Genomic DNA, 55,272 nt, shown 5'->3' on the forward strand with positions numbered 1-55,272 from the left:
CCCCGACCACGGCGGCATCAACTGGCCCGTGTGGCCGGGACACCCGACTCCCCAGGATGCCGTGCGAACGGCCACGCCGATCAAGCATCTGGTCGTCATTTTCAGTGAAAACCGGTCCTTCGATCATTACTTCGGCACCTATCCGGTGGCGCAGAATCCGGCGGGTGAGCCGGAGTTCAAAGCAGCACCCCATACCCCGTCGGTGCAGGGACTGACGCCGGCCCTGCTGACGCAAAACCCGAACGCGCTCAACCCGGTGAACGGTGTCAATGCGGTCAATCCGTTCCGACTCGATCGCACGCAGGCCAATACCGAAGGCCAGAACCACTCCTATACACCGGAGCAACTGGCCTACGATAACGGCCTGGCCGATCGTTTCCCCGCGTATACCGGTAACAATACGGTCAGCAGCACCGGGGCCTTCGGCACCAACGGCCTGGTCATGGCTTATTACGACGGCAATACCGTCACTGCGATGTGGAACTACGCCCAGCATTTCGCGCTGAACGACAACGCCTACAGCGACACTTTCGGGCCCTCGACGCCAGGCGCGCTGGCTGTCGTCTCCGGCACCAACAACGGCGCACAGGCCATCGTCGGCTCCGCTTCGACCGTGCCCGATGGCCAGGGCGGCCTGACCCTGATCGGCGACACCGACCCCGCGTACGACAGCTGCTCGTCGACCACCAGCACGGTGCGCATGACCTCGAAAAATATCGGCGATCTGTTGAATGCCCGCAATCTGACCTGGGGCGGGTTCATGGGCGGCTTCGATCTGACGGCGACCAACAGCAACGGATCCACGGGCTGCACCCGCAGCACCTATTCGAGCGTACTGGCGTCGACCAAGACCGACTACGTCCCCCATCACAACTGGTTTCAGTATTACGCCTCAACGGCCAACGCGTCGCACGCTCGCCCTAGCTCGATCGCCACCATCGGCTATACCGATCCGAAGGACCGCAGCGCCACGCCGGTGCACCACGAATACGACGTCAACGATTTTTTCAGCGCCGTGTCGGCAGGCAATTTCCCCTCGGTGAGCTATCTGAAAGCCCCCGCCGTGGGCGATGCGCACCCGGGCAATTCGGATCCGCTGGACGAGCAGCAGTTCGTCGTCAAGGTGATCAACTTCCTCGAACAGCAGCCGGACTGGAAGAACACCGCCGTCATCATCACCTATGACGATTCCGACGGCTGGTACGACCATCGCTACGCTTCGCCCACCACCTCGTCGTTCGATTCGACGACAAAAGAAGGTTCCGTCACCGGCGCCGATCAGCTCAACGGCTCGGGCAAGTGCACCGGCCCGCATGCCAAGCCCGGCATCGGCGTGAACGGCGGCGTGGTCAATGGCCGCTGCGGTCCGGGCACGCGCGTGCCGTTCCTTGTGATCTCGCCGTATGCCCGCGTGAATTACGTGGACGATACCCGCATCACCCAGGCGTCCGTCGTGCGCTTTATCGAGGACAACTGGCTCGATGGCCAGCGTATCGGCCAGGGCTCGAACGATGCGACCACCGGCAGCATCATGAGCATGTTCGATTTCCATCGCGGCCCGTTCGAACTGGCTCGACCGATCTTCCTCGATCCCGTCCAGGGCACCAGGGTTCCTGCACCGATCGATCAGCGCCTGCAGCAAACCGCTCAAGTGGTCGGACGTTCGAACAAGGCGCTATAAGTCTCGCCAAGACGATATCCCTGCCCGGATCTGAACTTCACCGGACAGGGATATTTTCGCTATTAGCTTGCCTTCAGCCAGATATCATGTGCTGCGCAGATGCCTGGCTGGATGCCGGCTCGGCCTACCAGACGCCATGGACGCTATCGGATACACGCTCTTGCCGTTCGACACCCGATCACCTCAAGCATGCGCGCCCCGTCGCCGCGCACCATCATTGAAAGCCGCCTTGTGCCTGACGGTAGCTTGCAGCGGCCTGCTCATCGGCAGGCTTGTCAGTGGGGCCAACGCGCAGTCGGATACTGGCATAGCCTATCCCAACGGCGTGAATCCGCATCCAGTCACATTGAATCTGCCGCCCGTGCAGCCGCTGAGCGCCGTCGCGCAGCTGGGCAAGCAGCTGTTTTTCGATCCCTCGCTATCGGGCTCGGGACGCGAGGCTTGCGCCTCCTGCCATAGCCCCCAACACGGCTACAACCCGCCGAACGATCTCACCGTGCAACCCGGCGGCGTCGAGATGAATCGCCTTGGCCAGCGGCCAGCGCCCTCGCTGGCCTATCTTTACCGGCAGCAACCTTTCAGCATCGGCCCCGATAGCTCACCGGACGATGTCACCGTCAATCTCAACGTCGTTGCGGCCTCGGCGAGCACTCATGCCAGGGCGCAAAAATCCGCCGACGCCGCGCCGCCGCCCGCCATGGTGCCGCAGGGCGGCTTGTTTTGGGACGGCCGCGCCGATTCACTGCAGCGCCAGGCCTTTTTCCCTGCACTGGATCCGGCCGAAATGGCGAACAGCAGCACGGCGACCTTGGCCAGCGCGCTGATCCGGCCCGCCTACCGCCGGCAGTTCACCCAGCTTTTCGGCCCGACCATCGTCAACGATCCGGATCGACTGGTCTCCGAGGCGATGTTCGCCCTCGCGCGCTACCAGATAGAAGATCCGTCCTTCCACGCCTTCACCAGCAAATACGACGCCTGGCTGCAGGGCAAGGCCACGCTCAGCCCTGCCGAAATGCGCGGCCTCAAGGCCTTCAACGACCCGCAAAAAGGCAATTGCGCCGCCTGCCATCTGAGCCAGGTCACCGCCGATGGCCTGCCGCCGCTTTTCACCGACACCCAGTACGAAGCGCTGGGCGTACCGCGCAACCCGCACCTGCCCGCCAATAAAGATGCCGAGCACTTCGACCTCGGCCTATGCGGCCCCATCCGCAAAGATCTGACCAGCCAGAAACAGTACTGCGGCATGTTCCTCACACCGACCCTGCGCAACGTCGACCGGCGCGCCGTGTTCTTCCACAACGGCGCATACACCACGCTGAAACAAGTGATGGACTTCTACAACCTGCGCAGCGTCCAGCCCGAAAAAATCTACCCCCGCAACGCCAACGGCAAGCTCGCACTCTATAACGACATCCCCGAGACACTGCGCGGCAATGTCGACACCAAAGACGCCCCCTTCGACCGCAAAGTCGGCGACAAACCGGCCATGTCGAACCTCGACATTCAGGACATCATCGCTTTCGTGCACACGCTCGACGATGGCTTTACGCCGCCACCCCAGCCGAGCAAAACCGAAGCTATCGGCGCCAACTAGGCAAGCCTTTCATTCGTCGCTGCTCCGGTCGCAACGCGACCAAACCACGGTCACCGAACTCAGTGCGTGGACAACAATGCAGCCACCGGCCATTTGATACCCGCACTCGATGGCTTCAGCATGGATAAAAGAAATCGCCTGCAGCGATAACCTTGGTCGCAAAAAAAAACGGCGCCCTCGCAGATGCCGGCAATGTCCCTAAGCGCGCACGCTTTAAAAGGTGTACTTCAGCCTCAACAGCAGCGACCAGCGCTGTGCCAGATCGTCACTCGCGTTTGTGTAGGTGGGAATGCCGCGGGGATTGCGCATCGATAGCAAGTAGGGTGTGCAAGGACAGGAGTAATGGCGCCACCGGCAATCTTTCCAAATCAAACGCCTAAGCAACCGCTTTTCGCGACTGATTTTTACGGGATAGATTCCCCTCCGGAGGCACTCACAGCGGAGTTCCGGCATATGCCATAAAAAAAGCCCGACGAAACTTCGACGGGCTTTTTTCACAGGTTTGGTGCGGCTTATGTCCCCAGCAAAACCCGATTCATCCGCTGCACAAACGCCGACGGATCGGGCAACTGCGCACCGGCCGCGATCTCCGCCTGATCCAGCAGCAGCAGCGCCAGATCCTTCGCCTTGCCGTCGTCGGTTTCCGACTCCACGCGCTTGACCAGCGCGTGCTGGGGATTGATTTCCAGCGTGGGCTTGGACTCGGGCATGTCCTGGCCGGCTTCGCGCAGCAGGCGCGCGAGATGCGGGGCCATTTCGTAATCGCTCAAGGCCAGGCACGACGGTGAGTCGGTAAGGCGCGCCGAGACCTTGACGTCGCCAACGCGATCGCCGAGCAGGTCCTTGAGCTTCTTGAGCAGCGGCTCGGCTTCCTTGGTGGCTTCTTCCTGCTTGGCCTTGTCGGCGTCGTCCAGCGGCACGTCGCCCTTGGCGGCGCTCTTGAGCTTTTTGCCTTCGTACTCGCTCAAGCTGCCGATCATCCATTCGTCGATACGGTCGAACATCAGCAGCACTTCGATGCCCTTGGCCTTGAACGCTTCGAGCTGCGGGCTGCCGAACGCCGCGGCGTAGCTGTCGGCGGTGATGTACCAGATCGCTTCCTGGCCGATCGCCATGCGGCCGATGTAATCGTCCAGCGACACGGTCTGCTGCGTGCCTTCGCCCTTGGTCGAGGCGAAGCGCAGCAGCTTGGCGATGCGCTCGCGGTTGTTGGCATCTTCACTGATGCCCTCCTTCAGCGTGTTACCGAAGGCCTTGTAGAAGGTGGCGAATTTCTCGGGCTCGTCGCGCGCCAGCTTTTCGATCAGGTCGAGCACGCGTTTGACGCAGGCGGCCTTGATCCGCTCGAGCTGACGGTTGTGCTGCAGAATTTCGCGACTGACGTTGAGCGGCAGATCGTCGGCATCGACCACGCCACGCACGAAGCGCAGGTAGTTCGGCAGCAGCTCTTCGGCCGCGTCCATGATGAAGACGCGCTTGATGTACAGCTTCAGGCCTTTGCGCTCGTCGCGGCCGCCCATCATCAGGTCGAACGGCGGCTGCGCAGGCAGATACAGCAGCGTGGTGAAGCTCTGGCTGCCTTCGACGCGGTTGTGCGTCCAGGCCAGCGGCTCGTTGAAGTCGTGGCCAAGCGACTTGTAGAAGCTCTTGTAGTCGTCGTCGCTGATCTCCGATTTGGGTCTGGTCCAGAGTGCGGAGGCGGCGTTGATGGTTTCCCATTCGTCGGTCGGCTTGTCATCTTTCTCGATCGGCATGCGGATCGGAAACGCGACATGGTCGGAATACTTGGTGATCAACGAACGCAGCTGCCAGCGCTTGAGAAACTCGTCCTCGTCGGCTTTCAGATGCAACACAACGGAGGTGCCGCTCTCCGGCAGCGAAACCTGCTCCAGCGAATACTCGCCCTTGCCGTCGCTCTCCCACTGCACGCCTTCGCTCGCGGCGGCGCCCGCGTGGCGGCTGCGCACCGTGACCTTGTCGGCGACCACGAAGGCGGAATAAAAGCCCACGCCGAACTGGCCGATCAGGCGCGCGTCGGCTTTCTGCTCGCCGGACATCGCTTCGAGAAAGCGCTTGGTACCGGAGCTGGCGATGGTGCCGATATTGGCAATGACCTCGTCGCGCGTCATGCCGATGCCGTTGTCGCTGATGGTGACGGTACGCGCCTGGGAGTCCCAGCTCACGTCGATATGCAGCTCGCTGCCAAGCGTCGCCAGCTCAGGGTGCGCGATCGACTCGAAGCGCAGCTTGTCACAGGCGTCGGAGGCGTTGGAGATCAGCTCGCGCAAGAAGATTTCCTTGTGCGAGTAAAGCGAGTGCGTGACCAGATGCAGCACTTGGGCGACTTCGGCTTCGAATTTGCGGGTTTCGGTGGTGGCTGTTGCGTTCATGGGTTGCCTATAAGTGACGTTTTACGAGTAGTTAAAAAGGGGCGAGGGACGAGTAGCGAAGGCGCAAGCTCGATGCAACGAGGGTACGCGCTCGCCCCTCGTCCCTGGATCAGCTCTTCTGCAAAGCGGCGATGCGCTCGTCCAGCGGCGGGTGGCTCATGAAAAGGCGCCTGAAGCCTTCGGCCAGGGGGCCGGAGATACCGAACGCGGCGATGGTATTGGGCAGCGTGCTTTCGCCATGATTGACCTTCAGCCGCTGCAAGGCGGAGATCATCGCATTTCGGCCGGCGAACTGCGCGCCGGCCTGATCGGCACGGAACTCGCGCCAGCGCGAGAAAGCCGCCACGATCATCGAGGCAAACAGGCCGAACACGATCTGCAGCACCATCACCACCACGAAATAGCCGATGCCGCCACCACGGTTGTCGCGACCGCCGGACAGCCAGCTGTCGACCGCACGACCGACGATGCGCGCCGCCAGAATCACCAGCGTGTTGAGCACGCCCTGGATCAGGGTCAGCGTGACCATGTCGCCGTTGGCGATGTGGCCGATCTCGTGACCGAGCACGGCCTTGATCTGCTCGCGATCCATCTGCTGCAGAAGGCCGGAGCTCACGGCGACCAGCGCGTTGTTCTTGCTCATGCCGGTGGCGAACGCGTTCATTTCCGGTGCGTCGTAGATCGCCACCTCGGGCATGCCGATGCCGGCGTTCTGCGCGTGCCGGCGCACGGTGTCGAGCAGCCAGCGCTCGGTCTCGTTCTGAGGCTGAGCGACTACGCGCGCGCCGGTCGACCACTTGGCCATCCATTTGGAAATCGCCAGCGAGATAAAGGCGCCGCCCATGCCGAACACCGCGGCAAACGCGAGCAATCCACCCATGCCGCCATAGCCGCGACTGGCAGCCATTTGGTCGATGCCGAACAGGTGACAGACGATGCTCAGCAATATCAGTACGGCAATATTGGTGAGCAGGAAGAGGGCGATGCGGCGCATGGTTTTCTCTCGGACTCGATCAGCTAAGGTCAAAAGGAAAAAGCCTGTTAAAACGACTTCAAGGTTTGCTTATGATTCGGGGCACATTGCCACTGTTTCAAGGATGAGACCGCGCGGAAGCCATGCCGGTTCAGGCCCGCCGCAGCGCCGCCATCCGCATTTCGCTCGCGTACGGCGAATGCGCATACCCCACTTTTCGCCAGCTCTTCACCGTGGCGCAAGCAGTCTTTGACACGGACTCATCAGGCGTCATCCAGTTCGGGGTTTTCCCATGCGCTATTTTAAAACAGCCAAGCTCACGGTCCAGTCAGCCGCCATGGGCTTCAGCGATGACGAACTGCTGACCCGCGCTGCCGCGCTGGCGTTCTATTCGGCACTATCGTTCGCACCGCTGCTGGTGCTGCTGATCTGGCTGGTGTCCATGCTGCACAGCGGCTGGGACGTGCGCCTTATCGATGCGCTGAATGGCATGGTGGGGCCACGCGCGGCCGATGCCGTGAAGGGCATCATGGACAGCGCCAAAGCGCGACCTCAGACCGGCAATATCGCCGGCATCATTGGTCTGCTGGTGACACTGTTCGGCGCGTCGGCGGTGTTCGCGCAACTGCAGGGCACGCTCAATCGCGTGTGGCGGGTCAAGCCCAAGCCCGGCGCCGCCGTAGGGCAATGGGTGCGCACGCGGGCACACGCGCTGGCCTTGCTGGTCGGCATCGGTTTTCTGCTGGTCATATCCTTTGTGATCAGCGGCATCATCGAGGCCGTGGTGCCGGGCGACACGCTGGCGTGGCTGATCATCGAGGATACGATTTCTACCGTGATTTTCGTGCTGGTGTTCGGCGCGATGTACAAGGTGCTGCCCGACGCATTGATCGAATGGAGCGACGCGCTGGGTGGCGGCCTGCTCACGGCCATCCTGTTTTTCGTCGGCAAATTCGGCATCGGCCTGTACATCAGCCACAGCAACGTCGGCGGTGCCTACGGGCCGGCCGGCGCCTTTGTGGTGCTTCTCACCTGGGTGTACTACTCGTCGATCATCGTGCTGATGGGCGCCGAACTCACCCGCGGCCTGGCCGATGCGCGCGGCAAGCCGATTCGGCCCAGCGCCCACGCGGTGGAAATCGAGGCGACACCGGCCGAGAAGATCAATGCGTCGGTGACCACCGGCCGCTCAACATGAGCATCGAAGGGCTCGCCTCAGACGCGTGGCAAATCCGCTGGCCTCAACCTGCCGCCGCGACCAGGGCGTTGATATCGGCGGTCTCGAGTACCGGCTTGGATGCGCCGCGGCGCGCGACGGCGAGCATCGCCTGCCCGACCACTTCGGTGGTGAGGATCGTGGACGGCATCATTGTCCGCAGCAGCGGCAGCAGCGGCCGCGTCAACGAATAGAAGATCTGATACGTCGAGGTTTTGGAACGCACGCCGCGCATGGGCTGGATGATGCCGGGGCGAAACATATAGGCCGCCTTGAACGGCAACCTGAGCAACGCGTTCTCCGTGCGCCCCTTGACCCGCGCCCACATGCTGCGGCCTTTTTCCGAGCTGTCGGTGCCCGCACCCGACACGTAAACGAAGGTCATCTGCGGATTGAGTCGCGCCAGCGTGGTCGCCACGGCCAGCGTGATGTCATAGGTGAGCTTTGAATAATCTGCTTCGGTCTTGCCGGCTGAGGTCACGCCAAGGCAGAAGAAACAGGCGTCGAAACCGATGAGCTCCGATTCGATAGCGCTGTAGTCCAGCAGATCCGTGTGCACCAGATCACGCAGCTTGGGGTGCTGCCGATCGAGCGCGGTGCGGCCCACGCTCTGAACCAGTGACACATCCGCCGCCTGCAGGCATTCGATCAGCACACCCTGCCCGACCATACCGGTGGCGCCAAACAAGAGAACTTTCATGCGGCCACTCCTCGATTTTATCCGTCTGCGCGTGTTGCAGTATGCGATGAATCGAGACTTTCCACGTGTCCACGTTGCGGTCGGCGCGGGCGCTGCACCTAAACTACGCCGATGAATTACCGCGGCCGCTTCGCTCCCTCACCCACTGGATCGCTACATTTCGGCTCGCTGGTGGCGGCCGTGGGAAGCTGGCTGTGCGCGCGGCATGCCGGTGGCCAGTGGCTGGTGCGGATGGAGGATATCGATCCGCTGCGCGAGGTCATCGGCTCGGCGCAGTCCATACTCGCCACACTGCCCGCGTTCGGACTGATCGCCGATGAGCCCGTGCTGTTCCAGTCGCAGCGTACGGCGGCTTATGACGAAGCGTTTGAAAAACTTCGCGCCGCCGACCGCGTCTTTCCCTGCTGGTGCAGCCGCAGCGATCTGGCAGCCGCCGGCGGCGTGCACCGCGATGGCCTCTGCATCGCCGAACCCGATGACCCGCGGCCGCCCGCGTGGCGGCTGCGCGCGCCCGACAGCGACATGCTGTTCGACGACGCACTGCGAGGACCGCAGCGTTACAACCTGCGCGACGAAGCCGGCGACTTCGTGATTCGTCGGGTCGAGGGCATCTACGCCTACCAGCTGGCTTGCGCGGTCGACGACGCCTTTCAGGGCATTACCGACGTGGTGCGCGGCAGCGATCTGCTCGATTCCACGCCGCGGCAGATCTGGCTGCAGCACTGCTTGGATTTACCCACTCCCGCGTATTGGCATTTGCCGCTGGCGCTGGATGCCGATGGCCGCAAGCTCTCTAAGTCGAAGCATGCGCATCCGGTCGATCCGTCGAATCCCATGCCGGCGCTGTGGCACGCGCTGGCATTTCTGGATATTCCCGTCACGCACGCGGCGAACCGCCCGGCCGAACTGCTGGCCGAAGCACTCTCCGCATTCGATCCCGCGGCGTTGCCGCACTGCAGCTCCCGCTGCGCCGGCTGAATCGGTATAAACCTCCAAGGGCAGTGTCGCGTTCGTATCGGCGGCGGTTGGTGTATAAATCCGGGTGGGCAAATCGCGTGGAAACATCGACGCATTTAGCCATCCAATTATTTCAGGCAACTCCAGTATCTACTTTCGGCCGGCATCGGCTCTCAGGATTATTCATGACGCAACGTACGGCCTTCATTACCGGCGGTACCGGTGGTATTGGCAGCGCGATTGTCCGGTATCTGGCCGGCCAGGGGCACCGCGTATCGACCAATTACCGCAATGCCGAAAAGGCCGAAGCCTGGCACGCATCGATGAAGAACGAAGGCATCGACGTCTGCATGGTGCCGGGTGACGTCTGCGACGCCGTGGCGTGCGAAGCGATGATCCGCGCCGTCGAGGAAAAGTGCGGCCCGGTCGAGATTCTGATCAACAACGCCGGCATCACCCGCGACACGACCTTCCACAAGATGGACTACGAGCAGTGGACGGCGGTGATCAACACCAACCTCAACGCCTGCTTCAACGTCACCCGCCCCGTCATCGAGGGCATGCGCCAGCGCAAGTGGGGGCGCATCGTGCAGATCAGCTCGATCAACGGCAAAAAAGGCCAATACGGCCAGGCCAACTACGCGGCAGCCAAGGCCGGCATGCACGGTTTCACCATCTCGCTGGCGCAGGAAAACGCTCGTTTCGGCATCACGGTAAATACGGTGTCGCCCGGCTATGTGGGCACCGATATGGTGATGGCCGTGCCGGAAGACGTGCGCGAAAAAATCATCGCGCAGATCCCGATGGGGCGGCTGGGCCGGCCGGATGAAATCGCCCATGCCGTGGCGTTTTTCACCGGCGAACAGTCCAGCTGGATTACCGGTGCCAATCTGGCCATCAACGGCGGCCACCACATGGGCTGAGGCTCGGTCGGGATGAAGTCGCGTGATGGGACTTCATCGAAACACTCACTTCTTTTCGAGCAGCTTTTCCAGCACCTTGCCGACCGCGGCAAAAGCGAACGCGCCGGTGACATGCGTAGCCGCGCCCAGGCCGCCGCCGCAGGCCAGATTCAGCGGATCGCCGCCCGGCGGCCGATTGCCGGAGACCGTGCCGTCGGGCTGCGGATACTGCACGTTCTGCAGCGAATAGACAGCCGAAACACCGAAGTAACGATCGGGGTTGCGCGGAAAGTTGAAGTCTGCACGGAGCTTTTTGCGGATCAGGCTGAACATCGCGTCGTGCTCGGTACGCGAGAGGTCGCGCACGCGAATCTGGGTCGAATCGGTGCGCCCGCCGGCTGAACCAACACTCACAATTGGCAGCTTGCGACGACGGCACCAGGCGATGGTTTCAAGCTTGACCCGGAACGCATCGCAGGCGTCCAGCACCACGTCGTAGCCGCGATCGAGCAGCTCGTCCAGCGTGGACGGCGTGAGGAAGCGCTCGATGCCGTCCAATTTGATGGCCGGATTGATCGCCTGCGCACGCGTGGCGATCACGCCCACCTTGCTCTTGCCGTACTCGCCATCCAGCGCATGCAGCTGGCGGTTGGTGTTGGAGACGCAGACCTCGTCGGCATCGATCAGGGTCAGCTTGCCCACGCCGCTGCGTGCCAGCGCCTCGGCTGCCCACGAACCCACGCCGCCGATGCCGATGACGCAGACGTGCGCCTTGGAAAGCTCGGCAACCGTGCCGACGCCATACAGACGTTCGACGCCGGCGAAGCGCTCGATGGGAAACGTTTCGGCGCTCATGCGGGCCGCCGGCGGCATGGAAACGACATGGGCGGCAAAAATCTCACTGGCGTGTCCTGATGTGCTGGATCGTGCGGCATGGAGTGGCCATTTTAGCGTGCTGCGTGGATGCCACGCGCCGCGGCGCGTTATTCTCACGGCCTTGCCGACCGACGTGGAAGCGAACCGATGCGCGTAGCCTTGATGATTCTGCTGGGACTGGTGATCGGCATCATCGGAACCGCCAACGTGATGAGCACGCTGGCGGCACGCAACCCGATGCCCAAGGCCGTGATGGCGACCATGAACTATCACATGGACGCCCTGAGCCAGGCGCTGAAAAGCAAACAATGCGCCGCGATTGGCATCCAGCACCATCTGGAACGCGTGCAGTCGACGGCGACTGACATCGCGCCGACGTTCGGCATCCCCGATCAGCCGTTTACCGACGCGGCGACTCTGCTGCAGACGCGCGTCACGCAGGCGCTGCAGTCATCGCCGGCCGATTGCCCGGCCTTGGCCGCGGCGGTGAAATCCGTCGGCGAGGCGTGCAAGAGCTGTCACGACAAATACCGCTGAGCTTAGTCCCTGGCCTCGCGTACCGGGCCGCTGGCGCTTAAAACTGCAGCTTGCCGCGCAGCATGTGGCCATACATCACCCAGTCGCCCTGCAGGCTGTACAGCGGGTGCTTGAACGTGGCGGGCTGGTTCTTCTGATAGACGTAGTGGCCGATCCAGGCAAAACCGTAACCAGCCACTGGTATCAGCCAGAGCCAGCGCAGCTGTCCGGTCACCACCGCGAACACGGCAATGGTCACGACCAGACTGCTGCCGATGAAATGCATGCGCCGGCACATCCGGTTGCTGTGCTCACTGAGATAGAACGGATAGAACTCGCTGAAGCTGGCAAAGCGGGTCATGTCGAAACTCCACGATCGATCGGCCGGGCAAGCATGAATGCGTAACGAAAACCGGGCAATGAGCGCCGCAGCATTCGTACCAAGGTTGACGACGAACCGCCATCATCCGCCCGGTAACGGAATGAACTCTTCCTCATCACCCGGAACGCGCGCGTATCGTCCGGCTGCCCATTCCGCCTTGGCCTGCTCGATGCGCTCGCGGCTACTGGCGACGAAGTTCCACCAGAGGTGGCGCTCGCCATCCAGCGGCGCGCCGCCGAACAGCATCAGGCGGCTGTCTTCATGCGCCAGCAGCGATGGCGCGGACGCACCGGCCTGCACCGCCATCTGCGTGGCTGCCAGATCGAGGTCACCCCAGCGCATACCGCCTTCGACCACGTAGATGCCGCGCTCGGCATGCTCCGGCGGCAGCGCCAGTTCGGTACCCGCGGCCAGCTTCACCTCGAGCAGAAACATCGGTGCGAATACCTTGACCGGCGAGCGTTCGCCATAGGCGCCGCCAGCGATCAGGATGGCCTCGACGCCCGGGCGAGTGATGCGCGGCAGCAGGTCGCGCTCGTGGTGGTGAAATTCGGGATCGACCTCGGCATCGTCCTGCGGCAGTGCCACCCAGATCTGGATGCCGTGCAGGGTATGGCCATCGCGCCGCTCGTCCGGCGGAGTGCGCTCGGAGTGAACGATGCCCTTGCCGGCCGTCATCCAGTTCACTTCGCCCGGGCGGATGTCGGTCAGGCTGCCCAGGCTGTCACGATGGCGGATGGCACCCTCGAACAGCCAGGTCACCGTGGCCAGCCCGATATGCGGGTGCGGGCGCACGTCCATGCCCTTGCCCGCCGCGAAGCTGGCCGGCCCGATATGGTCGAAAAACACCAGCGGTCCGACGTGGCGCGCCTGCTGCGCGGGCAGCAGGCGGCGCACGGCGAATCCGTCGCCGAGATCGTGTACGCGGCCTTCGATCAGCGTCGGCTCGATATGCATGTCCATCCTCTCCGGTTCGATGACAGTTACCAGGCCCGGCCGTATTGCACCGGCGGCGTCAGCTTCACGCCCAGCTCCTTGGCTGCGCGGCGGGGGAAGTAGGGATCGCGCAAGCTTTCGCGCGCCGTGAGCACCACATCGGCCTCGCCATTGGCGATGATCGCCTGGGCCTGCTGCGCTTCGGTGATCAGGCCGACCGCGCCGGTGGCGATCTCCGCCTCGCGCCGGATACGCGCCGCAAAGGGCACCTGATAGCCCGGGCCGAGCGGGATCTTGGGATGCGCGAGCGTGCCGCCGCTGGAGACGTCAATCAGGTCCACGCCCAACGGCTTGACCTGCTTGACCAGCTGCACGCTCTCGTCGATATCCCAGCCGGTGCCGTGCTCGGCCCAGTCGGTCGCCGAGATGCGCAGCCACAGCGGCAGTTCGGCCGGCCACACGTCGCGCACCGCAGTGATCACTTCGCGCACGATGCGGCTGCGGTTTTCGAAGCTGCCGCCGTATCGATCGGTGCGCTGGTTGCTCAACGGCGACAAGAACTGATGCAGCAGATAGCCATGCGCCGCGTGCAGCTCGATCAGCTGAAAACCGGCCGCCAGCGCGCGCTGCGCCGTGGCGCGAAAATCGGCGACCACCTGCTCTATACCGGCCTCGTCCAGCGCCTGCGGCGTGTGCCAGCCGGCGTCGAAGGGAATCGCCGACGGCGCGACCGTAATCCACGGCTGCTGATCGGCAGCCAGCGAACCGCCGCCCTCCCACGGCCGCTGCGCGCTGGCCTTGCGCCCGGCGTGCGCCAGCTGCATGCCGGCGATCGCACCGCTGGCGCGGACGAACTGCACGATCGGCTTCCACGCCTTGACCTGGGCGTCGTTCCACAGGCCGGCGTCACCGTGGGTGATGCGGCCCTGTGCCGACACGGCGGACGCCTCGGTGATCACCAGCGCCGCGCCGCCCACCGCCCGGCTGCCCAGGTGCACCAGATGCCAATGGTCAGGCAGGCCGTCCGTCGCCGAGTACTGACACATCGGCGAGACCACCAGACGGTTGGGCAAGGTAAGGCTGCGCTGAGCGAAGGGGTCGAACAGATTCATGCGTTGCTCCAAGGGAGTGATCTGAGAGTGATCGGAGGAAGAATGCGCGAGTTCAGTCGATCAACATGCTGGCAGTTCTGCACGGTATCAACCGGCAGGTTCGCGCAGCGGACAAACCCGGGCCTTTCCCACCCGGCGCCTTGCCTATGCGCCGAGAGAATCCATCCAGTCCGCCAGGCGTTCGACGATCGGCGCAGGGGCCTTCATCCAGCTGAAATGGTCGGCCGGTTGGCCGCGCAGATCGTCGGGCGTCAGCACGCCAGCGCGATGGGACGACTGCGGCATCTTGCCGAGCAGCCACTCGAGCGAGGCTTTCGGCACCAGCCAGTCGTCGCGCAGGCGCAGCGCGAAGATCGGCAATCGAACGGCCGCCAGGAGCTCGTCCAGATTCTGCGACATGCCGGTCGCCGAATAGCGGCCGCTGCGGGCGCTGCGCGCCCAGTCGGCGGTGAGCCCGCGCGCCTCGTTGCCGGCAAAGCCGATGCGCCGCCCCGGGAGGTAACCGCGAAGATTCGCCGCCAGCGGTGCAAGCATGCAACCTATCTTGATCAGCAGGCTGCGTGGATAGGCCCGCCAATACGGCGCGCCGCTGGCCACCAGCACGATGCCGGCGTAGTCGGCCGAATGGAGCGCGGCATACAGCGAAGCGACCTGACCGCCCAGGCTGTGCCCACCGATCAGGCGGATCTTGTCGGGCCAGCGTGACTGCACGGCCGCGATGGCTGGCGGAAGGTCATCCAGCAACAGCTCGCGGTAGCCCCAGTTGCTGCGGCGGCTGGCCCGGCGATCGCTGGAACCGATGCCGCGCCATTCGTGAACAACCATCGCGATACCGCGCGCCGCCAGCGCCTCGGCCATCGGCAGGTAATGCTTCGCCGGCACACCCATCGCAGGCAGCCAGTACAGCAGCTGCCGCCATTCGCCGGCCGGCTGCACGCAAAGCAGCTCAAAGCGCGCACCGTCAAGCGCGGTAATCGGGATGACGATGGGCTCATGAGAGAGTTGCGCAATGGATAGGGGCGAGGCGCTGTCGGAAAAATGATCGGGCATGCGGACAGGCTAACGTGTGATGCGCCGACCACAAAACCCCTGGCCGGTCGTCGGGCACAAAAAAGCCGGCTTGCGCCGGCTCTTTCGATGGTGTCACGTCGGTTCAAACCGGCGTTACGTCCTCGGCCTGCAGGCCCTTTTGGCCTGTTACAACCTGGAACGTGACTTTCTGGCCTTCCTGCAGGCTCTTGAAGCCCGAGCCGCTGATGGCGCGAAAATGCACGAACACGTCAGGACCACTTTCCCGACTGATGAAGCCAAACCCCTTGGCATCATTGAACCACTTGACTGTACCTGTTTCACGATCCGACATGACTCACTCCGATCTATTGCTTGGCACTTAGACAAACCGGCCCCTGGGCCGACGGTTTACTGGCGTGCCTGGATCGGGTGTAGCGATGCGGATTTAATTGAGATCCCCACCGGGCACGCACGTTGCCGAGCAAACACAGTGGATAGAGCATACCTAACCCGTTTCAAGCTTGCGAGCAATTTGTCAAGGTATTTATTGCACCCCGATCCGGGGGCGGGTTACCAGGCTCCTTCAGGGTCCGCGGTCTCGAAACCGTTTCCGCCAACGAGCCAGCCGGGCGCAGATGCCTCCGTTCCACACCGTTTGTAAGCCCGCGTCGATCTCGATACGAATTTCAGATTCTTTTTACGTGCAACCTGTCTATTGTGTAGATACTGAAGAATCCGTGGCCGGCCAGATATCGGCAAGTCCCCATCCGAAGCGCTTTTGAGGAGAGCACCCAATGTCCGTCACGCCCCGTTTGACCATACTCGCCATAGCTGCTGCCCTGGTCGTGGCCGGCTGCGCGCATCAGCCTCCCAGCAAAACCACCACGGTCACTACGACCCGAACCACGGCGGCACCGGTTTCCACGAGCACCACAACAGTGCAGCGCGCGCCGCATCGAGCACCTGCCGTCAACGCGTCCACGACATCCTCCCCCGCCAATCTCCCCGACAGTACCGGCATTCCAGCCTGCGATGATTACCTGTCGAGCTACATGGCCTGCCATCGCGCCGCGAATATTTTTGCGCCGGGGCAGCTGCAGTCTCGCTACAACGCGATGCGCACCAGCCTGCTGCGCGACTCGCAGGATCCCGACATTCGCCCGCAGCTCGCCGCCCGATGCAACTCGCTCGCCAGCCAGTTGCGCGATGCACTGCGTGGCAAGTCCTGCGACACCAACGCGGCGCCCGCGAGCACTTCACCCTGACTTACAAGCGGGCCGGAGTTAATTTGCTGCGAGCGGCAGGACCGCTCGCAGTGCTCCGACCTCTGCGTCGGCCTGCTCGCTGCTGACGAAAACCTCCGGCGCACCGTGCCAGTTTGCCGTTTCCGCGATGGCGGACGCGACATCGGCCCAACGCACCGAACGTGTCGCTACGCCCGATTCCAGATAAAACGCCTTGATCTCGAACCGGCCCTCGGCGCGATGCGCCTTGGCATCCAGCCGGCCGATCAACCTGCCCCGATGCAGGATCGGCAAGACGAAATAGCCGTAGCGTCGCTTGGCCGCCGGCGTGTAGCACTCCAGCGCGTAGTCGAAATCGAACATGACCCGCGCGCGTGCTCGATCCCAGATCACGGGATCGAAAGGTGACAGCAGCGTGGTATGCGTTCCGCGCAGGCGGCCGAGCATGGCTCTATGCAGGGTGTCGGCATGATCCCGATGCACGTACGCCGGCCTGTCCCAGCCTCGCACGGCAACGCCAAGCAGATCGCCGCTGGCGAGCAGCGGAGCCAGCTCCTTGTCGGTCACCGCCGGTTTCAATCGGTAGTAGTCCGCAATCCACGCAGCCTGCGTTACGCCCAGGGCCCGCACGCTATCGAGCACGAAACGCCGCCGAAGCTCGGCTTCCGGCAGTGCCTTCGCAGCGACGTCCAATGGCGGATCGAGTCGCGACAGCACGTTGTCCGCGATGTCGTAGATGCGCTGAAATCCCTCCCGGCGCGCAATCATCAGCTCACCCAGCGCGAACCACGCCTCAAGCCAGCGCTTTTCGGGCTTCCACGACCACCAGCCGGATTTGGCAGCCCCTTCGGTACGTTCTGGCCCTGCATAATCGGACGCCTTGACGGGGCCAGAGCGGCGAATACCTTCCAGCAGTGAATCCATGCCAGCGCGCTGATCCCTATGCAGCGCCTGCGCGTTGCGATGAGCCCAGTGATGCGCGCGTTGCGTGCGCCAGCCGCGATGAAGAGCAATATCGCCAGCCGGAACAAAACACGCTTCGTGTGCCCAGCACTCCGCCAGCTGGCCGCGGGCAAGCGCCTCGTCCAACCAGACCGTCGGGTAGTGGCCCAGCCGCGCATGCAACACCAGATAAGGGCTGCGCGCGACTACGCTGATCGTATCAATCTGCAGCAACCGCATCTGTTCGATGGCGGCGACAACATCGGCGCGCGTCGCGCGCCGCCGTAGCGGCTGCAGCAGGCCTTGGGCGTGCAGATGCAGCAGGCGCGCCTGGATGGCCGTTATGGCGCCGGCAGACCCATTTACGGCGTTCAACGACACGAAAGCTTCACGGATTCGCGAACACGATGAAGAAGCCTCACAGGAATAGCTTCATTACGTCAGGTTTCATGGGTAGAAACCTCAATGGCAACGGCATTTCAGACTCATCGCGTAGGTTCACCGCACTCGCGTCGGTCGCTTTGTTTCGACGCTTCACGCAACGGGGCACAGTTCGGAGCATCCGTCATCTCTCTTTTTGATTCTGGCACGGAGTATCCATCATGAAATTCTACAAACCATTGATCGGCGCCTTCACCATCGCCGCGCTGCTGTCTGGCGGCGAGCTGTTCGCGCAAGACATGTCGACACCGCCGCCCGCCCCGGCAACGACAGCAGCCATGCCGTCGCCGAACACGGCCGACATGCAGACGCCTAAGGGCGAGGTGACCATCAACAGTGCGCCGTCCCCCGCGCCCACCATCAGATCAGCGCCTTCGTTCGAGCAGTTGTCCGGCGGCGGCAAGAGCATCAGCGAAAGCCAGGCCGTGGCTTATCCGCCCCTGGCCAACGATTTCATCCATGCCGACACCAATCGCGACGGCAAGATCAGCAAAGCCGAGTATCAACACTGGCTGAAGCAGCTCTGACGCTATTGCGGCAAAAAGGCCGGCCGCAGCATTTATCTGCGGCCGTTTTTTTTTGCGTTCTTTGTGAGAAACTTTCCGACGCGCAACCGGGGACGCGTGGCTCGGAAATCTGGCTCGATCCTCGCCCATCCGATGTTCTGGAGATTTCATGAAGCCTCTACTCCTTGCCGCGCCGCTCGCGTTGCTGGCCGGCGCGGTCACCACGGCGGCACACGCGCAGAATCCCAGCCCGACGGATATCCGCGCCTGTACCGGTATCGAAAGCGATGCACAGCGACTGACCTGCTACGACCACGCCACCGGCCGCACCAATCTGCCCGCCGCACAGAAGCGTGTGGATCAGACCAGCGGCAGCGCGTCGACCAGCATTTTCGGCCACGAAAAATCGACCGCAGCGGTGCCCAGCGATGCGGAGGCGGGCAAGCCGTTGTCGTTACTGGACAGCCGCTGGGAACTGTCGCCGGAAAGCAAGCTCGGCACGTTCAACCTGCGCGGCTACAAGCCGGTTTATCTGATGCCCATCTTTGTCACCAGCAACCAGAACACTGAGCCGAAGAGCCCCAATCCGGTGAATACGGTCACCACACCGCAGCCGCTGCAGAACAGCGAGGCGAAGTTTCAGCTCAGCCTGAAAACCAAGGTATGGCAGGGCGTATTTGGCGATTACGGCGACGTGTGGGTCGGCTATACGCAGGACTCGCACTGGCAGGTCTACAACTCGCAGGCCTCGCGCCCGTTTCGCGAAACCAACTACGAGCCCGAAGCCATGCTGGTGTTCAACACCCATTACTCCGTGCTCGGTTGGGACGGCCGACTGCTCGGCATCGGCATCGACCACCAGTCGAACGGTCGCTCCGACCCCCTGTCGCGCAGTTGGAACCGCGTGATGGCCGATATCGGTTTCGAACGCGACGGCTGGACGGTGATGTTTCGCCCTTGGTGGCGCATCCCCGAATCGCGCACCAGCGACAACAACCCGGACATCAGCAACTACGTCGGCCGCGGCGACATGCAGATCATCCACGAATGGAACGGCCAGGAATTCGGCCTGATGCTGCGAAGCTCGCTGCGCGGCGGCAGCGATGCCCACGGTGCGGCCCAGTTCACCTGGAGCTTTCCGCTGGTGGGCAATCTGCGCGGCTATGTGGAAGCCTTCAAGGGCTACGGCGAAAGCCTGATCGACTACAACCACAATGCCAGCTACATCGGCGCCGGTATTTCCCTGCTCGACTGGTACTGATAGGGGCAGATGACCGGCCCCAGTCGATCAGCGCCACCAGGCCTGTTTGGTGCCGGTGAGGATTTTCAACATCTGTCCACGCGTCAGCGGGAGACGGCCCAGTGGGCCGAAACACGTATCCCGCAGAAGCGCGAGGCTCCCGTGGTCGGATTGAAACAGCGGCGTCAGCCAGCGACTCAACTGTTGGTAGACCGCCAGGTGCGAGCGGCGCGTTTGCTGATAGCGCAGCAATGCTTCGTCAACGTGCGCGGACACCGCCAGCGCATCGGCTAGAGCCTCCGCATCCAGCAGTGCCATGTTGACGCCCTGCCCCAGCTGGGGGCTCATCGCATGAGCGGCGTCGCCGATAAAGATCACGTTGCCGCCGATGGGCTTGCCGAGAACAACATCCCGATATCGGGCCCGATGAAAACGCGCCGGCTCATCCATGCCATGGAGTAGTGGCATCACTTCTGGCCACAGCACCCGGATCCTTTCGCGCATTCGAGTCAGCGCATCCGCATCAAAACCATCAACATGCTCGCCGGGCAGACTAAAGAAAAAGGTCAGCCAGCGGCCGCCGCAGTCCGCACGCTGTCCCACCGGCAAAAGGCCGATCATCTCCCTGGCGCCGTGATAGCGCTGCTGCAGCATGGAGGGATGTTGCCAGCCGTCTGCCGGCAGCAGGCACCACATAGCTCCCCAGGGATAGATACGTTGACGCTTTACCCGTGCGGGCGTGGCCTCGCGCAATCGCGAATGCGCTCCGTCGCCAACCACGATCAAATCGAACGGGCCGTGGCGATGGCCCTCGCCATCGATCAGATGGCGGCCGTCTGTGCCGATGCTTTCCACCCGCACCCCGGCATGCAGGCGCCCGGCGTCCGGCCATGCATCACGCAATACCGTGAAGAGGCTTCCGCGGCTCATGCCGAGGCCGAAGCATCCAGGCGAATGATCGGCATAGCGCATATCCATGACGCAACGACCGCTGGCGTTGCAGCCGTACAGGCGATCAATCCGCTGGCCCACAGCCAGTGCCCGTGAACTCAGCCCGAGCCGTGACAGCACCCGCAATCCGGTCGGCTGAAGCAGGAAGCCGGCGCCCACCGGTCCGGGCGACGACGCCTGCTCGAAGACGCTCAGCGCATGACCTTGATCCGACAAAAACAACGACGCGGCCTGTCCAGCCGCGCCGTAACCAACAATGGCAATGTTCAGGTGTCGCTGCATGACGGCCGCAGTGCGCGCCTGTTCACAATGCTCTTAGTGGTGATGGCCACCCTCACCGTGAACGTGACCATGTTCGAGCTCTTCGGCTGTAGCCGCACGCACGCCGGTCACTTCGATGGCGAAATGCAGCGTCTGGCCCGCTAGTGGGTGGTTGCCGTCGATGAATACCGTATTGCCTTCGACCTTGGTCACCGTGACGTTGATTTCGCCCTGCGGGCCGCGGCCCTGAAACTGCATCCCGGGCTGGATGTCTTCGACGCCCTGGAAGGCCTCTTTGGGCACTTCCTGGACCAGCTCGTCGTGATGCACCCCGTAGCCCTCTTCAGGCGACACGTCGGCATTGAACTTGTCGCCCACTTTGCGACCTTCCATCTGCTTCTCCAGGCCGGGCACGATCTGCCCCGTGCCGTGCAGATAGGTCAGCGGCTCGCGACCCTCGGAGCTGTCGACGACCTTGCCCTGATCGTCGGTAAGCGTGTAGTGGAAGGCGGCGACGGCGTTGGGAGCAATTTGCATGAAAGTCTCGCGAATAGGTGTGAGTCCGCCGGCCAGGTGCCGACACGAAGACCGAAGGCTACCAGAACATGGCGAAATAGCCGTGAGCAAGATGCCGCAGGATTGGCGATACTGAATCATGAGTCCTGCACCAGAACCGCGCCGACGCCTTTTTGCCACTGGCCTGCTGGCCTGCGCTTGCTGGCTCGCGGCGGCCGCAGCCGCTGCGACGCCCCAGGTACGCACGACCAGCGAAGCTGCATTGGCGACACAGATCGACAGCCAGATCAGCCTGCCCCGATTTGCCTCGGCTAGCTGGGGAATCTCGGTCGTTTCGCTGGACAGCGGCCGGACGCTTTACGCTCACCGCGCCGATCAGCTGATGCAGCCAGCTTCGACCGCCAAGCTTTTTACCGCCGCGCTGGCGCTGTCGACCCTGGGGACTGCATATCAGATACCGACCCGCCTGCTCTCCACCGAGACGATCCATGATGGACGCCTAAACGGTCCGTTGGTGCTGTACGGCATGGGCGACCCGACGCTGGGTACGGCCAGCAGCGCCGACTGGGCGACACAGCTGGCCGAGCAGCTGTATCGGCGCGGCGTGCGGCAGGTTCACGGTGATCTGATCGCCGACGACAGCTACTTCACCGGGCCGACCTTCGGCTCGGGCTGGGAAGCGGGCGATCTGCAAAGCTGGTTCGCGGTGCCGTCATCGGCCCTCAGCGTGGGCGAAAATATCGTCGATATCACGCTCACGCCGGCATCCGCCGCGGGTCTTCCGGCGAGCCTCAGCTTTGATCCTGTCGACGCGAAAATGTCGCTGCTCGGCCAAGTGACGACCACGCTGTCGCGCACGCCTGGCGATATCAACCTGTATCGCGCGCCGGGCGACGACGCGCTTTACGCCTTTGGCACCGTCCCGGCGAAAACGCCGCCGCAGCACTTCAAGCTGTCCCTGCCCGACCCGGCGCTAGTGGCCGGCGCACAGCTGCGAAAGGCGCTGGCCGACCGCGGCATTCCCGTCGCCGGCCAGGTGCGCGCGCTGCACTGGCCACAGGACGATGCCGCTCTGGTCTCACGGGCGGAAGTTCTGGCCGAAATTCGCTCGCCGCCGCTGATGGACATACTACAGCGAGGGCTGAAGCGCTCGCAGAACCTCTACCTGCAAAATCTATTTCTCAGCGTCGGTGCCCATCAGCAGGCTACGGAAGCGACCACCGGCATCGTGCCCTTCGCCAGCACCGAGCAATGGTCGGTGAAGGCGATGCAGCAGCTGTTGGCCACTATCGGCATGCCGCCGGCAACCAGCCTGATCGACGAAGGCACCGGACTCTCGCGGCGTGACTTGGTCACGCCCATGGCGATGGTGCGGCTGCTGACCTACCTGGCGGCGCAACCGTATGCGGCGCAACTGCGCGATGCGCTACCGATTGCCGGCATCGACGGCACACTCGCCGGCCAGCTGCGCCACACCGCGGCGGAAAACAACGTCCATGCCAAGACCGGCAGCATGACCTACGTGCATTGCCTGGTCGGGTACGTGACCAGCGCCGCCGGCGAGCGGCTGGCTTTCGCGATCATGCTCAACAATTACGAGCCGCCGGCCGACGGGCCCAGTGCCGGCGCCGATGTCGACGCTATCGCCCTGCTGCTGGCCAATTTCCACGGGCGCAGCTGACCTCGGCGTGCGCCGCGTCGATATGGGAACCGCCTTTAACCGCCCAGGCGTGCCAGCGTGTCCTTACCGATCTTTTCCGGCGTATCGGTCGGCGCATAGCGCTTCACGACCTGGCCGTTTTCATCGACGAGGAACTTGGTGAAGTTCCACTTGACCGATTCGCTGCCGAGAATGCCCTTCCCTTCGCTTTTCAGCCACTGATAAAGCGGATCGGCATGGTCGCCATTGACTTCGATCTTGGCGAACATCGGGAAAGTGACGTCGTAGCGGGTGCTGCAAAACGTCTTGATTTCTTCCGCGTCGCCCGGCTCCTGATGACCGAACTGGTCGCAGGGAAAGCCCAGTACCACAAGCCCTTTGTCGCGCTGATCCTGCCAGAGGTTTTCCAAGCCCTTGTACTGCGGAGTGAACCCGCACTTGGAAGCCACGTTGACGATCAGCAGGGTTTTCCCGCGAAACTCGCCGAGCGAGCGCTCATGGCCATCGATATCGCGGACGGTGAAATCGTAGACGCTGGACATACGGCTCGCTCCTGCTGTTGGGTCAACTGCCTGAAGTCTACGCCATCGCCGATGACGTCCGTGGCATAGAATGCGGGTTTAGCGCAAAAGCCAGGTTACGCCGTGATCCGCTTCGTTGATGTGCACAAGTCCTACCGCGTCGACGGTCGCGACATCCCGGCGCTGCAGCCTTTCAGCCTCGAAGTGGCCGATGGCGAGGTATTCGGCATCATCGGCCTCTCCGGCGCGGGCAAATCGACGCTTATACGGCTGATCAATCTGCTGGAACGCCCCAGTGGCGGCACCATCTTCGTCGGCGATACCGAAATGACCGCATTGGCCGAGCCGGCGCTGCGCGCACAGCGCCGCCGTATCGGCATGATTTTCCAGCACTTCAATCTGCTCGCCTCACAGACCGTGGCCGACAATGTGGCCTTTCCGATGCGCCTGGCCGGCGAACGCGACGCCGCCGTTCTGCGCCAGCGCGTGGACGAGCTGCTGGCGCGGGTCGGCCTGACCGATCACGCCGACAAATATCCCTCGCAGCTCTCCGGCGGCCAGAAGCAGCGTGTCGGCATTGCTCGTGCGCTGGCCAATAGACCGTCGATTTTGTTGTGCGACGAAGCCACCAGCGCGCTCGATCCGCAGACCACGGCGTCGGTGCTGGATCTGCTGGCCGAGATCAATCGCGAACTCAAGCTCACCATCGTGCTGATCACGCACGAGATGGACGTGGTGCGTCGGGTCTGCGATCGCGTTGCCGTGCTGGACGCGGGCGAGATTGTGGAGCGCGGCAGCGTGATCGACGTCTTTCTGCATCCGCAGCACGCCACCACCAAGCGCTTCGTCAACGAGGCGCTGCCGGAGGAAACCATCGGCGACGAAGCCGCCTTTGCGCGCGTGCCGGGGCGCATCCTGCGGCTGAGCTTTCGAGGCGACGCCACTTGGACGCCGGTATTGGGCCAGGTGGCGCGCGATACCGGTATCGATTTCAACCTGCTCGCCGGGCGCATCGACCGCATCAAAGACATGCCTTACGGCCAGCTCACGCTGGCGATGCAGGGCGAGCGCATCGACGCAGCGATGTCCGCGCTGCGCAAAGCAGGTATCGAGATAGAGGAGTTGCGCCCATGACAACGCATGCGATCCACGCCACGCCGATTCTGCAGGCGCTGTTCCCGAATATCGACGACTGGGGCGAAATCGGCCATGCCTGCATCGATACGCTGCTGATGCTCGGCGGTTCTCTGCTGCTCACCATCATCCTCGGCCTGCCGCTGGGCGTGCTGCTGTATCTCACCGGCCGCGGCCAGCTACGCCCGATGCCAAAGCTCTATGCCATCGCGTCGCTGCTGGTGAATATCCTGCGCTCGGTACCCTTCATCATCCTGATGATCGTGCTGATGCCGGTGACCTATTTTCTGGTAGGCACCAAGCTGGGCATTCGTGGGGCCATTCCGCCGCTGGTGATCGGTGCCGCCCCGTTCTTCGCACGCCTGGTCGAGACGGCCCTGCGCGAGGTCGAGCATGGCGTGATCGAAGCCAGTCAGGCGATGGGGGCCAGCCTGTGGCAGATCGTCCGACATGTGCTGCTGCCGGAAGCGCGCGGCGGCCTGCTGGCCGGCGTGACCGTCACGGCCATCGCGCTGGTCGGTTACACCGCGATGGGCGGTGCGATCGGCTCGGGCGGACTCGGCGATCTGGCCTACCGCTACGGCTATCTCAGCTACAAGTCCGACTACATGCTGGTCACCGTGGCCCTGCTGATCGTGCTGGTACAGCTGCTGCAAATGCTGGGCGACCGCGTCGTGGCGTACTACGGGCGGCGCTGAACGCTACTCCTCCGTTTTGCATTTGGCGGTATGGACGGCTATTCTTGTGCGCCGCACAAAGCCAACCGTCATGAAAAAACTCATCGCCGCTGTCGTCGTACTGCTTGCGTTGGCAGGCTGCTCCGCCCATAGCGGCAGTGGCGTCGAGGGTGATTCGAACACCCTGACAGTTGCCGCCACGGCGATTCCGCACGCGGAGATCCTCAAGCAGGTCAAGCCGATACTCGCGAAAGAAGGTGTCGATCTGCAGATCAAGGTGTTTGCCGACTACGTGCAGCCCAACTCCCAGGTGGCCGAGAAAAACATCGACCTGAACTATTTTCAGACCAAGCCCTATCTGGATGCGTTCAACCACGAGCGTGGCACGCACTTGGTGATCGTCACCGGCGTGCACATCGAACCGTTCGGCGCCTACTCGCGCAAGTACAAGAGCATCGATCAACTGCCCGACGGCGCCAGCGTGACCCTACCCAACGACCCGAGCAACAACAGCCGCGCACTGCTGCTGCTTGCCAAGCACGGGTTGATCACGCTGAAAGACCCGAACGACGAGATGGCTACCGAGAAAGACATCACCGCCAATCCGAAGCATCTGAAGTTTCGCGAGCTCGAAGCCGCGATGCTGCCGCGCACGCTGGACGAGGTGGATCTGGCCCTGATCAATACCAACTACGCGCTCGCTGCCGGCCTGAATCCGACCAAGGACGCGCTGCTGATCGAAGACAAAAACTCACCATACGTGAACTATCTCGTCGGCCGCGAAGACAACAAGGACGATCCGCGGGTGCAGAAGCTGGCCAAGGCATTGACCAGCCCCGAGATCAAAACCTTCATTGAGCAGCACTACCACGGCGCGGTGCTGCCAGCGTTCTGAACGCGCTCGCGCCGGAGGACCGACCTATACCGCCGGCTTGGCCGGAATCTCGAACACCTGGCGCAGGTAGGTCACGTAAGCCTCGTCGTCGCACATGTCCTTGCCCGGCGAATCGCTGAGCTTGGCCACCGGCTGACCGTTGCAGCGGGTCATCTTGATGACGATATTGAGCGCCGTCGGCCCCACGTCGTTGGTGAGGTTGGTGCCGACACCGAATGCCAGCAGGCAGCGCCCACGGAAGTGGGCATAAAGCTGCATCACCTTGGGAATATCCAGTCCGTCGCTGAATACCAGCACCTTGCTGCGCGGATCGACCCGGTTCGCCTGATAGTGCGCCAGCATCCGCTCACCCCAGTCGAAGGGTTCGCCGGAATCGTGTCGGGTACCGTCGAAAAGCTTGCAGAAATACATATCGAAATCGCGCAGAAAGGCGCTGAAGCCGTAGACGTCCGAGAGCGCGATGCCCAGATCGCCGCGGTACTCCTTCGCCCACGCTTCCAGCGCGGCGACCTGCGAGTCGCGCAGACGCGGTCCCAGCGCCTGATGCGCCTGCAGGTACTCATGGGCCAGCGTGCCCAGCGGAGTCAGCCCGAGGTCGCGCGCCAGCAACACATTGCTCGTGCCGGTGAGCTGCGTGCCCAGCCCGTCGCGCAGCGTGGTCACCACCTCGCGCTGCCATGCGCGCGAGTAACGCCGCCGCGTGCCGTAATCGGCGATGCGGCAGCCGCCGTAGTCCGGCGTATCGCGCAGCAGCGCGATCTTTTTCTGCAGCCGCCGACGACCTTCGGACAGCTCCAGCCCAGCGCTGACGTGGCGAAAGTACACTTCGTTGACGATGGCCAGCAGCGGCACTTCGAACAAAATCGTGTGCAGCCACGGTCCACGAATGCGGATCTCGATTTCACCGTTGCCGGATGCCGAAGGCGTGATCTCGACGTACTTTTCGTTCAGATGGAACAGATCGAGAAAATCGACGAAGTCGCTTTTCAGAAAGCGCCAGCTGCGCAAATACAAAAGCTCGTCCGGCGTGAAGCGCAGCTGGCACAGCGCTGTCAGCTCGGTGCGGATGTCGTCGATATACGGCACCAGATCGATGCCCGGATTGCGGCACTTGAAGCGATACTCGACCTGTGCGGCCGGGTATTGATGCAACACCACCTGCATCATCGAAAACTTGTAGAGGTCGGTATCGAGCAGCGATTCGATGATCATCGGTGACTTGGCCGGAGGCGCGCATGGGAGCAGTGGCTCATTATCCATCTCGCAGCGCTTCGGTCGTCCATCGAATGCGCCCGGCCTTTCGACCATGTCTCCTTAGAGCCTGTTCAAAGTCGCCACGTAGCTCGCGTTGCCTCGCCGCTGCCGCCCGGCGACCAACAGCGAGGCAACCCGCAGGGCCGGGTCTGTTTGCCCCATTCCTGCGTGCAAACAGCTCCCGGCGCGAGCTACGTGGAGACTTTGAACAGGCTCTTACACATTCAGGGCAAAAAAAACCCCACTGGCCAGGGGAGGACCGGTGGGGCTTGTCGGGCTGCGTCCAGGGGAGGAAAAGCAGCCCCTCAGTGAGCGATGTTTTGTCTCACTTCTGGTCGCCGTCACGGCGATTCACAGGCTTAGTGTGTCCACGCTCGCGTGAGTTCAACGTATACATCCGTCCGTCGTTCAGCCAAGCGACAGGCTTTCAAACGGTTTCGACCATGGCTATCTGATTTTCGATCGCCGAAAGAAAGAGTTGCGCGCCGGGCCACTCGGTAATCCGGCCGATCTTGCGGGCTCCACGGAAGACAATAAAAGCCGGGATGCCGTGCAATCCAAAGCGCGTAGCCATGGTCGGGTCTTCGTAAACGTTGTCGTGCATCCATCGGACCTGCGGCCACTGGAACCGATCCAGCGCCAGCAGCATGGCGCGCTTGGCGATATCGCAGTTGGGGCAGTCGCGCCCCCATAGAAACAGAATGCCGACCGGTGCCCCCTCTTCGCGCAATACGTCATCCAGCGAAGCGTCGCTCACCTTTTTCATGGGAAAGCGATGAAAAAACTCGGGCACGGCGGTATCGGACATGGGCATTCGGCAACCTTTCTCTATCAAGGAGCGAGATGGGTCTGCGTACCGAAAAGCCAAGCGGTCGACCGGACAGGAACGACTCAGGCGCGCCCGTTCAACGCAGCCAACAGGTCGTCGCGCTGCCGCTTTGGCTGCCGCGACAGCTCACGCACGCGCCGATAAAACGCCGGCCACTGCCCCTGCGACTGTTTGAACAGCGCCGCGAATGCCGGTGTCCACTGATCGTACAAACCGAAAGGCACCAGCCGTGCGTTGTTGATCGGCGCCGCCACCCAGGCATCGTAGCCATGCTTACCTGGCCAGTCGCGATCTCGCCATTGCGCGTAACGTGCGCGGAACGCAGCGATCTCGCGCTGCTTGCACGCCTCCATCGTCGGTTGATCCAAGTCGCTGGCGTAAAGCCTTTTCAAGCGTTCGCGCAAGTCCAGTACCAGCGTGGTGAAACCGTTTTCCATGGCCTCGTCGCGGCCATTTTTCGCAGGCAGCCCGCGCGACTGGCGCCACTCGCGCAGGCCCTGATCCTGTACGAATGTAGCGAAGGATTCGTTGAACGCGGTGTCGTCCTTCACGTAGATCAGCTGATGCGCCAACTCGTGAAAGATCGTGCTATCGAGCTCATCGTCGTCCCAGCGCAGCATGCTGCTGAGAATGGGATCGGCAAACCACCCCAACGTGGAGTAGGCCGAGACGCCACCGACCTCCACGTCGTTGCCCTGCCGGCGCAACCGATCGGCGTCAGCCTTGGCGTCGGCTTCAGAAAAATAGCCGCGATAGCCGACGCAGCCGGCTATGGGGAAACAGTGCAACACGGGGTCGACCGAATAGCGCGGCGCGGCGAAAACGTTCCACACTGCGAATGTGCGATGCAGATCCACATAGCGCGTGTAGCTGCGATTGTCGGGCAGCGCGAGGTGCTGCGAAGCGAAGCGACGCGCCCGCTCGGCCAGAGCCAGCCGCGCAGCGAGGCGGGGGTCGGTCGCCGGATCGGCGACGATCGCACCGATATTGCGACGATGAAACACCAGCTCGCTCTGGCCGCGCACGGCCTGCGCGTAGTATCGAACGCTTGCACAGGCCGCAAGCAAAAGGCCCATCGTCGCGAGAACGATGAGCCTTGGAATACCGGTCGACCGTGGAAATACTTTTTGCCAAGCCATGCAGCGATTGTGCCGCAGGCCAGGCGTTCTGTCTCAGTGACCGCCGTGGTTGCCACTGCCTCCGCCGTGCGAAGAATAATGCCCCCCACCGTGACTGCCGCCGTAGCCGGGATGACCGCCGTAGCCCGGCCGGCCCCGGCCCGACCAGCGGCCGCCGCCGTAACCGTAGCGGCCCGGATAATAACCGCGACCGCCGCCGTAATAACGCGGACCGCCATAACCGCCGTACCAGCCACCGATGATGCCGACACCGCAACAGCCGTAATAGCCGTTGTTGTAATACCCGTAATCGTATGGGTAGTAGCCGCCCTGATAAACCGGTGCGGCCTGACCGTAATACACGTCGCCGTTGTAACCAGAGCTGCGAACGTAGCCGTAGCCGGGATCGTAGTAGCAGCCTGAAAGAGCCACGATTCCAGCGAGCAGAACAAGGCGGGCAAGGATACGTTTCATCGTCTGTCTCCGACTCCAGATGGAGCTATGGACAGATGTTAGTCCTGTGGGCTTGAACGCCTCGTGAGGTAAAAACACACGGCTGATGGGCATTTACCCACCAGCCATGCGGCCGCGATGCTAGAAGCTCACGTTTGAAGCGCTCGATCGGCGCCTCAGCCTTTGCGCTTGGACTGGTCGCCGCGCTCATGCGCCAAGGCGTGGCCGAACGCCGCTTCGCTCGACAAGCCGCCACCCGCCGCCGGCGTGGGCGCATGCGGATCGGGCGTGTCGGGCGACGGCTGCGTGGTTACCGCGCCAGGCCAAGTTGGCCCCTGGCGTACGCGCTCCTGTTTGGCTTCCAGCAGCGCCTGAATATGCTCCACCGCTTCGGCCGGGCTGATGTGGTGAATCTCCGGCTCGGGCAAGGTCGGCAGCTTGTGCGGCACCGCTTTGATTTTCTTCGGCGAGGATGCCGCCTTCTTGACGGCCGGCTTGGTCGCTAGCGGCTTTTTCGGCACGACCGCCGCCGTCTTGCCAGCAGACTTTTTTACGGCCGGCTTGGCGACGGTCTTCTTGGATGACGCTTTTTTTGCAACGACTTTGCTGACTTTCGGAGCCGCCGACTTCTGGGCGACGACTTTTTTGGCAACCGATTTCTTCGCCGCAACCTTCTTTGCGGCGGTTTTTTTGACGGCGACCTTTTTGGCCGGCGCTTTCTTGGCGACGATCTTTTTTGCAGCGACTTTTTTCTTCGCGGCGACTTTCTTGGAAGCGGCCTTCTTTGCTGCCGGCTTTTTCGTCGCGGTCTTTTTGACGGCGACTTTCTTTGCCACTGCCTTTTTAGCCGGCGCCTTCTTGGCGACCGTTTTCTTGGCGGGCGACGCAGCCTTGGCTACCGTTTTTTTCGCCGAGGTTTTCTTGGCGGCCGTCCTTTTTGCCGGTGCCTTTTTTGTCGCGGATTTTTTCGTTGCCGACTTGCCTTTCATAGCCATGCGGTGATTCTCCTGCAGTGATCAATGAAACGGTGCTCTATGCAGAGCGAGTATGCGCGCCTTGAATCGCTCGGATATTAACCGCTGACCCTACGACATCGTCCAGCACCTTCGCGACAAATCGGGCGCATCAGTCATCAAAACGACGGGTGTGACAACTGATTGAGAAAGTAAGGAAGCACACGTGAGTCCATAAGCAGTGTGAAGATCACACCGTAGGCCGCACCCCACAGGTGCGCACTATGGTTGACGTTGCCCTGCCCGCGTCGATCCATGAAGATCGAGTAGCCCGTATAAAGCACGGCGTATATGATCGCCGGCAACGGTATGACGAAGACGATGATTTTCTGCCATGGCGCCAGAAGAATGAAAGAGAACAGCACGGCCGAGACGGCGCCCGACGCACCGAGGCTGCGGTAGCTGGCGTTGTTGCGATTCTTCACGTAGGTCGGAAGAATCGAGAACACCAGACCGCCGATATAGAACAGCGCAAAACCGAAGCCGCCCAGGTGTCCCGCAAAGAACCCTTCCATCACCTGACCGAAGAAGTACAGCGTCAGCATATTGAAGAACAGATGGCCGAAGTCCGCATGCACCAGGCCGTAGGTCACCAGCCGGTGGTACTCGCGCTGCCTGGTGATCGCCGGCGGCCACAGGATCAGATCGTTCATCAGCCGGCTGTTCTTGAAAGCCATGAACGACACGATGCCGGTGATGGCGATAATAATAAAAGTGACCGGCATGGACGATTCCGCAAGAGATGGCAAAGCGTGACATCTTCGCGCTACCGCCGCATCTTGTCGACATGGCGGGCAGCTTTCGCGCGCAAGCCCGCTGACTCGACACGGTCTCCTATAGAAAACAACCACAGTCGAAAATATCGCCGCGCGATTGATCAGCAAGGATCACCATGACTTCGTTCCGCTACATGCATCTCGACGTATTTACCGCCAGCCTCGGCGGCGGCAATCACCTTGGCGTCGTGCTCGACGCCAAGGACTGGAGTGCGCAGGACATGCAGCGCTTTGCGCGCTGGACCAATCTTGTCGAAACAACGTTCCTGCTGCCGCCGGAGGATCCAAAGGCCAGCTACCGTGTGCGCATATTTACACCGCACAAGGAAATCCCGTTTGCCGGCCACCCCAGCATCGGTAGCGCACACGCAGCGCTGGAGTGCGGCCTGGTCGAACCGCGCGATGGCCAGCTGTGGCAGGAGTGCGGCGCCGGCACGCTGCCGATTCGCGTGCACGGCAACGGCGCCGAGCGCGAGCTGTCGCTGCTGTCGCCACCCCAGCTGGTGGTGCCAAGCAGTCATGACGCGCATCCGTTGTTGGCTCGCGCGCTCGCTGGTATCCGGCCGGGCAGGCTGCCGCCCGCCTTGGTGGAAGGGGGCCGTCGTTGGTGGCTGGTCGAAATTTCGGACGAAGCCGGCATTCGCGCATGGAAGCCCGATCATGCGGCCATTGGCGAATTGGCCAGAGCCACCAACAGCATGGGCGTGTGCGCGTTTGCGCGCAGCACGAGCAGCGAGTATCAACTCGTTGTCCGCGCACTCGCCGCCGGTGCCGGTATCGTCGAAGATCCCGCCTCAGGCGCGGCCAATGGCTGCATCGCGGCCTATCTCGCGGAAGTCGAACCGAACGGCAAGCTGGCGCGCGGCTACGTGATCAGCCAGGGTCGCGAGATGGGCCACGATGCCCGGCTGGTCGCCTCGATCGAAGGCGATTCGGTATGGATCGGTGGCCGCACGGCCACCATCATCGAGGGAACCGTGAATTGGACACTGGGCGATTGAAGCAGAACTCGACTGGCGCCTGACTCCATCGCAGGCTTCGGTTATCGCGCTCTACTTGCGATCTTCCAGATGGGCGCGGCGCGCCGACACCAGCGCCAGCGCCGACCAGTCGACGTCTTCGTCGCCGGCAGCCAGTGCTTCGAGCAGGCTGTCGCGAACCACGCCGGCCAGCGGCAACGGCACGTGCGCACTGCCGCCAGCGGTCAAGGCCAGCTCGACATCCTTCAATCCCAGCGGTAGCTTCATGCCCGCCGGTTTGAAACGCTCCTCGGCAATCAGCTTGCCGTAGCCCTGATAGGCCGGCGAGGCAAACAGCGTGTTGGTCATCACGTCGAGGAAGTCGGCGGCGCTGATGTCATAGGCGCGAGTGAGCGCGGACGCCTCGGCCATGCTTTCGATCGCTGTCGCCAGCATGAAGTTGCCGGCAATCTTCACCACGTTGGCGCGCTCGGGCGCATCGCCCATCGGCCACAGTTTGGCCGACATGGCTTCGAGTAGCGGCCGTGCCTTCTCCACCGCCGATGCTTTGCCGGCGACCAGGATATTGAGTTTGCCGGCGGCAGCGACGTCGGGGCGACCGAATACCGGAGCCGCGATATATTCAAGCCCGCGCTTGGCATGTTCCTCGGCCAACTCCTTGGCGAGCGCCACGGAAATAGTCGAGTGGTTCACGTGCACGGTGCCGGGGTCCATCGCGTCGAGCAGGCCGCTGTCCAGAATCGTTTCGCGCACCGCCTTGTCGTTGGCCAGCATGCTGCAGAGCACTTCGCCCTGCGCGGCGCGGTCGGCCGTGCGCGCCAGCTTGGCACCCAGCGACACCAGCGGCGCGGCGGCCGATTCGGAGCGGTTCCACACGGTTACCGTATGACCGGCGGCCAACAGATTGCTGGCCATCGCCGCGCCCATGGCGCCGAGACCTATGAATCCAACCTTCATGCATGCTTCCTCATTGTCATTGCAGCGGCAAAGTGGAGCAGGTGCGATGTTCAGATCATGCGAAAGCGGCGATACTCAGGCTCTCAGGCCACCTCGCCCGCCGCCTGCCCCGAGGCCCACGCCCACTGGAAGTTGTAGCCGCCCAGCCAGCCGGTAACGTCGACCACCTCGCCGATGAAATACAGGCCAGGCACATGCTTGGACTGCATCGTGCAGGACGAAAGGCCGCGGGTGTCGACGCCGCCCAGGGTGACCTCGGCAGTGCGATAGCCTTCGGTGCCGCTGGCCGTGATCGGCCAGGCCTTGAGCTGATCGCCGATCTGGCTCAGCTCGGCCTCGCGGTACTGGCGCATCGGCCGACTCTCGAACCACCGCTCGCATAGTCGCTGCGCCAGCCGCTTGGGCATCACGTCGCCGAGCACGGTTTTCAGTTCAGCCAACGGCCGCACCGCGCGTTGCTCAACCAGCCAAGCACCGGCCTCGATATCCGGCAGCAGATCGAGGCGTAGATCGTCGCCCGGCTGCCAGTACGAGGAAATTTGCAGAATCGACGGACCGCTGATACCGCGATGGGTAAACAGCAGCCCGGCACGAAACGACTGCCTGCCGACCTTTGTTTCCACGGCCGGCAACGCAACGCCGGCCAAATCCTGGTAATGCTCCTGGTGCTTTCCGCTCAGCGTCAGCGGCACCAGGCCTGCGCGCGTGGCCAACACCTCGTGACCGAACTGGCGCGCCAGTTCGTAACCGAAACCGCTGGCACCCATGCTGGGAATCGACAGGCCGCCGCAGGCCACCACCAGCGATTCGGCCTGCACCTCGCCACGCGCGGTGGTCACGCTGAAACCGCCGTCGTTCTTGCGCACGCGTTTTACATCGCAGCTGGTTTCGATCGTCACGCCGGCCGCTTCGCATTCGTCCAGCAGCATGCGCACGATCTGCTTGGAGGAGTCGTCGCAGAACAGCTGGCCCAGCTCCTTCTCGTGATAGGCGATGCCGTGCTTCTGCACGAGTGCGATGAAGTCCCACGGCGTATAGCGCGCCAGCGCCGACTTGGCGAAATGCGGATTGGCCGACAGGTACTGCGTCGGCGTTACGCCGAGGTTGGTGAAGTTGCAGCGCCCGCCGCCCGACATCAGGATCTTCTTGCCGACGCGGTTGGCGTGATCGACAACCAGCACCCTACGCCCGCGCTGGCCCGCCGCGATGGCGCACATCAGCCCGGCGGCGCCCGCGCCGACAATCAGCACGTCAGTTTCGATGGCGGCCACGTCAAAGGCCCTGGGCTGTGATGGCATAGACCCGTTTCGACGATGCCTGGGCCGGTTTCAATCGCTTAGTCATGCGGCATTATCCATCAGCCGGCCAGTCCGGCATCGCTTACACTGGTTCACCGATCCACGAGAGTTATTGCCATGCCCTCCTTTGACGTCATTTCCGAAGTCGACAAGCACGAACTCACCAATGCCGTCGACCAGGCCAACCGCGAACTCACCACGCGCTTCGACTTCAAGGGTACCGATGCCCGATTCGAGCTGGACGATTTCGTGATCACGCAAATCGGCGCGAGCAAGTTCCAGCTCAATCAGATGATGGACATCCTGCGCGGCCGGCTGGCAGCGCGAAAGATCGACGTGCGTGCATTGGATGTGGCCGATGCCGAAACCAACCTGGCCGGCGCCCGACAGAAAATCACCGTCAAACAGGGCATCGAACAGCCGATCGCGAAAAAGCTGATCGCCTCGATGAAGGAAGCCAAGCTCAAGGTCGAGGCGCAGATCAACGGCGACAAGCTGCGCGTCAGCGGCAAGAAGCGCGACGATCTGCAGACCGCGATGGCCCTCTTGCGCAAGGCGGATGTCGATCTGCCGCTGCAGTTCGACAACTTCCGCGACTGAGTCTGCGCTCTCCGAGCCCGCGCCTTGCGTGCCCTGCGAGAGACGCGAAAATCAGGCTTTCGACAGCAGCCGCCCACCCATCGCCATATTGACTGCAACGACCAACGCGACCGCTGCGGCATGCGTCAGCAGATCGGTCGCTGCCGCGTCGTAGGCATGGCAGATTTCCAGCAGGCTCGCCGACGCGGCGGCACTGGCCAGCCCCACCAGCACGGCGGTGAGCACCGGGCGCAGCGGATAGGCACGGCGCAGCAACACGACCATCAGCGCGGACAGCGGTATCGAGAATCCGACGATGAAAACCAGGCAGTCCGCCGATTGATGCATCGTCGATATCTGCGTACCCGGGGCTATGACCTGACGCAGACAACCCAGCCCGCTGGCACCGATCCACAGCAGCGCGCCGGGCAGCGGCAACCATGCCCAGGCCGCGCGTCGGCCGGGCACGCTCAACGCAAAGGCAGCCCAGGCTGCGCTGATCGCGGTGAGCACGGCGCCGACGCCGGCCCAGGCAAGATCCGGTGTACCGGCAAAGCGCTGCGCCATGCCGGCAACGCCGTAATGCATCAGCAACACCGCGGCGATGGCCGCGACCACAAGCAGCCAACCCAGGGTGCGCAGCGACGGCGGCGGCAGCCGGCGCACCGGCACCAGTTCCGTGCTGAGCCTTCCGATCAGCGATTCGTAGGATCGCTCACTGGACGCCGATGCGGGTTGAGGTCGCGGGTCGGACATGGCGATCACGGCTCTCCGTTGAAACGTTCGCGCAACGCCTTCAGCGCGCGATGCAGATTGACCTTCAATGCGCCGGTATTGCGGCCAGTCAATTCGGCCGCTTCGCTCAGTGACCGTTCGTGCAGACCCATCTGCTCAACGGCTTCGCGCTGACCCGGCGGCAGCTCGGCGATAGCCTCGCGCAGGCGCTGCGCGCGCTGCATCTGCTCAGTCGCCGCACTGGCATCGTCGATATCGGCATGGTTGTCGAAAGCCATGTCGTCATGAAGCTCGCGACTGTCGCGCCGGCCGCGGCTGCGCAGCGCATCGATAGCGCGGCGATTGGCGATCGCGGTCAGCCAGGCGTCATACGACCGCGAGGGGTCGTAGGTGTGGCGCACACGATTGACCGTGATCAACGTCTCCTGCACCACGTCATCCAGACGATCCGTAGCGACGCCCTGTCGCCGCGCCGCCAGGCGAATCAGCAGGATCGAGTCGGCCAGTACCCGCTCGTACGCACGCCGGTCGCCCGACTGGGCAGCCGACATGAGCCGCGCCCGACGCTGGTCGGGCGTTTCATTGGCGCTAGCGGATACGGCTTCAGCCTGCACGGTTCGGGTAACGCTCGCCCACGGGGAAAGAGCGCTATCTAGACCCATGAAGGCGTTGGCGGTCAAGCTGTGCGGCACGATCACTCCGAATAGATGCATCTTCTGGAGTGCTTTCGCCGCATCTGTGGCTGGGGTTACCCCGTAAGTAGAACTCGTCAGCAGATAACTCACGAATTCCGTGAAACGCTTTGCCGCTTCCTGGTAACCGCAACGCCGCTGTCGACGAATAGTCTGTGGAACCTCCTGAATCCAATGATGCGTACATGATTATTCTGATCCTCGCGTTTCTTGGCGGCGTGCTGACCATCCTCAGCCCCTGCATCCTGCCGGTGCTGCCATTTGTGTTTGCCCGCTCGGATCGACCATTCGCGCGCAACGGCCTGCCCATGCTGCTGGGCATGGCCATTACCTTTGCGGCGGTCGCCACGCTGGCGGCTCTGGGCGGCGGCTGGGCAGTACACGCGAACCAGTACGGCCGTATCGTTGCGCTGGTGGTACTGGCGTTTCTCGGCCTGACCCTGCTGTCGACGCACCTGGCGGAGTGGATCACTCGCCCGTTTGTGGCGCTGGGCAATAAGCTGTCCCAAGGCTCGTCGGGTAACGAGGATTCGATCTGGTCGGCGGCTGGCCTAGGCGTAGCGACAGGCCTGCTGTGGGCGCCGTGTGCCGGGCCGATTCTGGGCCTGCTGCTGACCGCGGCGGCACTGAACGGCGCCAGCGTGCAGACCACCCTGTTGTTGCTGATCTACGCCCTAGGTGCCGCCACATCGCTTGGTGTGGCGCTGCTGATCGGCGGCAAGGTGTTTGCGCTGATGAAGCGCTCGCTCGGCGCCGGCGAATGGGTACGCCGCGGGCTCGGCGTGCTGGTGCTGGCCGGTGTCGCCGCCATTGCGCTGGGCGTCGATACGGGGTGGCTGACCCGCGTTTCGCTGACCAGTACCGGCGGCATCGAGCAGAAGCTGATCAATGCGGTGAGTCCGCCGCAGGCGCCCGAGTCCGTGCCGCAGGCCGGCGCCGCGCTGCCGGTGGAAGGCCAGATGCCGTCGCTCGCCGGTGCTACGCAGTGGATCAACAGCCCACCGCTGACTACCGAATCGCTGCGCGGCAAAGTAGTGCTGGTCGACTTCTGGACTTACTCCTGCATCAACTGCATCCGCTCGCTGCCGTATGTGCGCGGCTGGGCCGACAAGTACAAGGATCACGGCTTGGTGGTGATCGGCGTGCACGCACCCGAGTTTGCCTTCGAGAAAGATCCAGCCAATGTCGCCAAGGCAGTAAAGGATCTGGGCGTGGACTACCCGGTCGCGCTGGATGACAACTATGCAATATGGCAAGGCTTCCACAACCAGTACTGGCCAGCGCATTACTTCGTCGATGCCGAAGGACAGATTCGCCATCATCACTTCGGCGAAGGCGGCTATGCGGAAAGCGAGGATCTGCTGCGCCGTCTGCTGACCGAAGCCGGTCAGAAGAACCTGCCTGGCGGCTACGTCAGCGGAACGCAGCAAGGTGTCGAAGCGGCCGCATCGCGCAGCGCCACGGTATCGCCGGAAACCTACGTCGGCTACGCCCGGGCACTGAACTTCGCCGGCGGCAAGGTCGCGCACGACGACGCTTGGGATTACCGCGCGCCCGACACGCTGACCAGCAACCAGTGGTCACTCGACGGGCGCTGGACCGTGCACGCGGAAAACGCGCAGTTGGACAAGGCTGGCGGGCACGTCGTCTATCGCTTCCGCGGACGCGACCTGCACCTGGTGCTCGGCCCCGCGGCCGACGGCAAACCGATCCGCTTTCGTGTACACATCGACGGCAAGGCGCCGGGTGCGGATCACGGCATGGATACCGACGCCGACGGCAACGGCGTGATCGACGCGCAGCGGCTTTACCAGCTGGTGCGCCAAGCCGGCGGCAGCGGCGAGCGCCTGTTCGACATCGAATTTCTTGACCCTGGCGTGCAAGCCTATGCCTTCACGTTCGGCTGACCCTGAGTGATCGCCAGTGGACCTGCTCGTCTTGCGGCGTTCGCCGTGAAATGACAACACGCCACCGGCATCGTTTCTGCTGCATCTGATTCAACGGAGGTTTCCATGTCACGTATCAATGAAACACTTGCGGCGGATCGTCGTCACTTCATTCGTGCTGCCGTCACCGGCGGTGCCGTGCTGGCCATCGGCGGCGGTCTTTTCCTTCCACGATTGTTCGCGGCGGACTCCGTGGCTGAAAATATGCCGATCGGCAAACCGGGCAAGGTATTGCTCGAGGTTTTTTCCGACGACGGTAAAGATCTGGGGGCACACCCGATGCCCCGACTGATCCTCAGCGATGCGCAATGGAAGCAGCGATTGTCGCCAGCGAGCTTCGATGTGCTGCGTCGCGACGGCACCGAGCGTGCCTTCAGTGGCGATCACGAAAAGCCCGCCAGCCCCGGTCTTTTTCGCTGTGCCGGCTGCGCAACGGCGCTGTACGACGCCGCCACCGAATTCGACTCGGGCACCGGCTGGCCGAGCTTCTGGCAACCGATCGCCAAGATCAACGTGATCGAAAAACACGACAGCACGTTCGGCATGGACCGGGTAGAAATTCGCTGCGCCAACTGCGACAGCCATCTGGGCCATGTTTTCGACGACGGCCCGAAGCCGACCGGCCTGCGCTACTGCATGAATGCCGTGGCGCTGCGGTTTGTTCCGAAAAAAGCTGCCTGAACGGCGAGCCAAAGCCACAGCGTGAAATCCACGCGATGCTGCGAAAAAGCGCTTATAAAGTGAGCGCGCTCGATAGATAAAGAGCGCGCTCTTTTTTCGCCGGAGATCGACGTGATGAAACGCAAGCTTTGGTCTTCTCTCGCTGCGCTGTGCCTGGCGGCCCCCGTCTGCGCCTTTGCCGCCGAAGGCTATGTGGTCGACAACGTGAACCTGCGCGCAGGGCCCGACCCGAGCTATCCGCTGGTCGATCAGCTACCGAGCGGCACCGAAGTCGATGTGCAGGGTTGCACCGACGGCTGGGAGTGGTGCGATGTGATCAACGAAAATGATGGCAGCCGCGGCTGGATCGCCGGCAACTATATCCAGTACGAGTACCGCGATCAGCCGGTTCTGCTATCGGATTACGGCGCGCAAATCGGCATTCCCATCGTGGCCTTCAGCATCGGCACATACTGGGATCGCTATTACCGCAGCCGTCCGTTCTACGGCGACCGTGGCAACTGGTACAACCGGCCTTACGTGCGGCGCCCGCCACCGCCACCGCCGCGCGGCCCCTATCCCGGCCGGCCGGGCGGCCCCGGCGGTGTCGGCCCATGGCATGGGTCGAACCATGGCAACTACGATGGTCAGCCGAGGCCCGGCTATTCAGGCGATCAGCGACCGGACCATCTGAGGCCGCTAAGCCCCGGATATCCGGGGCAGCGCCCACCGCAGCAGGGTCAGGATCAACGTCCAGGCCAGCCGCAGCAGGGCCAGCAACAACGTCCAGACCAGTATCGGCATCAGTATCAAGGACAAGGTCAGGGTCAGGCACCGGTCGGGCAACCGGCGCCAGGCCAACCCATGCAAGGCGGTCAGGGCCGACCGCAGCCGCCACCATCACAGGCGCACGCAGTCGCTCACGGCGATGGGCACCGTGACAACGATCATCATGACGACAACGGTCATTGATCGAGCGTCACCCCCCGATTCACATCAGCAATGACCAGGAACGGGACGATGCGAATCGTCCCGTTCTGCCGTGTGCGGTCAGCGGTCGAGCGCAGCTCGATGGCACGTCGGGCAAACTTCCCGACCATGCCTTTATGCACACTCCCGCCGAGCATCGGGCAGCTAGTCTTGTGCCTTTGATCGATGGGAAACGAACTCGTGCGCAAGCTTTTGCAATCTGCCGTGCTCGCGGCACTCGTGCTGGCCGGCTTCAACGGGTCGGCTATCGCTGCCGATGGTCACACGTCGGACAAATCGCCAACCGATGAAGGCAGTGCCGGCAATGGTTTCCACCTGCCGCCGCTGCCCGCCGACGCACACGTCTCGCAGAGCACAAGCGTGAATGGCCGCTCGCTCAAGTACACGGTGACCGTGGGCTCGCTGCCCGTGCGCGACGAAAAGGGAACCATCACCGGCGAGGTGGTGTTCACCGCCTACACCATGGGCGGCAAGGATCGGCCCGTGACGTTCGCGGTCAACGGTGGCCCAGGCGCATCGTCGGTCTACCTCAATTTCGGCGCGATCGGACCGAAGAAGGTCAACTTCGGCGTGGAGGGCGACACCCCTTCGGCACCCACCACCTTGCACGACAATCCCGGCACCTGGCTGGGCTTTACCGATCTGGTCTTCATCGATCCGATCGGCACCGGCTACAGCCGCGCGCTGGTGGATGACAAGGAAGCCACCAAGCAGTTCTACAGCACCGACAACGACATCAAATACCTGTCGCGCATCGTCTACGACTGGCTGGTCAAGAACGGCCGCATGACCTCGCGCAAATATTTGGTGGGCGAAAGTTACGGCGGCTTCCGCGGCCCGCGCATCACCGACTATCTGCAGACCCAGCTCGGCGTGGCGATGAACGGTCTGGTACTGCTGTCGCCGTATCTCGACGCCGCAGCGTCCAACGACGAGAACGTGTCGCCGCTGCCCTGGATGCAGACGCTGCCATCGATCGCCGCCGCTTATCTCGAACGCGAACACCGGCTGACGCCCGAAACCATGGCGCCGATCATCGAATACACCCGCGGCGATTACGCCACTACCTTGATGAAAGGCCGCTCCGATCCGCAGGCCACCGAGCGGATGATCCAGAAAGTCACCGAACTGACCGGACTCGATCCGCTGTTCGTGAAGCGTTCCGGCGGGCGGCTGGAAACGCAGGCCTATCTGCGCGAGGTCTACCGCGCCCAGGGCAAACTCGGCAGCCGCTACGACTCCAACGTCACCGCGTGGGACCCGTTCCCGTATGCGCCGCATCAGGAAACCGGCGATCCGATCCTCAACGGCATCATAGCGCCCACCACCACGGCGATGGTCAACTTCGTCACGCAGACGGTCGGCTGGAAGTACGACGGTCGCTACAACGCGCTGAGCTATGACGTGAACAAGCTGTGGCACGAGGACGACGATGCAAATCAGGGCTCGGTGTCGCAGCTGCGCGAGGCGGTGGCGAACGATCCCGGCCTGCGCGTGCTGATCGCCCACGGCTGGGACGATCTCTCCTGCCCGTTCATGGTGTCGATACTCGCGGTCGATCAGATGCCGGCCATGGGTGATCCGACCCGCGTGCAGGTGAAGGAATACGCCGGCGGCCACATGTTCTACGCGCGCGAAGACAGCCAGTCGTCGCTGAGCCAAGACGTGAAAGCGCTGTACGGCAGCAAATAAGCGCACCAAGCGCGGGGGCAGCTGTGTACTCCGCGCTCGCTCAGGGGAGTATCACACCAAGAGGTTTGCTCGACTCTTGCGCTACAGCTGGAACAGGAACACTGTCTTGCGACCGGCGATAAACCCACTGGCTGGATCGCCTGCTGGCATATTCGCTCGACCTCACCGACGGAGATTGATGTCATGAAGCATCCGGTTCTCGCTTGGCTGATCGCGTTACTTCTCGCCGCGCCAGTGTTCGCCCACGCTGCCGACGGGTTCGCCACCGCCAACGTCAATCTTCGTGCAGGGCCGGATACCAGTTATCCGCTGATCGCCACGATTCCCGTGGGCACTCAACTGGCCATCCAAGGATGCACGGATGGCTGGGAATGGTGCGATGTCGTCGCCTTCGGCAACCGCGGCTGGATCGCCGGCAACTATCTGCAATACAACTATCAGAATCAGCGCGTGCTGGTGCCGGCCTACGGCGCACAGATCGGCATACCGATCGTCAGCTTCGTGATCGGCAGCTACTGGGACAGCTACTATCGGAACCGGCCGTTCTACCGCGACCGCAGCCGCTGGTACGCCCGACCGGTTCCGCACCGTCCACCACCTCGGCCGATTCAACGCCCGCCGCCGCGGCCGCCGGTGCAGCACCGCCCGCCCTCGCGCCCAACGCGTCCACCCGCAGGCAATCGCCCTCCCGTACGTCCACAACCGGGCGGCGGTGCGGGCCGTCCCGGTCAAGGCAACCCGAACAACGGCAACCGGCCCTCGCGACCCGGTCAGGGCAATCCCGGTGGCAATCGACGTCCGGGTTCCGGCCCGGGCAATAACCGCCCCGCCCCCGGACAACAGCGGCCAGCCGACAACGGCAACTGACATAAAAAAATCCGCCCTTGGGGCGGATTTTTTTGGATGACTTCAAGCGGATCGATAATGCCGGCAGCCTGTGCCGCTTTCAGCAAGCAAACGCAGTTCAGCGCGCGACCGTACTGGCACGCACGAGATACTGCACGCTGAACATTTTCTGCGCGTCGGTCCAAACACGCAGCACCGCCAGCCCGGCCTTCGCCGCCAGCGCCTCGAAATCCGCCAGCGAATACTTGCAGCTGTACTCGACCTGGATCGCCTCATCCTCGCGGAAGGCCACACTGCTCTTGCCCAGCTTCACCTGCTGCGCCTTACTGCTGACGATATGCGTTTCGATACGGCCGGCCATGGGGTTGTAGTGCGCGCGGTGGCGAAAAGCCGATAGGTCGAAGTCGCTGCCGACGTCGCGATTCAGCCGCGTGAGCATGTTGAGCGTAAAGGCCGCAGTCACGCCCGCGGCGTCGTTGTAGGCTGCCTCGATGACCATGGGGTCTTTTTTCAGATCGACACCGATCAGGATACCGCCGGCATCGCCCATCTCGTTGCGCATCTTGCGCAGCAGAACCGCAGCGGCGCGGTTATCGAAATTGCCGATTGTCGAACCCGGAAAGTACAGCACCGTACGACGCGGCGCGCGCGGCGGAATCGGCAGACGCAGCGGCTTGGTGAAATCGGCGCCGAGCGGCTGCACCGGCAGCGCGGGAAATTCGGCGGCAAGTCGATCCACGCTCTCGCGCAGCGGCTCGGCCGAAATTTCCACCGGCACATAGGCCACCGGTTCGTGTAGATGCTGCAAAAGCATGCGCGTCTTGCGCGCATTGCCGCTGCCGTACTCCACCAGGCGAACGTCGCTGCCCAGCGTATCGGCGATGCTGCCGGCGTGTTCGTCCATCAGCGCAATCTCGCTGCGCGTGAGGTAATACTCCGGCTGCTCGCAGATTTCGTCGAAAAGCGCCGAGCCGCGCTCATCGTAAAACAGCCACGACGGCAGACGCTTCGGCTTCAGCGACAATCCGCGCTGAGCGATTTCCAGCAACTCGCTGGACGGTGGACGACGATCGTCGTCATGAATACCCGAGACTTGCGCGTTCATTGGTCTTGTCCCAATCGTAGCCCGGCAAACTGCCAGCGGGCATGGGGTGGAAAAAAGTTGCGATAGGTAGCGCGGACATGGTCACGCGGCGTGGCACAGGAGCCACCGCGCAGAATCCATTGTCCGCTCATGAATTTGCCGTTGTATTCGCCCAGCGAGCCGGGCAAGGGCTGAAAACCCGGGTAGCTGATGTAGGGCGACGCCGTCCATTCCCAAACGTCGCCGTACATCTGCAGCAGGCCGTCGCCGGCCGTGGCGGCGGCAGGATGAAAAAGCTTTTCGTCCTGCAAGTTGCCCGCAACCGGCAGACCGCGTGCGGCAGACTCCCATTCGGCCTCGGTCGGCAGTCGCGAACCGGCCCAGCGCGCAAACGCCTCGGCTTCGAAATAACTCAGATGCGACACCGGGTCGTTCGGCTCAATGGCCTGCACACCCGCCAGCGTGAATTCACTGGCCAGGTCGTCCTGCCAGTACATCGGTCGCTGCCAACCCTCGCGTTGCAAGGTGGACCAGCCATCGGACAACCACAGACCGGGCTCTCGGTAACCCCCCTCTCTGACAAAGGCGAGGTATTCGGCGTTGGTTACCAGCCGGTTGGCCAGCGCATGCGGCTGCAGCAGCGTACGGTGACGAGGCGTTTCATTGTCGAAGGCGAAGCCCTCACCGCGGTGGCCGGTTTCGACGATGCCCTCGCGTCCTGCTACAAAGCGCAGTGGGACGAATGCAGCGGTCGCCGAACCACGCTTGCGCTCGTGGTACGCAGGCATCAAAGGATTGCACCAAAGCGCATGCTTGATATCGGTGAGCAGCAGCTCCTGATGCTGTTGTTCATGATGCAGACCCAGCTCGACCAACTCCACAAGTTCCGCATTCGGATCGTTGGACAGCAGCGCCATCACGTCCGCATCCACCCGCTCGCGAAAGGCGAACACTTCCTGCAGCGAAGGGCGCGATATCAGCCCGCGGTGCGGCCGCGCGTGCATCGGCCCGATCGACTGGTAGTAAGAATTGAACAGGAAATGCCAGGCAGGGTCGCGCGGCTTATAAGATGGATTGCTGCCGAGCACGAAATGCTCGAAAAACCACGTGGTGTGAGCAAAATGCCATTTGCCGGGACTGGCATCCGGCATGGATTGCACCAACAGGTCTTCGGCGGTCAGGCCCGCGACCAGTTCGACCGTCGTGCGACGAACCCGGTCGAAGCGGGACGCGGTCGACGCAGAAAACAGAAAACTTTCGCTAGCCATGGCAACCATCCTTCGCTCTGACCCTCGGCGCGGTGGCTATGACAACGACGCGGCGCGGAGGATGGCTGAAAAACATGGACGCAAGCATGCCGGGGGCGACGTTGAAATCTTGTGATCTGCCTACGGCGGACTAGCCTTCAAAAGTCGCCGATAGGTCGTGCACCATTGGCACGCTGCACAAAAGCAAGAAGCCCGGCATTGAGCCGGGCTTCCGTATCGCTTGGTCTAAAGGCTTTTGATCGGATCAGTTGCCGTAGTAGCCGTCGTCACGGACATACTGAGTAGGCGCGCTGTAAGTCGTTACCGTACTTGTTACGACGGGAGCGCTCTGGTACACAACGGTGGGCTGCGTGTACACGACCGGCGGGCCGTAGTTGTAGTAAACAGGGGCAGGACGCGTCGCACTGTAAACGAGACCGCCAACGACACCAGCGACGATGGCACCACCGATCCAGCGGCCGCCGCTCCAGTAACCGCCGCGGTGGTATCCACCGTAACCGCCGTGGTATCCGCCGTAACCGCCACCGTATCCGCCCCAGCCGCGTGCCGATGCGCTAAGCGGCATGGCGACCGCCGCGGTTACAGCAAGGCCGAGGGCCAACATCTTGCTCGCACTACTGAAACGTTTGATGCTCATGGCAGTTCTCCGTATGTACGGGCCTTTTTCGGCCCTCTGTACGATGCTTATGCTCGGCTTCCGGGGCTTAATGTGAACTGAAGCGTTTACTTTTTAATCCGGGCCGAATCCCATGGATTTACCCCGGGGTCAGCGGCGCGACGACGCAGCAGCCAGCAGCCGTGAATATCGGCGCGGCGGGCGAAATCGAACGGGATGCTGGGCACCGTCCAGTCCTCGATCACGAAGCGCTGCTCCAGCCCTTCCCGGTCCAGTTTGAAGCGGCGAAAGTTGTTGGAAAACACGATCACGCCGTCTCGCGTGAGGCGCTCATTGCAGGCGTCGAGCAACTTGACGTGATCGCGCTGTACGTCGAAGTCTTCCGCCCGTTTGGAGTTGGAGAACGTCGGCGGATCGACAAAGATCAGCCCGTAATGCCCGCGATCGCGCTGCAGGAATTCCAGCGCATCGAACTGCATCAAACGGTGGCTGGAACCGCTGAATCCGTTGAGTGCGAGATTGCGCGACGCCCACTCCAGATAGGTGGCCGAGAGGTCCACGCTGGTGGTTTCCAGCGCACCGCCTGCCGCCGCATGCACGCTTGCCGTGGCGGTATACGCAAACAGGTTGAGGAAACATTTACCCTCGGCCAGCTCGCGCACCTTGCCACGCACCAGCCGGTGGTCGAGAAACAAGCCCGTATCGAGGTAATCGGTGAGATTGACCAGAAATTTCAGGCCATTTTCTTCCACCTCGATGAACTCGTTGCGCTGATCGAGCTGGCCATACTTCGAGCCGCCCTTGCCGCGTTCGCGGGTTTTCAGGGCGATGCGCTCGCGCGGCACGCTGAGCACCTCGCCGGCCACGCGGGCGATCTCGCGCATGCGCAGTCGTGCGACATCCGGCGGCACGTCGGCCGGCGCGCGGTATTCCTGAATATGCAGATGGTCGTCGCCGTGCGTGTCGCCGTAGACATCGATGGCCGCGGCGTATTCAGGCAGATCCTGATCGTAGGCGCGCCAGCAGTGCACGCCCTCGCGCGTCAGTCGCTTGCGCAGATGCTTGACGTTCTTTTCCAGCCGATTCTTCAGCATCTGCGCACCAGCCGACAGTGGCTTGCGCTCGCGCGGCGCTTCATCGCGTTTACCGAGATCGAAGGTCAGCAGGACGGTTTCCAGCGCGCCGTTGTACAGCGTGTAGCGCTTGTCGGCGTGCAGCTGCATGGCTCGACCCAGCTCCACATCGCCCGCCAGCACGGCAGCACGCCAGCCGGTGAAGCGCGCGCGCAGCGCGTCGCCGAGCGCGCGGTACAGCAGCGGCATTTCGGCACGTTCGCCCAGGCGCTCGCCGTACGGCGGATTGGTGATGACCAGGCCGTAGTCGACGCCCGGCGGCGGCGCGGTGTGCGACACCTCCTGCCGATCCAGGGTAAAGAACCCGGCCACGCCGGCTTCCTGCGCGTTGCGTTTGGATGTCTGCACCATGCGCGGGTCGGCATCGCTGCCGAAGAACGCGCTGCGCAATTCGCGCAGGCCCTTTTCGGCGCGTTCGTTCGCTTCGGTCAACAGTCCCCGCCACAGCGCGATATCGTGCTGCTGCCAGCCGAGAAAGCCGAAATATTCGCGACGCAAACCCGGGGCCACGTCGGCCGCCATCAGCGCGGCTTCAATCAGCAGCGTGCCCGAGCCGCACATCGGATCGAGCAGCGCGCCGCCAGCAGCGTAGACCTCCGGCCAGCGCGCACGCATCAGCATCGCGGCGGCGAGGTTTTCCTTCAGCGGCGCTTCGCCCTGCACTTCGCGCCAGCCGCGGCGATGCAGCGGTGTGCCGGCGAGATCGAGCGACACGGTGGCGCGGTCGCGGCGCAGGCGAAGATTGATGCGGATATCCGGCTCGTCGGTATCCACACCCGGCCGATTGCCGTCGCGCTGGCGGAACTGATCGACCACGGCATCCTTGACCCGCTGCGCGATGAACTGGCTGTGGGTGAGCTTGCTCAGCGCGGTGCCGGCATCGACCGACAGCGTGCCGTGCGCGGCCAGATGCGTGCTCCAGTCGATCGACTGCACGCCGCGATAAAGCGCATCGTCATCGGCGGCATCAAAATCCGCCAGCGGCAAAAGTATCCGGCTGGCCAGTCGCGACCACAGGCAGGCACGATAGGCGGTTTCCAGCGTGCCTGAAAAATGCGCGCCGGCCAGCGCCTCGCGCACGTCGAGCGCGCCCATCGCAATCAGTTCGTCGCGCAGCAGATATTCCAGCCCCTTCGGGCATGTCGCGAAATAGTGGCTCATGCGGCGGTCGCCAGCTGATCGAGCAAGCGCTGAAACTGCAGCCCGATGGCGTCCATGCTGGCGCCCAGGCGGTGATCGTCGTCCAGCATCAGCAGCGGCAGACGGCGCTGCGCAGCAAATAATTGCACACCGGCCGGCTGGCAAACATCGTCGCGCCAGCCGTGGATCAACATCGTCGGCACACCGCTGCGCAGGTCGAACGCCCGCGCATAGCCGGGAATCGCGCTAGGCGTGGCCAACAGCAGGAGCCCGAGCACCGGCACGTCGAGCGAAGCCAGCCCGGACACGAACGCGCCCATGCTGGAGCCGATCAGCAACGGTGGCGTAGGCAGCGCTTCGATCGTGGCGCGCAGGCGGGCGATACGTGGGGACACGCAGCCAACAACCCCGCGCGCGTCGTCGTCGCGATAATCCGGCCGCTGCGTCTGCCAGCCCTGAGCCTCGGCCTGCGCCGCCAGCAGGCTGACCTTGGTAGCGCTCGGATCGGCGTTGAGTCCGTGCGAAAGAATGATCTGGCCGCGCATGGCGACTCCATGGAAACTGCGATAAGCGAGTTGCGCATGGTAACAGGCGGCGTTTCCAGCGAGACTTGACGCATGACGCCGACCATTCACGATCAGCCGCTGCCGTACATCGACCGCCTGCCCGAACGCGATGCCGGCGCGGTGGACACCGTGGTCATCCACTGCACCGAACTGCCCGATCTGGCCACCGCCCGCGAATATGGCGAACGGCCGCTGCATGACAATGGCACCGGCAACTGCGGCCACTACTACATCGATCGCGACGGCGGCATTTACCGCTACGTGCCCACCACCCGCGTGGCCAACCATGTGCGCGGGCACAATCCGCACTCGATCGGCATCGAACTGGTGAATCTGGGGCGTTATCCGCATTGGTGGGATTCGCGCCACCAAATCATGACCGAGCCTTACACCGACGCGCAGATCGCCGCGCTGATCGCCCTGCTCCGGCAGCTGCGTCTCGAGCATCCGAATCTGCGCAGCATCGCCGGGCACGAGGATCTCGATACCGCCCGCCTGCCCGCCAGCGACGACGCTTCCAAGGAGGTGTCGCGCAAGCTCGATCCCGGCCCGCTGTTTCCCTGGCCCGACGTGGCACGCGAAAGCGGGCTGACCCGGTCACTTTAGCTGCCAGATTCGCGCGCTCGTCGAAGGCGAACCGGCTGCTGCCGCTATAATTGCCGCACTTCACCCGCCACGAGTTGCCCCCATGCTGGAAAATCACGTCGCCGAACTGGTCGACCTGCTGCATCTCGAGCGGCTGGAAGACAACCTGTTTCGCGGCCAGAGTCGCGACATCGGCACGCAATTCGTGTTCGGCGGCCAGGTATTGGGACAGGCGCTGGCCGCCGCGCAGAACACGGTCGATCCGAGTCGCGAGGCGCACTCGCTGCACGCGTATTTCCTGCGCGCTGGCGATATCGACGCGCCGATCGTCTACAGCGTGGAGCGCACCCGCGACGGCGGCAGCTTCTCGTCGCGTCGCGTGGTGGCGATCCAGCACGGCCAGCCGATTCTCAACGGCTCGATCTCGTTTCAGATTCCGGAGAAAAGCTTCGAGCACCAGTCCTCCATGCCCGACGTGCCTGCGCCGGAGGATATCGAGCCGATGCAGCCGCTGAGCGCCGATCAGCTGGCCAAGCTGCCCGTCAAGCTGCAGCGTTGGCTGGGCGTGGACTCGCCGATCGAATTTCGGCACGTATGGCCACAGGACCGATTGAATCCGGTAAAACGGCCGCCGATCCAGCACATCTGGTTCCGCGTCGCCGCACCGGTCGACGACACGCCGGCGCTGCATCGGGCGCTGCTGGCGTACGCGTCGGACTTCAATCTGATCGGTACCGCCACGCTGCCGCACGGGATTTCGTATTACACGCACAACGTGCAGATGGCCAGCCTCGACCATGCGCTGTGGTTTCATCGCCCGTTTCGGGCGGACGAGTGGCTGCTGTATTCCTTCGACAGCCCCACCGCGCAGGGCGCACGCGGCTTTGCCCGCGGCCAGATCTTCAGCCGCGACGGCCGGCTGGTAGCTTCCACCGCGCAGGAAGGCCTGATTCGTCTGCGCGGCGGTTGATACACTGCAAGCATGCGCCAGATCTATACCTCCCAGCGACAAGAGAACATCGACCGCGTGGTCGCTCTGATGAACGAGCACGCCATCGAAGCCAGGGTCACCAACCGTTCCAACTGGAACCGGCCGAGCTATCAGCGTTTCAGCTACTCCGAGCGCACGGATGACCGCGAAACCTGGCCGCAGGTGTGGATCGTCCGCGCCGACGACTACACCCGCGCACGCGAGCTGCTGCGCAGCATCGGGATCGAACCGGTGATTCGCCATGCCGACGAGCTGGCTGCCGTTCGCAACCCGTCGCCTACCTATCGGCGCCGCGGTACCGTGGTGCGCGTGCGCCGCATCGTGATGATTGCCGTGGTCGCGGCCTGCGCCATGGTGGTACTGCGGTATATGCATATCATCTAGCGGCAGCCTGGCTTTATGCCGCATGTGGTTATGCCACATGGTTTCGCGCGGTCGCGCAGGCATAGAATCGACACATGCGCGCCGAGCCCACCATCCGACTGTTCCAGACGTTGCCCCACGCGTGCGGCTACTACGCCGATCGCACGGCGCAGAATCTAGTGGTCGATCCGGCCGCGCCGCAGCTGGACAAGCTTTACGGCCCGGCGCTGGAACAAGGCTTTCGCCGCGCCGGTGGCCACCTGTATTTCCCGCAGTGCCCGCAGTGCCAGGCGTGCACGCCGTGCCGCGTGAACGTGGAAGATTTCCAGCCCGATCGCTCGCAGCGACGCTGCCTCAAGCGCAATGCCGACCTCAGCATTATCGAATGCATACCCGGCTACAACCGCGAGCGGCATGCGCTGTACGAAACCTACCTGCGTAGCCGCCACTCCGGTGGCGGCATGGACGACGCCGAAGCCAGCGACTTCCGCCGCTTCCTCACCGCGCCGTGGAGCCCCACGCTGTTTCTGGAAATTCGCCAGGCCGAACGCCTGCTCGGTATCGCCGTGACCGACGTCTGCCTCAACGGGATGTCGGCCGTCTATACGTTTTTCGATCCCACCGAATCGGCACGCAGCCTCGGCACCTTCGCCATCCTGCAGCAGATCGAACTGGCTCGCCGCCGCGGCATACCGTGGCTCTACCTGGGCTTCTGGATAGACGGCCATCCGAAGATGGACTACAAGCGTCGCTTTCCGCCGCTGGAGATTCGCAAGAGTGGCAGCTGGGTGGCAATGACGCCTTCGTAGGCGCTTTCGTGGGTTGGGATGAGCGCAGCGAATCCCAATTTCGTCGCTCGTCATGTTGGGATTTGCATACGCTCATCCCAACCTACAAATCACGCGTTTTCCGGCAGTCTGTCCACTTTCGGATAGGGGTAGAGCTTTTCCAGCGGCACGGACAAACCGTCATTACCCACCACGCGGCAGTGGCTGCGGTTGAGCTGGCGCGGCTCGCTGACGCCACAGCTGTGCGCAATGATGCCGACCTCGTGCATCACGTTGTCGGCATAGTGATAGACGCGCTCGCTCTTGTCGGCGACCACCAGACCGCGCTGCAGTTTCGGATTCTGTGTCGTGATGCCGGTAGGGCAGCTATTGCGGTTGCACTGCAGCGACTGGATGCAGCCCAGCGCCAGCATGAAGCCGCGCGCCGAGTTGACGAAATCCGCGCCGAGCGATAGCGCCCACGCCACGTCATAGGCGGTAATGCATTTGCCCGAGCAGATCACCTTGATGCGCTCACGCAGGCCCTTGCTGATCAGCACATCGAGTACGGCCGGCAGCGCTTCGTGCAGCGGCAGGCCCACGCCTTCCATCAGCGTCTGCGGCGCCGCGCCGGTGCCGCCTTCGGAGCCGTCGACGATGATGAAATCCGGCGCGCTCTGAATGCCGCGCTTTTTCACTTCGTCGCAAAGATCCGCGATCCACTCCACGCCACCGAACACCGCCTTGAACCCGACCGGCTTGCCGGTCAGCTCGCGGATGTGCGTGATCTTGTCCAGCAGCTGATAGATGTTGCCGATGTCCAGATGGCGATTCGGGCTTTGCGAATCCTTGCCGACCGGGATGCCGCGAATCTCGGCGATCTCCGGGGTGACCTTGGCCCCGGGCAGCAAGCCGCCCATGCCCGGCTTGGCGCCCTGCCCGAGCTTGATGCTGACCATCTTCACCTGTTTGTGCGCGCAGATCGCCAGCAGCTTGGCGTCGTCGAGTTCGCCGTCGGGCGTGCGCACGCCATATTTCGCGGTGCCGATCTCGAACACGATATCGCAGCCGCCTTCGAGGTGGTAAGGCGCCAGGCCACCCTCGCCGGTATCCATCCAGATGCCGGCCTTGGCCGCGCCGCGCGACAGCGCCCGCACGGCCGGCGCCGACAGCGCACCGAAGCTCATCGCCGAGATATTGAAAAACGCCGAATGGCTGTAAGGCTCACGCGCGTACGGACCGATCGTCACCGGCACCGGTTCGACATGCTCCTGGCCGAGATCGGGAAACGGCGCGTTGACGAAAAACGGCACGCCTTCGGCGCGAAGGTCGCGGCTGGAGCCGAACGCCGCCGTGTTCTCCACATTCTTGGCCGCGCGATAAACCCAGGTGCGTTCAGCCCGATTGAACGGCATTTCCTCGCGGTCGCTGGAATACAGGTATTGGCGAAAGAACTCGCCCAGATGCAGAAACCAGTAGCGGAAGTGGCCGACTACCGGAAAATTGCGCAACACCGAGTTGGCCTTCTGGCTCCTGTCGATAAACCACATCGACGCGATGACCAGCACGCCCAGCGCCAGGACGATCAGCGCGATGGCCGCGCCGATCTCCACCACCACGATCAGCCAGTGTGCGAAGCCCGTCGATTGCATAGCCGTCCCTTATCAAGTTGGCGTCGTGCGAACGACGCGGAGATTTGTCGTTTCGTGTGGAACCCGATCGATGCAACGTCTAGATTACAGCTCGATGCGCAGGCAGCCGGCCGCGCGCTTGGCCTTCGCTATCGCCGACTCCACCGTTTCGGCGCGTGCCAGCGTCACGCCCATACGGCGGCGACCCTTGACGGTCGGCTTGCCGAAGATGCGCAGCTGCGTGTCTGGCTCGGCCAACGCTTCGGCCACCCCGTGATAACGCGGCGCTTCGCCATCGCCTTCCACCAGCACCGCGCACGACGCCGATGGCCCTGCCTGGTGAATCAACGGAATCGGCAAACCGAGAATGGCGCGCGCGTGCAGCGCAAATTCGGACAGATCCTGCGAGATCAGCGTCACCAGTCCCGTATCGTGCGGCCGCGGGCTGACTTCAGAAAAAATCACCGCATCGCCCTTGACGAAAAACTCCACGCCGAACACGCCCCAGCCGCCCAGCGCGCCGGTGATCGCTTCGGCCTGACGCTGCGCCTCGGCCAGCGCAATATCGCTCATGGCCTGCGGTTGCCACGATTCGCGGTAATCGCCGTCTTGCTGGCGATGGCCGATCGGTGCACAGAAACTCACGCCCGCCTTGTGGCGGACGGTGAGCAAGGTGATCTCGTAATCGAAGGCCACAAAGCCCTCGACGATGGCGCGCCCCTTGCCGGCGCGGCCACCGGACTGCGCGTAATCCCACGCCGCCTGCAGCTGGTCCTCGCGCTTGACCACGCTCTGGCCCTTGCCCGAGGAACTCATCACCGGCTTGATCACGAACGGCAGACCGATGGACGCCACGGCGTCGCGGTATTGTCGTTCGTCGTCGCAAAAACGATACGGCGAGGTCGGCAGCTTCAGCTCTTCGGCAGCGAGCCGGCGGATACCTTCGCGATCCATCGTCAGCCACGCAGCACGCGCGGTGGGAATCACGTGCAAGCCGTCCTTTTCCATCGCGATCAGGGTCGGCGTATGGATCGCCTCGATCTCCGGCACCACCAGATCGGGCCGCTCCCGCTCGATCAGCGCGCGCAGCGCGTCGCCGTCGAGCATGTCGATGACGTGGCTGCGGTGGGCGATCTGCATCGCCGGGGCGTTGGCGTAGCGATCGACCGCGATTACCTCGACCGCAAAACGCTGCAACTCGATGGCGACTTCCTTGCCCAGCTCGCCGGAACCCAGCAAAAGCACGCGAAACGCATGAGGGGAATGAGGGGTGCCGAACGGTTTCATCGGGTGCTCCGGGGGCAAACCGGCATTGTAAAGCGAGGCCACGGCGATCGGCCGATGGTGTGGCCGTAGCGGCCCCTTGCGGTCGAGCCTTGCCCGATGACCATCGCTAGAGGCACTTGCAGATAGATATCACTTTGATATCTAATTTTCTCACCAAGGGAGGGCTTGTACTCATGAACGAACGCAAGGGTTTTTCGATCGCCGGCATTCCACTTATCGTCGTCTGCGTGGCGCTTCTGGCTATGGGATTTGGCATCGTCACCCATGCCAATAACGGCCTGCCGCTGTGGCTTCCTGCCATTGCCGCGCCGATGGTCGCCACCGCCGTGTTTCTGGCGAAGGGCTTTTTCCAGGTGGCGCCGAACGAGGGGCAGGTACTGCAACTATTCGGCAAGTACGCCGGCACGGTACGCCTGGAGGGCTTGCGCTGGACCAATCCGTTCTACAGCAAGCAGCGCGTGTCGCTGCGCGTGCGCAACTTCGAAAGCGGCAAGCTGAAGGTCAACGACAGCGACGGCAATCCGATCGAGATCGGCGCGATCGTTGTCTGGCAGGTGGTCGATACCGCCGAAGCGGTGTTCTGCGTCGACGATTACGAAAACTATGTGCATATTCAGAGCGAATCAGCGCTGCGGCAGATGGCGCAGAGTTATCCCTACGATGCGCATGACGACAGCAAGGCCTCGCTGCGCAGCCACGGTGAGGTGATCAACTCGCACCTGCGCGACGAAATCCAGACCCGGTTAGGCAAGGCCGGCGTGCAAGTGGTCGAGGCGCGCATCAGCCACC

56 protein-coding genes (2 of these 56 only partly in view) are annotated in these 55,272 nt (G+C 63.1%); 26 read left to right on the top strand and 30 right to left on the bottom strand.

What is annotated here, in order from left to right:
• Together HDE78_RS04160 and HDE78_RS04165 are read left to right on the top strand one after the other, a co-directional pair.
• On the top strand, nucleotides 1-1,681 hold the 3' portion of the coding sequence (locus HDE78_RS04160) for an alkaline phosphatase family protein (protein WP_179477269.1). It extends 104 nt beyond the left edge of the window; only the last 1,681 of its 1,785 coding nucleotides appear in the window; its start codon lies off the left edge, out of view; its stop codon occupies nucleotides 1,679-1,681.
• A 229-nt stretch (nucleotides 1,682-1,910) separates the two neighbouring features.
• Nucleotides 1,911-3,275 (top strand): cytochrome c peroxidase, encoded by a 1,365-nt coding sequence (locus HDE78_RS04165; protein ID WP_255457621.1) that lies wholly within the window; start codon nucleotides 1,911-1,913, stop codon nucleotides 3,273-3,275.
• A gap of 512 nt (nucleotides 3,276-3,787) precedes the next feature.
• On the opposite strand, the gene htpG is transcribed toward HDE78_RS04165, so the two are convergent.
• Both htpG and htpX read right to left on the bottom strand, forming a co-directional pair.
• A complete protein-coding gene (gene htpG / locus HDE78_RS04170; protein ID WP_179477271.1) occupies nucleotides 3,788-5,665 on the bottom strand; it encodes a molecular chaperone HtpG in 1,878 nt (625 codons plus the stop codon).
• A gap of 109 nt (nucleotides 5,666-5,774) precedes the next feature.
• On the bottom strand, nucleotides 5,775-6,659 hold the full coding sequence (gene htpX / locus HDE78_RS04175; RefSeq protein WP_179477272.1) for a protease HtpX: 885 nt from the start codon (nucleotides 6,657-6,659) through the stop codon (nucleotides 5,775-5,777).
• A gap of 271 nt (nucleotides 6,660-6,930) precedes the next feature.
• Between htpX and HDE78_RS04180 the strand changes: the two genes are divergently transcribed.
• Nucleotides 6,931-7,836, top strand: coding sequence for a YihY/virulence factor BrkB family protein (locus HDE78_RS04180; RefSeq protein ID WP_179477273.1), 906 nt, complete (start codon nucleotides 6,931-6,933; stop codon nucleotides 7,834-7,836).
• Nucleotides 7,837-7,879: 43 nt separating this feature from the next.
• Here HDE78_RS04180 and HDE78_RS04185 read toward each other — a convergent pair whose 3' ends face one another.
• Nucleotides 7,880-8,554, bottom strand: coding sequence for an epimerase (locus tag HDE78_RS04185; RefSeq protein WP_179477274.1), 675 nt, complete (start codon nucleotides 8,552-8,554; stop codon nucleotides 7,880-7,882).
• A 111-nt stretch (nucleotides 8,555-8,665) separates the two neighbouring features.
• Here HDE78_RS04185 and gluQRS point away from each other — a divergent pair, with 111 nt between their 5' ends.
• Nucleotides 8,666-9,532: a tRNA glutamyl-Q(34) synthetase GluQRS gene (gene gluQRS / locus HDE78_RS04190; RefSeq protein WP_179477275.1), complete on the top strand. Its 867-nt coding sequence runs from the start codon at nucleotides 8,666-8,668 to the stop codon at nucleotides 9,530-9,532.
• A gap of 164 nt (nucleotides 9,533-9,696) precedes the next feature.
• On the top strand, nucleotides 9,697-10,434 hold the full coding sequence (phbB, locus tag HDE78_RS04195; RefSeq protein WP_179477276.1) for an acetoacetyl-CoA reductase: 738 nt from the start codon (nucleotides 9,697-9,699) through the stop codon (nucleotides 10,432-10,434).
• A gap of 45 nt (nucleotides 10,435-10,479) precedes the next feature.
• On the opposite strand, the gene HDE78_RS04200 is transcribed toward phbB, so the two are convergent.
• Entirely contained in the window at nucleotides 10,480-11,268 is a 789-nt protein-coding gene (locus HDE78_RS04200; RefSeq protein WP_179477277.1) for a tRNA threonylcarbamoyladenosine dehydratase, read from the bottom strand.
• Nucleotides 11,269-11,436: 168 nt separating this feature from the next.
• On the opposite strand from HDE78_RS04200, the gene HDE78_RS04205 reads away from it, so the two are divergent.
• The gene (locus HDE78_RS04205; RefSeq protein WP_179477278.1) at nucleotides 11,437-11,826 is read left to right on the top strand and encodes a cytochrome c; all 390 of its coding nucleotides are present in this window, start codon (nucleotides 11,437-11,439) and stop codon (nucleotides 11,824-11,826) included.
• 37 nt (nucleotides 11,827-11,863) lie between these two features.
• On the opposite strand, the gene HDE78_RS04210 is transcribed toward HDE78_RS04205, so the two are convergent.
• From HDE78_RS04210 to HDE78_RS04230, 5 genes are all read right to left on the bottom strand, one after another.
• Complete coding sequence (locus HDE78_RS04210) at nucleotides 11,864-12,166, bottom strand: DUF962 domain-containing protein (RefSeq protein ID WP_179477279.1); 303 nt, start codon at nucleotides 12,164-12,166, stop codon at nucleotides 11,864-11,866.
• Nucleotides 12,167-12,268: 102 nt separating this feature from the next.
• Nucleotides 12,269-13,144, bottom strand: a complete 876-nt coding sequence (locus tag HDE78_RS04215; RefSeq protein ID WP_179477280.1) for a pirin family protein — start codon at nucleotides 13,142-13,144, stop codon at nucleotides 12,269-12,271.
• Nucleotides 13,145-13,170: 26 nt separating this feature from the next.
• Nucleotides 13,171-14,235, bottom strand: coding sequence for an NADH:flavin oxidoreductase/NADH oxidase (locus HDE78_RS04220; protein WP_179477281.1), 1,065 nt, complete (start codon nucleotides 14,233-14,235; stop codon nucleotides 13,171-13,173).
• A gap of 144 nt (nucleotides 14,236-14,379) precedes the next feature.
• The gene (locus HDE78_RS04225; protein ID WP_179477282.1) at nucleotides 14,380-15,285 is read right to left on the bottom strand and encodes an alpha/beta fold hydrolase; all 906 of its coding nucleotides are present in this window, start codon (nucleotides 15,283-15,285) and stop codon (nucleotides 14,380-14,382) included.
• Nucleotides 15,286-15,388: 103 nt separating this feature from the next.
• On the bottom strand, nucleotides 15,389-15,598 hold the full coding sequence (locus HDE78_RS04230; protein ID WP_179477283.1) for a cold-shock protein: 210 nt from the start codon (nucleotides 15,596-15,598) through the stop codon (nucleotides 15,389-15,391).
• Nucleotides 15,599-16,040: 442 nt separating this feature from the next.
• Here HDE78_RS04230 and HDE78_RS04235 point away from each other — a divergent pair, with 442 nt between their 5' ends.
• Nucleotides 16,041-16,511, top strand: a complete 471-nt coding sequence (locus tag HDE78_RS04235) for a hypothetical protein (RefSeq protein WP_179477284.1) — start codon at nucleotides 16,041-16,043, stop codon at nucleotides 16,509-16,511.
• A gap of 18 nt (nucleotides 16,512-16,529) precedes the next feature.
• On the opposite strand, the gene HDE78_RS04240 is transcribed toward HDE78_RS04235, so the two are convergent.
• A complete protein-coding gene (locus HDE78_RS04240) occupies nucleotides 16,530-17,813 on the bottom strand; it encodes a crosslink repair DNA glycosylase YcaQ family protein (RefSeq protein ID WP_343205677.1) in 1,284 nt (427 codons plus the stop codon).
• Nucleotides 17,814-18,034: 221 nt separating this feature from the next.
• Between HDE78_RS04240 and HDE78_RS04245 the strand changes: the two genes are divergently transcribed.
• A complete protein-coding gene (locus tag HDE78_RS04245; protein ID WP_179477285.1) occupies nucleotides 18,035-18,400 on the top strand; it encodes an EF-hand domain-containing protein in 366 nt (121 codons plus the stop codon).
• A gap of 148 nt (nucleotides 18,401-18,548) precedes the next feature.
• Complete coding sequence (locus HDE78_RS04250) at nucleotides 18,549-19,640, top strand: phospholipase A (protein ID WP_179477286.1); 1,092 nt, start codon at nucleotides 18,549-18,551, stop codon at nucleotides 19,638-19,640.
• A gap of 27 nt (nucleotides 19,641-19,667) precedes the next feature.
• Here the strand turns inward: HDE78_RS04250 and HDE78_RS04255 are convergent, their stop codons facing one another.
• Together HDE78_RS04255 and HDE78_RS04260 are read right to left on the bottom strand one after the other, a co-directional pair.
• Complete coding sequence (locus tag HDE78_RS04255; protein ID WP_179477287.1) at nucleotides 19,668-20,852, bottom strand: NAD(P)/FAD-dependent oxidoreductase; 1,185 nt, start codon at nucleotides 20,850-20,852, stop codon at nucleotides 19,668-19,670.
• A gap of 33 nt (nucleotides 20,853-20,885) precedes the next feature.
• Nucleotides 20,886-21,368 (bottom strand): peptidylprolyl isomerase, encoded by a 483-nt coding sequence (locus HDE78_RS04260; RefSeq protein WP_179477288.1) that lies wholly within the window; start codon nucleotides 21,366-21,368, stop codon nucleotides 20,886-20,888.
• A 118-nt stretch (nucleotides 21,369-21,486) separates the two neighbouring features.
• Here HDE78_RS04260 and dacB point away from each other — a divergent pair, with 118 nt between their 5' ends.
• Nucleotides 21,487-23,028, top strand: coding sequence for a D-alanyl-D-alanine carboxypeptidase/D-alanyl-D-alanine-endopeptidase (gene dacB, locus HDE78_RS04265; RefSeq protein WP_179477289.1), 1,542 nt, complete (start codon nucleotides 21,487-21,489; stop codon nucleotides 23,026-23,028).
• A 35-nt stretch (nucleotides 23,029-23,063) separates the two neighbouring features.
• On the opposite strand, the gene HDE78_RS04270 is transcribed toward dacB, so the two are convergent.
• On the bottom strand, nucleotides 23,064-23,549 hold the full coding sequence (locus tag HDE78_RS04270; RefSeq protein ID WP_179477290.1) for a glutathione peroxidase: 486 nt from the start codon (nucleotides 23,547-23,549) through the stop codon (nucleotides 23,064-23,066).
• Nucleotides 23,550-23,651: 102 nt separating this feature from the next.
• Between HDE78_RS04270 and HDE78_RS04275 the strand changes: the two genes are divergently transcribed.
• The 3 genes from HDE78_RS04275 to HDE78_RS04285 all read left to right on the top strand — a co-directional run bounded on the left by HDE78_RS04275 (nucleotide 23,652) and on the right by HDE78_RS04285 (nucleotide 26,234).
• Entirely contained in the window at nucleotides 23,652-24,662 is a 1,011-nt protein-coding gene (locus tag HDE78_RS04275) for a methionine ABC transporter ATP-binding protein (protein ID WP_179477291.1), read from the top strand.
• On the top strand, nucleotides 24,659-25,360 hold the full coding sequence (locus HDE78_RS04280) for a methionine ABC transporter permease (protein WP_179477292.1): 702 nt from the start codon (nucleotides 24,659-24,661) through the stop codon (nucleotides 25,358-25,360). The genes HDE78_RS04275 and HDE78_RS04280 overlap by 4 nt, the downstream gene beginning before the upstream one ends.
• Nucleotides 25,361-25,430: 70 nt before the next feature.
• Nucleotides 25,431-26,234 carry a MetQ/NlpA family ABC transporter substrate-binding protein gene (locus HDE78_RS04285; protein ID WP_179477293.1) on the top strand — a complete coding sequence of 268 codons (804 nt, stop codon included), beginning with the start codon at nucleotides 25,431-25,433 and terminating at the stop codon, nucleotides 26,232-26,234.
• Between the two features lie 24 nt (nucleotides 26,235-26,258).
• Here HDE78_RS04285 and pncB read toward each other — a convergent pair whose 3' ends face one another.
• From pncB to HDE78_RS20985, 5 genes are all read right to left on the bottom strand, one after another.
• Nucleotides 26,259-27,446: a nicotinate phosphoribosyltransferase gene (gene pncB, locus HDE78_RS04290; protein ID WP_179477294.1), complete on the bottom strand. Its 1,188-nt coding sequence runs from the start codon at nucleotides 27,444-27,446 to the stop codon at nucleotides 26,259-26,261.
• 469 nt (nucleotides 27,447-27,915) lie between these two features.
• Entirely contained in the window at nucleotides 27,916-28,296 is a 381-nt protein-coding gene (locus HDE78_RS04295) for a thioredoxin family protein (RefSeq protein ID WP_179477295.1), read from the bottom strand.
• 83 nt (nucleotides 28,297-28,379) lie between these two features.
• Complete coding sequence (locus HDE78_RS04300) at nucleotides 28,380-29,393, bottom strand: aminopeptidase (RefSeq protein WP_179477296.1); 1,014 nt, start codon at nucleotides 29,391-29,393, stop codon at nucleotides 28,380-28,382.
• 96 nt (nucleotides 29,394-29,489) lie between these two features.
• Entirely contained in the window at nucleotides 29,490-29,909 is a 420-nt protein-coding gene (locus tag HDE78_RS04305; protein WP_218862023.1) for a hypothetical protein, read from the bottom strand.
• Between the two features lie 155 nt (nucleotides 29,910-30,064).
• Nucleotides 30,065-30,337: a hypothetical protein gene (locus HDE78_RS20985; RefSeq protein ID WP_255457622.1), complete on the bottom strand. Its 273-nt coding sequence runs from the start codon at nucleotides 30,335-30,337 to the stop codon at nucleotides 30,065-30,067.
• 4 nt (nucleotides 30,338-30,341) lie between these two features.
• Between HDE78_RS20985 and HDE78_RS20990 the strand changes: the two genes are divergently transcribed.
• Nucleotides 30,342-30,890 (top strand): hypothetical protein, encoded by a 549-nt coding sequence (locus HDE78_RS20990; RefSeq protein WP_255457623.1) that lies wholly within the window; start codon nucleotides 30,342-30,344, stop codon nucleotides 30,888-30,890.
• Nucleotides 30,891-31,020: 130 nt separating this feature from the next.
• On the opposite strand, the gene HDE78_RS04315 is transcribed toward HDE78_RS20990, so the two are convergent.
• A complete protein-coding gene (locus HDE78_RS04315) occupies nucleotides 31,021-31,626 on the bottom strand; it encodes a rhomboid family intramembrane serine protease (protein WP_179477297.1) in 606 nt (201 codons plus the stop codon).
• A gap of 167 nt (nucleotides 31,627-31,793) precedes the next feature.
• Between HDE78_RS04315 and HDE78_RS04320 the strand changes: the two genes are divergently transcribed.
• Nucleotides 31,794-32,678, top strand: coding sequence for a PhzF family phenazine biosynthesis protein (locus HDE78_RS04320; protein ID WP_179477298.1), 885 nt, complete (start codon nucleotides 31,794-31,796; stop codon nucleotides 32,676-32,678).
• A gap of 51 nt (nucleotides 32,679-32,729) precedes the next feature.
• On the opposite strand, the gene HDE78_RS04325 is transcribed toward HDE78_RS04320, so the two are convergent.
• Together HDE78_RS04325 and HDE78_RS04330 are read right to left on the bottom strand one after the other, a co-directional pair.
• Nucleotides 32,730-33,614: an NAD(P)-dependent oxidoreductase gene (locus tag HDE78_RS04325; RefSeq protein WP_179477299.1), complete on the bottom strand. Its 885-nt coding sequence runs from the start codon at nucleotides 33,612-33,614 to the stop codon at nucleotides 32,730-32,732.
• An 83-nt stretch (nucleotides 33,615-33,697) separates the two neighbouring features.
• Nucleotides 33,698-34,876, bottom strand: a complete 1,179-nt coding sequence (locus tag HDE78_RS04330) for an NAD(P)/FAD-dependent oxidoreductase (RefSeq protein WP_345776033.1) — start codon at nucleotides 34,874-34,876, stop codon at nucleotides 33,698-33,700.
• Nucleotides 34,877-35,029: 153 nt separating this feature from the next.
• Between HDE78_RS04330 and HDE78_RS04335 the strand changes: the two genes are divergently transcribed.
• A complete protein-coding gene (locus HDE78_RS04335; RefSeq protein WP_179477301.1) occupies nucleotides 35,030-35,512 on the top strand; it encodes a YajQ family cyclic di-GMP-binding protein in 483 nt (160 codons plus the stop codon).
• A 51-nt stretch (nucleotides 35,513-35,563) separates the two neighbouring features.
• Here HDE78_RS04335 and HDE78_RS04340 read toward each other — a convergent pair whose 3' ends face one another.
• Complete coding sequence (locus HDE78_RS04340; protein ID WP_179477561.1) at nucleotides 35,564-36,247, bottom strand: NrsF family protein; 684 nt, start codon at nucleotides 36,245-36,247, stop codon at nucleotides 35,564-35,566.
• Between the two features lie 5 nt (nucleotides 36,248-36,252).
• On the bottom strand, nucleotides 36,253-36,939 hold the full coding sequence (locus HDE78_RS04345; protein WP_255457624.1) for a sigma-70 family RNA polymerase sigma factor: 687 nt from the start codon (nucleotides 36,937-36,939) through the stop codon (nucleotides 36,253-36,255).
• Nucleotides 36,940-37,103: 164 nt separating this feature from the next.
• Between HDE78_RS04345 and HDE78_RS04350 the strand changes: the two genes are divergently transcribed.
• The 5 genes from HDE78_RS04350 to HDE78_RS04370 all read left to right on the top strand — a co-directional run bounded on the left by HDE78_RS04350 (nucleotide 37,104) and on the right by HDE78_RS04370 (nucleotide 43,073).
• On the top strand, nucleotides 37,104-38,825 hold the full coding sequence (locus tag HDE78_RS04350; RefSeq protein ID WP_179477302.1) for a cytochrome c biogenesis protein DipZ: 1,722 nt from the start codon (nucleotides 37,104-37,106) through the stop codon (nucleotides 38,823-38,825).
• Between the two features lie 105 nt (nucleotides 38,826-38,930).
• The gene (msrB, locus tag HDE78_RS04355) at nucleotides 38,931-39,545 is read left to right on the top strand and encodes a peptide-methionine (R)-S-oxide reductase MsrB (protein ID WP_179477303.1); all 615 of its coding nucleotides are present in this window, start codon (nucleotides 38,931-38,933) and stop codon (nucleotides 39,543-39,545) included.
• A 114-nt stretch (nucleotides 39,546-39,659) separates the two neighbouring features.
• Nucleotides 39,660-40,496: an SH3 domain-containing protein gene (locus tag HDE78_RS04360; RefSeq protein WP_179477304.1), complete on the top strand. Its 837-nt coding sequence runs from the start codon at nucleotides 39,660-39,662 to the stop codon at nucleotides 40,494-40,496.
• A 198-nt stretch (nucleotides 40,497-40,694) separates the two neighbouring features.
• A complete protein-coding gene (locus HDE78_RS04365; RefSeq protein ID WP_179477305.1) occupies nucleotides 40,695-42,206 on the top strand; it encodes a peptidase S10 in 1,512 nt (503 codons plus the stop codon).
• Between the two features lie 183 nt (nucleotides 42,207-42,389).
• Nucleotides 42,390-43,073: an SH3 domain-containing protein gene (locus HDE78_RS04370; protein ID WP_179477306.1), complete on the top strand. Its 684-nt coding sequence runs from the start codon at nucleotides 42,390-42,392 to the stop codon at nucleotides 43,071-43,073.
• A 97-nt stretch (nucleotides 43,074-43,170) separates the two neighbouring features.
• On the opposite strand, the gene egtD is transcribed toward HDE78_RS04370, so the two are convergent.
• The 5 genes from egtD to HDE78_RS04395 form a co-directional block, all read right to left on the bottom strand.
• Nucleotides 43,171-44,157 (bottom strand): L-histidine N(alpha)-methyltransferase, encoded by a 987-nt coding sequence (egtD, locus tag HDE78_RS04375; RefSeq protein ID WP_179477307.1) that lies wholly within the window; start codon nucleotides 44,155-44,157, stop codon nucleotides 43,171-43,173.
• Complete coding sequence (egtB, locus tag HDE78_RS04380; RefSeq protein ID WP_179477308.1) at nucleotides 44,154-45,404, bottom strand: ergothioneine biosynthesis protein EgtB; 1,251 nt, start codon at nucleotides 45,402-45,404, stop codon at nucleotides 44,154-44,156. Before egtB ends, egtD begins: the two co-directional genes overlap by 4 nt.
• Before the next feature lie 244 nt (nucleotides 45,405-45,648).
• A complete protein-coding gene (locus HDE78_RS04385; RefSeq protein ID WP_179477309.1) occupies nucleotides 45,649-46,041 on the bottom strand; it encodes a hypothetical protein in 393 nt (130 codons plus the stop codon).
• Nucleotides 46,042-46,127: 86 nt separating this feature from the next.
• The gene (gene rlmKL / locus HDE78_RS04390) at nucleotides 46,128-48,314 is read right to left on the bottom strand and encodes a bifunctional 23S rRNA (guanine(2069)-N(7))-methyltransferase RlmK/23S rRNA (guanine(2445)-N(2))-methyltransferase RlmL (protein WP_179477310.1); all 2,187 of its coding nucleotides are present in this window, start codon (nucleotides 48,312-48,314) and stop codon (nucleotides 46,128-46,130) included.
• Nucleotides 48,311-48,838, bottom strand: a complete 528-nt coding sequence (locus tag HDE78_RS04395) for an alpha/beta hydrolase (protein WP_179477311.1) — start codon at nucleotides 48,836-48,838, stop codon at nucleotides 48,311-48,313. Before HDE78_RS04395 ends, rlmKL begins: the two co-directional genes overlap by 4 nt.
• A 72-nt stretch (nucleotides 48,839-48,910) precedes the next feature.
• Here HDE78_RS04395 and HDE78_RS04400 point away from each other — a divergent pair, with 72 nt between their 5' ends.
• From HDE78_RS04400 to HDE78_RS04415, 4 genes are all read left to right on the top strand, one after another.
• Entirely contained in the window at nucleotides 48,911-49,465 is a 555-nt protein-coding gene (locus HDE78_RS04400) for an N-acetylmuramoyl-L-alanine amidase (protein WP_179477312.1), read from the top strand.
• Nucleotides 49,466-49,547: 82 nt separating this feature from the next.
• Complete coding sequence (gene tesB, locus HDE78_RS04405) at nucleotides 49,548-50,414, top strand: acyl-CoA thioesterase II (protein WP_179477313.1); 867 nt, start codon at nucleotides 49,548-49,550, stop codon at nucleotides 50,412-50,414.
• Nucleotides 50,415-50,426: 12 nt separating this feature from the next.
• Nucleotides 50,427-50,819, top strand: a complete 393-nt coding sequence (locus tag HDE78_RS04410; RefSeq protein WP_179477314.1) for a hypothetical protein — start codon at nucleotides 50,427-50,429, stop codon at nucleotides 50,817-50,819.
• Nucleotides 50,820-50,893: 74 nt separating this feature from the next.
• Complete coding sequence (locus tag HDE78_RS04415) at nucleotides 50,894-51,607, top strand: arginyltransferase (RefSeq protein WP_179477315.1); 714 nt, start codon at nucleotides 50,894-50,896, stop codon at nucleotides 51,605-51,607.
• 89 nt (nucleotides 51,608-51,696) lie between these two features.
• On the opposite strand, the gene HDE78_RS04420 is transcribed toward HDE78_RS04415, so the two are convergent.
• The gene (locus HDE78_RS04420; RefSeq protein ID WP_179477316.1) at nucleotides 51,697-53,217 is read right to left on the bottom strand and encodes an FMN-binding glutamate synthase family protein; all 1,521 of its coding nucleotides are present in this window, start codon (nucleotides 53,215-53,217) and stop codon (nucleotides 51,697-51,699) included.
• An 84-nt stretch (nucleotides 53,218-53,301) separates the two neighbouring features.
• A complete protein-coding gene (gene purT / locus HDE78_RS04425) occupies nucleotides 53,302-54,483 on the bottom strand; it encodes a formate-dependent phosphoribosylglycinamide formyltransferase (RefSeq protein ID WP_179477317.1) in 1,182 nt (393 codons plus the stop codon).
• Nucleotides 54,484-54,656: 173 nt separating this feature from the next.
• Here purT and HDE78_RS04430 point away from each other — a divergent pair, with 173 nt between their 5' ends.
• Nucleotides 54,657-55,272, top strand: partial view of an SPFH domain-containing protein gene (locus HDE78_RS04430; protein WP_179477318.1) — the 5' portion only. It continues 254 nt past the right edge of the window; only the first 616 of its 870 coding nucleotides appear in the window; its start codon is at nucleotides 54,657-54,659; the stop codon falls past the right edge of the window.

The organism is Rhodanobacter sp. K2T2 (genome assembly GCF_013408815.1).
Taxonomy (GTDB): domain Bacteria; phylum Pseudomonadota; class Gammaproteobacteria; order Xanthomonadales; family Rhodanobacteraceae; genus Rhodanobacter.

Excerpts from the sequence above, each read along its gene's own strand:
- htpG (WP_179477271.1), bottom strand. The coding sequence starts at position 5,665 with ATGAACGCAACAGCCACCACCGAAACCCGCAAATTCGAAGCCGAAGTC.
- htpX (WP_179477272.1), bottom strand. The coding sequence starts at position 6,659 with ATGCGCCGCATCGCCCTCTTCCTGCTCACCAATATTGCCGTACTGATA.
- HDE78_RS04180 (WP_179477273.1), top strand. The coding sequence starts at position 6,931 with ATGCGCTATTTTAAAACAGCCAAGCTCACGGTCCAGTCAGCCGCCATG.
- HDE78_RS04185 (WP_179477274.1), bottom strand. The coding sequence starts at position 8,554 with ATGAAAGTTCTCTTGTTTGGCGCCACCGGTATGGTCGGGCAGGGTGTG.
- gluQRS (WP_179477275.1), top strand. The coding sequence starts at position 8,666 with ATGAATTACCGCGGCCGCTTCGCTCCCTCACCCACTGGATCGCTACAT.
- phbB (WP_179477276.1), top strand. The coding sequence starts at position 9,697 with ATGACGCAACGTACGGCCTTCATTACCGGCGGTACCGGTGGTATTGGC.
- HDE78_RS04200 (WP_179477277.1), bottom strand. The coding sequence starts at position 11,268 with ATGAGCGCCGAAACGTTTCCCATCGAGCGCTTCGCCGGCGTCGAACGT.
- HDE78_RS04205 (WP_179477278.1), top strand. The coding sequence starts at position 11,437 with ATGCGCGTAGCCTTGATGATTCTGCTGGGACTGGTGATCGGCATCATC.
- HDE78_RS04210 (WP_179477279.1), bottom strand. The coding sequence starts at position 12,166 with ATGACCCGCTTTGCCAGCTTCAGCGAGTTCTATCCGTTCTATCTCAGT.
- HDE78_RS04215 (WP_179477280.1), bottom strand. The coding sequence starts at position 13,144 with ATGCATATCGAGCCGACGCTGATCGAAGGCCGCGTACACGATCTCGGC.
- HDE78_RS04220 (WP_179477281.1), bottom strand. The coding sequence starts at position 14,235 with ATGAATCTGTTCGACCCCTTCGCTCAGCGCAGCCTTACCTTGCCCAAC.
- HDE78_RS04225 (WP_179477282.1), bottom strand. The coding sequence starts at position 15,285 with ATGCCCGATCATTTTTCCGACAGCGCCTCGCCCCTATCCATTGCGCAA.
- HDE78_RS04230 (WP_179477283.1), bottom strand. The coding sequence starts at position 15,598 with ATGTCGGATCGTGAAACAGGTACAGTCAAGTGGTTCAATGATGCCAAG.
- HDE78_RS04235 (WP_179477284.1), top strand. The coding sequence starts at position 16,041 with ATGTCCGTCACGCCCCGTTTGACCATACTCGCCATAGCTGCTGCCCTG.
- HDE78_RS04245 (WP_179477285.1), top strand. The coding sequence starts at position 18,035 with ATGAAATTCTACAAACCATTGATCGGCGCCTTCACCATCGCCGCGCTG.
- HDE78_RS04250 (WP_179477286.1), top strand. The coding sequence starts at position 18,549 with ATGAAGCCTCTACTCCTTGCCGCGCCGCTCGCGTTGCTGGCCGGCGCG.
- HDE78_RS04255 (WP_179477287.1), bottom strand. The coding sequence starts at position 20,852 with ATGCAGCGACACCTGAACATTGCCATTGTTGGTTACGGCGCGGCTGGA.
- HDE78_RS04260 (WP_179477288.1), bottom strand. The coding sequence starts at position 21,368 with ATGCAAATTGCTCCCAACGCCGTCGCCGCCTTCCACTACACGCTTACC.
- dacB (WP_179477289.1), top strand. The coding sequence starts at position 21,487 with ATGAGTCCTGCACCAGAACCGCGCCGACGCCTTTTTGCCACTGGCCTG.
- HDE78_RS04270 (WP_179477290.1), bottom strand. The coding sequence starts at position 23,549 with ATGTCCAGCGTCTACGATTTCACCGTCCGCGATATCGATGGCCATGAG.
- HDE78_RS04280 (WP_179477292.1), top strand. The coding sequence starts at position 24,659 with ATGACAACGCATGCGATCCACGCCACGCCGATTCTGCAGGCGCTGTTC.
- HDE78_RS04285 (WP_179477293.1), top strand. The coding sequence starts at position 25,431 with ATGAAAAAACTCATCGCCGCTGTCGTCGTACTGCTTGCGTTGGCAGGC.
- pncB (WP_179477294.1), bottom strand. The coding sequence starts at position 27,446 with ATGATCATCGAATCGCTGCTCGATACCGACCTCTACAAGTTTTCGATG.
- HDE78_RS04295 (WP_179477295.1), bottom strand. The coding sequence starts at position 28,296 with ATGTCCGATACCGCCGTGCCCGAGTTTTTTCATCGCTTTCCCATGAAA.
- HDE78_RS04300 (WP_179477296.1), bottom strand. The coding sequence starts at position 29,393 with ATGGGCCTTTTGCTTGCGGCCTGTGCAAGCGTTCGATACTACGCGCAG.
- HDE78_RS04305 (WP_218862023.1), bottom strand. The coding sequence starts at position 29,909 with ATGAAACGTATCCTTGCCCGCCTTGTTCTGCTCGCTGGAATCGTGGCT.
- HDE78_RS04315 (WP_179477297.1), bottom strand. The coding sequence starts at position 31,626 with ATGCCGGTCACTTTTATTATTATCGCCATCACCGGCATCGTGTCGTTC.
- HDE78_RS04320 (WP_179477298.1), top strand. The coding sequence starts at position 31,794 with ATGACTTCGTTCCGCTACATGCATCTCGACGTATTTACCGCCAGCCTC.
- HDE78_RS04325 (WP_179477299.1), bottom strand. The coding sequence starts at position 33,614 with ATGAAGGTTGGATTCATAGGTCTCGGCGCCATGGGCGCGGCGATGGCC.
- HDE78_RS04335 (WP_179477301.1), top strand. The coding sequence starts at position 35,030 with ATGCCCTCCTTTGACGTCATTTCCGAAGTCGACAAGCACGAACTCACC.
- HDE78_RS04340 (WP_179477561.1), bottom strand. The coding sequence starts at position 36,247 with ATGTCCGACCCGCGACCTCAACCCGCATCGGCGTCCAGTGAGCGATCC.
- HDE78_RS04345 (WP_255457624.1), bottom strand. The coding sequence starts at position 36,939 with ATGCATCTATTCGGAGTGATCGTGCCGCACAGCTTGACCGCCAACGCC.
- HDE78_RS04350 (WP_179477302.1), top strand. The coding sequence starts at position 37,104 with ATGATTATTCTGATCCTCGCGTTTCTTGGCGGCGTGCTGACCATCCTC.
- msrB (WP_179477303.1), top strand. The coding sequence starts at position 38,931 with ATGTCACGTATCAATGAAACACTTGCGGCGGATCGTCGTCACTTCATT.
- HDE78_RS04360 (WP_179477304.1), top strand. The coding sequence starts at position 39,660 with ATGAAACGCAAGCTTTGGTCTTCTCTCGCTGCGCTGTGCCTGGCGGCC.
- HDE78_RS04370 (WP_179477306.1), top strand. The coding sequence starts at position 42,390 with ATGAAGCATCCGGTTCTCGCTTGGCTGATCGCGTTACTTCTCGCCGCG.
- egtD (WP_179477307.1), bottom strand. The coding sequence starts at position 44,157 with ATGAACGCGCAAGTCTCGGGTATTCATGACGACGATCGTCGTCCACCG.
- egtB (WP_179477308.1), bottom strand. The coding sequence starts at position 45,404 with ATGGCTAGCGAAAGTTTTCTGTTTTCTGCGTCGACCGCGTCCCGCTTC.
- HDE78_RS04385 (WP_179477309.1), bottom strand. The coding sequence starts at position 46,041 with ATGAGCATCAAACGTTTCAGTAGTGCGAGCAAGATGTTGGCCCTCGGC.
- rlmKL (WP_179477310.1), bottom strand. The coding sequence starts at position 48,314 with ATGAGCCACTATTTCGCGACATGCCCGAAGGGGCTGGAATATCTGCTG.
- HDE78_RS04395 (WP_179477311.1), bottom strand. The coding sequence starts at position 48,838 with ATGCGCGGCCAGATCATTCTTTCGCACGGACTCAACGCCGATCCGAGC.
- HDE78_RS04400 (WP_179477312.1), top strand. The coding sequence starts at position 48,911 with ATGACGCCGACCATTCACGATCAGCCGCTGCCGTACATCGACCGCCTG.
- tesB (WP_179477313.1), top strand. The coding sequence starts at position 49,548 with ATGCTGGAAAATCACGTCGCCGAACTGGTCGACCTGCTGCATCTCGAG.
- HDE78_RS04410 (WP_179477314.1), top strand. The coding sequence starts at position 50,427 with ATGCGCCAGATCTATACCTCCCAGCGACAAGAGAACATCGACCGCGTG.
- HDE78_RS04415 (WP_179477315.1), top strand. The coding sequence starts at position 50,894 with ATGCGCGCCGAGCCCACCATCCGACTGTTCCAGACGTTGCCCCACGCG.
- HDE78_RS04420 (WP_179477316.1), bottom strand. The coding sequence starts at position 53,217 with ATGCAATCGACGGGCTTCGCACACTGGCTGATCGTGGTGGTGGAGATC.
- purT (WP_179477317.1), bottom strand. The coding sequence starts at position 54,483 with ATGAAACCGTTCGGCACCCCTCATTCCCCTCATGCGTTTCGCGTGCTT.